The sequence below is a fragment of the Rothia sp. HMSC072B04 genome (genome assembly GCF_001813725.1).
GTDB lineage: Bacteria > Actinomycetota > Actinomycetes > Actinomycetales > Micrococcaceae > Rothia > Rothia mucilaginosa.
Genome location: NZ_KV813802.1, coordinates 32,891 through 90,561, shown reverse-complemented (window position 1 = coordinate 90,561; position 57,671 = coordinate 32,891). Strand labels below are relative to the sequence as shown.

Annotated in this window: 41 protein-coding genes and 1 riboswitch (1 of these 42 cut by a window edge); of the genes, 16 read left to right on the top strand and 25 right to left on the bottom strand. The window is 60.2% G+C overall.

Translation table 11 applies throughout. The annotated features are described in order from the left end of the window. The 6 genes from HMPREF2928_RS03990 to sdhC all read right to left on the bottom strand — a co-directional run. On the bottom strand, nucleotides 1–3,569 hold the 5' portion of the coding sequence (locus HMPREF2928_RS03990) for an ornithinee aminotransferase (protein ID WP_070687429.1). Its footprint begins 130 nt before the window's first position; the window shows 3,569 of its 3,699 coding nt (coding positions 1–3,569); its start codon is at nucleotides 3,567–3,569; the stop codon falls past the left edge of the window. A 248-nt stretch (nucleotides 3,570–3,817) separates the two neighbouring features. After that, nucleotides 3,818–5,068, bottom strand: coding sequence for an amidohydrolase (locus tag HMPREF2928_RS03985; RefSeq protein WP_005508959.1), 1,251 nt, complete (start codon nucleotides 5,066–5,068; stop codon nucleotides 3,818–3,820). 242 nt (nucleotides 5,069–5,310) lie between these two features. Further along, nucleotides 5,311–6,099 carry a succinate dehydrogenase iron-sulfur subunit gene (locus HMPREF2928_RS03980; protein ID WP_005508960.1) on the bottom strand — a complete coding sequence of 263 codons (789 nt, stop codon included), beginning with the start codon at nucleotides 6,097–6,099 and terminating at the stop codon, nucleotides 5,311–5,313. Between the two features lies 1 nt (nucleotide 6,100). Continuing rightward, nucleotides 6,101–7,864, bottom strand: coding sequence for a succinate dehydrogenase flavoprotein subunit (sdhA, locus tag HMPREF2928_RS03975; protein WP_070614699.1), 1,764 nt, complete (start codon nucleotides 7,862–7,864; stop codon nucleotides 6,101–6,103). 51 nt (nucleotides 7,865–7,915) lie between these two features. After that, nucleotides 7,916–8,401 carry a succinate dehydrogenase hydrophobic membrane anchor subunit gene (locus HMPREF2928_RS03970; RefSeq protein ID WP_005506820.1) on the bottom strand — a complete coding sequence of 162 codons (486 nt, stop codon included), beginning with the start codon at nucleotides 8,399–8,401 and terminating at the stop codon, nucleotides 7,916–7,918. Between the two features lie 3 nt (nucleotides 8,402–8,404). Then, a complete protein-coding gene (gene sdhC, locus HMPREF2928_RS03965) occupies nucleotides 8,405–8,863 on the bottom strand; it encodes a succinate dehydrogenase, cytochrome b556 subunit (protein ID WP_005508964.1) in 459 nt (152 codons plus the stop codon). Nucleotides 8,864–9,210: 347 nt separating this feature from the next. Here sdhC and HMPREF2928_RS03960 point away from each other — a divergent pair, with 347 nt between their 5' ends. Further along, nucleotides 9,211–10,320 (top strand): mannose-1-phosphate guanylyltransferase, encoded by a 1,110-nt coding sequence (locus HMPREF2928_RS03960; protein ID WP_070508013.1) that lies wholly within the window; start codon nucleotides 9,211–9,213, stop codon nucleotides 10,318–10,320. A gap of 286 nt (nucleotides 10,321–10,606) precedes the next feature. Next, nucleotides 10,607–11,983 (top strand): hypothetical protein, encoded by a 1,377-nt coding sequence (locus tag HMPREF2928_RS03955; RefSeq protein ID WP_371440520.1) that lies wholly within the window; start codon nucleotides 10,607–10,609, stop codon nucleotides 11,981–11,983. A 146-nt stretch (nucleotides 11,984–12,129) separates the two neighbouring features. On the opposite strand, the gene HMPREF2928_RS03950 is transcribed toward HMPREF2928_RS03955, so the two are convergent. From HMPREF2928_RS03950 to HMPREF2928_RS03940, 3 genes are all read right to left on the bottom strand, one after another. After that, nucleotides 12,130–12,708, bottom strand: a complete 579-nt coding sequence (locus tag HMPREF2928_RS03950) for a 2'-5' RNA ligase family protein (RefSeq protein WP_070687427.1) — start codon at nucleotides 12,706–12,708, stop codon at nucleotides 12,130–12,132. A gap of 51 nt (nucleotides 12,709–12,759) precedes the next feature. Then, nucleotides 12,760–13,824: a tryptophan--tRNA ligase gene (trpS, locus tag HMPREF2928_RS03945; protein WP_070644192.1), complete on the bottom strand. Its 1,065-nt coding sequence runs from the start codon at nucleotides 13,822–13,824 to the stop codon at nucleotides 12,760–12,762. 86 nt (nucleotides 13,825–13,910) lie between these two features. Next, complete coding sequence (locus tag HMPREF2928_RS03940) at nucleotides 13,911–14,786, bottom strand: exodeoxyribonuclease III (protein ID WP_005506814.1); 876 nt, start codon at nucleotides 14,784–14,786, stop codon at nucleotides 13,911–13,913. An 80-nt stretch (nucleotides 14,787–14,866) separates the two neighbouring features. On the opposite strand from HMPREF2928_RS03940, the gene HMPREF2928_RS03935 reads away from it, so the two are divergent. Further along, entirely contained in the window at nucleotides 14,867–15,700 is an 834-nt protein-coding gene (locus tag HMPREF2928_RS03935) for a GntR family transcriptional regulator (protein WP_070687426.1), read from the top strand. A gap of 106 nt (nucleotides 15,701–15,806) precedes the next feature. On the opposite strand, the gene HMPREF2928_RS03930 is transcribed toward HMPREF2928_RS03935, so the two are convergent. From HMPREF2928_RS03930 to purN, 5 genes are all read right to left on the bottom strand, one after another. Further along, nucleotides 15,807–16,685 carry a bifunctional methylenetetrahydrofolate dehydrogenase/methenyltetrahydrofolate cyclohydrolase gene (locus HMPREF2928_RS03930; RefSeq protein ID WP_005508973.1) on the bottom strand — a complete coding sequence of 293 codons (879 nt, stop codon included), beginning with the start codon at nucleotides 16,683–16,685 and terminating at the stop codon, nucleotides 15,807–15,809. A gap of 207 nt (nucleotides 16,686–16,892) precedes the next feature. Next, nucleotides 16,893–18,167 carry a serine hydroxymethyltransferase gene (glyA, locus tag HMPREF2928_RS03925; RefSeq protein WP_070687425.1) on the bottom strand — a complete coding sequence of 425 codons (1,275 nt, stop codon included), beginning with the start codon at nucleotides 18,165–18,167 and terminating at the stop codon, nucleotides 16,893–16,895. 291 nt (nucleotides 18,168–18,458) lie between these two features. Then, nucleotides 18,459–19,040 (bottom strand): TetR/AcrR family transcriptional regulator, encoded by a 582-nt coding sequence (locus HMPREF2928_RS03920; protein ID WP_049341495.1) that lies wholly within the window; start codon nucleotides 19,038–19,040, stop codon nucleotides 18,459–18,461. Nucleotides 19,041–19,308: 268 nt separating this feature from the next. Then, nucleotides 19,309–20,919: a bifunctional phosphoribosylaminoimidazolecarboxamide formyltransferase/IMP cyclohydrolase gene (gene purH / locus HMPREF2928_RS03915; RefSeq protein WP_070687424.1), complete on the bottom strand. Its 1,611-nt coding sequence runs from the start codon at nucleotides 20,917–20,919 to the stop codon at nucleotides 19,309–19,311. A 212-nt stretch (nucleotides 20,920–21,131) separates the two neighbouring features. After that, nucleotides 21,132–21,683: a phosphoribosylglycinamide formyltransferase gene (gene purN, locus HMPREF2928_RS03910; protein WP_070687423.1), complete on the bottom strand. Its 552-nt coding sequence runs from the start codon at nucleotides 21,681–21,683 to the stop codon at nucleotides 21,132–21,134. Between the two features lie 200 nt (nucleotides 21,684–21,883). On the opposite strand from purN, the gene HMPREF2928_RS03905 reads away from it, so the two are divergent. Next, nucleotides 21,884–22,486 (top strand): hypothetical protein, encoded by a 603-nt coding sequence (locus HMPREF2928_RS03905; protein ID WP_049350030.1) that lies wholly within the window; start codon nucleotides 21,884–21,886, stop codon nucleotides 22,484–22,486. A gap of 12 nt (nucleotides 22,487–22,498) precedes the next feature. Here the strand turns inward: HMPREF2928_RS03905 and HMPREF2928_RS03900 are convergent, their stop codons facing one another. From HMPREF2928_RS03900 to HMPREF2928_RS03890, 3 genes are all read right to left on the bottom strand, one after another. Next, nucleotides 22,499–24,943 carry a cell division protein PerM gene (locus HMPREF2928_RS03900; protein WP_246823555.1) on the bottom strand — a complete coding sequence of 815 codons (2,445 nt, stop codon included), beginning with the start codon at nucleotides 24,941–24,943 and terminating at the stop codon, nucleotides 22,499–22,501. A 162-nt stretch (nucleotides 24,944–25,105) separates the two neighbouring features. Continuing rightward, a complete protein-coding gene (locus HMPREF2928_RS03895; RefSeq protein ID WP_005506797.1) occupies nucleotides 25,106–25,540 on the bottom strand; it encodes a PIN domain-containing protein in 435 nt (144 codons plus the stop codon). 10 nt (nucleotides 25,541–25,550) lie between these two features. Further along, complete coding sequence (locus HMPREF2928_RS03890; RefSeq protein WP_005506796.1) at nucleotides 25,551–25,778, bottom strand: hypothetical protein; 228 nt, start codon at nucleotides 25,776–25,778, stop codon at nucleotides 25,551–25,553. A 35-nt stretch (nucleotides 25,779–25,813) separates the two neighbouring features. Further along, a riboswitch (SAM riboswitch) is annotated at nucleotides 25,814–25,948 on the bottom strand. 287 nt (nucleotides 25,949–26,235) lie between these two features. Between HMPREF2928_RS03890 and HMPREF2928_RS03885 the strand changes: the two genes are divergently transcribed. Then, nucleotides 26,236–30,564 (top strand): DEAD/DEAH box helicase, encoded by a 4,329-nt coding sequence (locus tag HMPREF2928_RS03885; RefSeq protein ID WP_141754947.1) that lies wholly within the window; start codon nucleotides 26,236–26,238, stop codon nucleotides 30,562–30,564. Nucleotides 30,565–30,783: 219 nt separating this feature from the next. Next, a complete protein-coding gene (locus HMPREF2928_RS03880) occupies nucleotides 30,784–31,620 on the top strand; it encodes an aldo/keto reductase (RefSeq protein ID WP_070687420.1) in 837 nt (278 codons plus the stop codon). Nucleotides 31,621–31,783: 163 nt separating this feature from the next. Here HMPREF2928_RS03880 and HMPREF2928_RS03875 read toward each other — a convergent pair whose 3' ends face one another. Next, nucleotides 31,784–34,330, bottom strand: a complete 2,547-nt coding sequence (locus HMPREF2928_RS03875) for a helix-hairpin-helix domain-containing protein (protein WP_210399870.1) — start codon at nucleotides 34,328–34,330, stop codon at nucleotides 31,784–31,786. Nucleotides 34,331–34,743: 413 nt separating this feature from the next. On the opposite strand from HMPREF2928_RS03875, the gene HMPREF2928_RS03870 reads away from it, so the two are divergent. After that, entirely contained in the window at nucleotides 34,744–36,363 is a 1,620-nt protein-coding gene (locus HMPREF2928_RS03870; protein WP_070687419.1) for a dehydrogenase, read from the top strand. Nucleotides 36,364–36,524: 161 nt separating this feature from the next. On the opposite strand, the gene HMPREF2928_RS03865 is transcribed toward HMPREF2928_RS03870, so the two are convergent. Then, on the bottom strand, nucleotides 36,525–38,000 hold the full coding sequence (locus HMPREF2928_RS03865) for an amino acid permease (RefSeq protein ID WP_070687418.1): 1,476 nt from the start codon (nucleotides 37,998–38,000) through the stop codon (nucleotides 36,525–36,527). A 438-nt stretch (nucleotides 38,001–38,438) separates the two neighbouring features. Further along, nucleotides 38,439–39,905, bottom strand: coding sequence for an amino acid permease (locus HMPREF2928_RS03860; RefSeq protein WP_049354969.1), 1,467 nt, complete (start codon nucleotides 39,903–39,905; stop codon nucleotides 38,439–38,441). A gap of 501 nt (nucleotides 39,906–40,406) precedes the next feature. Between HMPREF2928_RS03860 and HMPREF2928_RS03855 the strand changes: the two genes are divergently transcribed. Both HMPREF2928_RS03855 and trmB read left to right on the top strand, forming a co-directional pair. Further along, nucleotides 40,407–40,805, top strand: a complete 399-nt coding sequence (locus HMPREF2928_RS03855; RefSeq protein ID WP_070687417.1) for a hypothetical protein — start codon at nucleotides 40,407–40,409, stop codon at nucleotides 40,803–40,805. Nucleotides 40,806–41,020: 215 nt separating this feature from the next. Continuing rightward, nucleotides 41,021–41,827, top strand: coding sequence for a tRNA (guanosine(46)-N7)-methyltransferase TrmB (trmB, locus tag HMPREF2928_RS03850; RefSeq protein WP_005508988.1), 807 nt, complete (start codon nucleotides 41,021–41,023; stop codon nucleotides 41,825–41,827). A gap of 268 nt (nucleotides 41,828–42,095) precedes the next feature. Here trmB and HMPREF2928_RS03845 read toward each other — a convergent pair whose 3' ends face one another. The 4 genes from HMPREF2928_RS03845 to dnaK form a co-directional block, all read right to left on the bottom strand. Beyond that, a complete protein-coding gene (locus tag HMPREF2928_RS03845) occupies nucleotides 42,096–42,602 on the bottom strand; it encodes a heat shock protein transcriptional repressor HspR (protein WP_049341461.1) in 507 nt (168 codons plus the stop codon). 3 nt (nucleotides 42,603–42,605) lie between these two features. Beyond that, nucleotides 42,606–43,589 (bottom strand): DnaJ domain-containing protein, encoded by a 984-nt coding sequence (locus HMPREF2928_RS03840; protein ID WP_070687416.1) that lies wholly within the window; start codon nucleotides 43,587–43,589, stop codon nucleotides 42,606–42,608. Nucleotides 43,590–43,885: 296 nt separating this feature from the next. Further along, nucleotides 43,886–44,464: a nucleotide exchange factor GrpE gene (locus tag HMPREF2928_RS03835; RefSeq protein WP_049327877.1), complete on the bottom strand. Its 579-nt coding sequence runs from the start codon at nucleotides 44,462–44,464 to the stop codon at nucleotides 43,886–43,888. 2 nt (nucleotides 44,465–44,466) lie between these two features. Further along, nucleotides 44,467–46,299 (bottom strand): molecular chaperone DnaK, encoded by a 1,833-nt coding sequence (gene dnaK, locus HMPREF2928_RS03830; RefSeq protein WP_070687415.1) that lies wholly within the window; start codon nucleotides 46,297–46,299, stop codon nucleotides 44,467–44,469. Between the two features lie 767 nt (nucleotides 46,300–47,066). On the opposite strand from dnaK, the gene HMPREF2928_RS03825 reads away from it, so the two are divergent. The 6 genes from HMPREF2928_RS03825 to HMPREF2928_RS03800 all read left to right on the top strand — a co-directional run bounded on the left by HMPREF2928_RS03825 (nucleotide 47,067) and on the right by HMPREF2928_RS03800 (nucleotide 55,541). Continuing rightward, nucleotides 47,067–49,169 (top strand): pentapeptide repeat-containing protein, encoded by a 2,103-nt coding sequence (locus HMPREF2928_RS03825; protein ID WP_141754946.1) that lies wholly within the window; start codon nucleotides 47,067–47,069, stop codon nucleotides 49,167–49,169. 136 nt (nucleotides 49,170–49,305) lie between these two features. Beyond that, nucleotides 49,306–50,949, top strand: coding sequence for a pentapeptide repeat-containing protein (locus tag HMPREF2928_RS03820; RefSeq protein ID WP_070687413.1), 1,644 nt, complete (start codon nucleotides 49,306–49,308; stop codon nucleotides 50,947–50,949). Between the two features lie 172 nt (nucleotides 50,950–51,121). Next, on the top strand, nucleotides 51,122–52,447 hold the full coding sequence (locus tag HMPREF2928_RS03815; protein ID WP_236146156.1) for a pentapeptide repeat-containing protein: 1,326 nt from the start codon (nucleotides 51,122–51,124) through the stop codon (nucleotides 52,445–52,447). A 129-nt stretch (nucleotides 52,448–52,576) separates the two neighbouring features. Further along, nucleotides 52,577–54,304, top strand: coding sequence for a pentapeptide repeat-containing protein (locus tag HMPREF2928_RS03810; RefSeq protein ID WP_070687411.1), 1,728 nt, complete (start codon nucleotides 52,577–52,579; stop codon nucleotides 54,302–54,304). A gap of 80 nt (nucleotides 54,305–54,384) precedes the next feature. Further along, entirely contained in the window at nucleotides 54,385–54,876 is a 492-nt protein-coding gene (locus tag HMPREF2928_RS03805) for a low molecular weight protein-tyrosine-phosphatase (RefSeq protein WP_070687410.1), read from the top strand. Continuing rightward, complete coding sequence (locus tag HMPREF2928_RS03800; RefSeq protein WP_049340568.1) at nucleotides 54,873–55,541, top strand: nucleoside/nucleotide kinase family protein; 669 nt, start codon at nucleotides 54,873–54,875, stop codon at nucleotides 55,539–55,541. The genes HMPREF2928_RS03805 and HMPREF2928_RS03800 overlap by 4 nt, the downstream gene beginning before the upstream one ends. Before the next feature lie 93 nt (nucleotides 55,542–55,634). Here HMPREF2928_RS03800 and HMPREF2928_RS09290 read toward each other — a convergent pair whose 3' ends face one another. Further along, nucleotides 55,635–55,763, bottom strand: coding sequence for a hypothetical protein (locus HMPREF2928_RS09290; RefSeq protein WP_256370601.1), 129 nt, complete (start codon nucleotides 55,761–55,763; stop codon nucleotides 55,635–55,637). Nucleotides 55,764–56,266: 503 nt separating this feature from the next. Here HMPREF2928_RS09290 and HMPREF2928_RS03790 point away from each other — a divergent pair. Continuing rightward, a complete protein-coding gene (locus HMPREF2928_RS03790; protein ID WP_070687409.1) occupies nucleotides 56,267–57,532 on the top strand; it encodes a multidrug effflux MFS transporter in 1,266 nt (421 codons plus the stop codon). Nucleotides 57,533–57,671 lie beyond the last annotated feature (139 nt).

The following is a 57,671-nucleotide window of genomic DNA, read 5'->3' as shown; positions in this document are numbered from 1 at the left end:
TCATTCGCATAATCGAATGCCGCCTGAACCGGCACGCCCGGGGTGAAGGTCAGGCTCATAGCCAGCGGCGAGCCCTCACCCTCGCTGTACGAGTCGGTCTTCAGCGCCGGAATGTCCAGCAGGGTTTCGGGGATCAGCTCGAAGGTACGGACCTGCTCCCAGAAGCCGTTGCGGCGCACGTGGGTCAGGGCGTCGTAGTAGGATCCGAGGGCACGTACACGAATCAGCACGGTGGTGGCGTCCTTTGCGGTGCCGTTCTCGCCGAAGAGGTGCTCGACGACCGGCGCCAGACGCTGAGCAACCTGAGCCTCCGTCAAAACCAGGTTGCCGGCTGCCAGCTGAGTCTCCGAGGGGACCAGCGGGCTCTGCACCGCGGCGGAGGGGGTGTCCGGCTCAGCCACGATGGTGGGCAGCTGGTTGAGCTCGCTCAGCGCGGACGCCGAGATGCTGGAGGAGATACCTGCCGGGGTGCTCTCCGGCAGGGCAACCGGGGTGGTCGCCGCAGCGGGTGTCGCCTCTGCTACCGGTGCAGTCTGAGCTGTAGCCTCGGAGGCGGGCTCAGCCGATGCGGGTGCCTCACCAATCTTAGCCGCAGGAGTCACCTCAACGGTCTTGAGCTCGGCACCCTTCTCAGCGGTTTCTTCCTGAGCACCAGCAGCCTTCGCAGCAGCACCGGCGGTGCCCACAGCGGCAGCTGCGGCAAGAGCACCAGCCAGGCCGGGAGCCACAGATGCGCTCTCGGAGACGGGCTCAGCGTCCTCCAGAGCGGGTGCCTCTGCAGAAGCTTCAGCGGAAGCAGCCTCGGTGGAGGTCTCGTGCTCGGGCAGCAGATCAGAGTCGTCCAGGAACGCGGGCAGGGCAGGCTCTTCAGCCTTCTCTGCTACCGGCTCTTCTGCGGATTCCTCAACGGGCTGGGTACGATCCAGAGTGAAGGACTCAGCAACCACGGGAGCGGCAACCTTCTGGTCCTCAACAGCAGCAACTTCCTCAGCGGGCGCTTCCTCAGCAACTGCGGCAGGAGCTTCTTCCTCGGCGTCCAGCTTCTTCTGAGCGTTGGCGACAATGGTGGCCAGGGCGGCTTCCATGTCTTCGCCGGGCTCTACAGAGTCCTCGGCAAGTGCCTCGACTGCCTCAGCGGCAGATTCTTCGGCATGCTCGGTTTCGGGCTCTACGGTAGCCGCACCGAAGACCGGGTCGTTCTCGTAATCGTGCTCGAACTCAGCTTCAACCGGCGCAAACTCAGCCTGGGCAGGCTGGGCGGCAGGCTGGGCAGAAGCTTCAACAGCCTCCTCTACGTCTTCCTTCTCCTGCGCAGAAGCGACAGCAGTACCGGCCGCAGCAAGACCTGCAGCAGCCGCCAGGCCCGAAGAGACAGGCTCTTCAGCAGTTTCAGCAACGGGCTCTTCAGCAGATTCGACAGCGGCCTCAACCTCGTTAGCTACCTGCTTCTGAGCAAGCTCAGCCTCCAGCTCACGCTCAATAGCCTCACGTTCAGCCTCAACCGAGTCAACGCTCTGAACGGTAGCCTCAGCGGCCTCAGCAGTCGCAACGGGCTTAGCCTCGACAGCGGTGCCCTCCAGCAGGAAGCTCTCACGGGTGGTCTGGCCGTCCGCCATACCCAGGTAGGATGCGTGAACCTCCAGGCCGTCACCTAGACGCGGGTTCAGGGAGACCGCCGCGCGGTTCCAGGTTGCGCCGGCCTGCTGAGCCTCGGTGTACAGTGCCGCCACGGGTGCGAACCAGTCAATGCCGGGCACAACAATGCCGGTTTCGACCTCGCGACCGCGGTGCAGCAGACGGTAATGCATGTCCTCATCAACTTGGCGCAGTTCCAGGCTCATGGTGCCCGAACCGCGGGTACGCATGAGCTCCGCGAGGCCGTAGAGGGCACGCTGCTCCGTAAGAGCGGGCAGGGTTGCCGCGCCCTCAACGGGCTCGCTCAGGATGATGGATTCGGCAACCAGTTCAGCTTCGTCTTCGCTGAGCTTCTGCTCAGTTTCCTTCAGCTCAGTGGCGGGTTCCTCAGCGGATTCTTCACCGGTAGCCGAGGTAGCCTCGTGCTTCTCGGCTTCCTTCTTGTCGATGCCCTCTGCAGTCAATGCGACGCCCTGGGAGTTGCCCTTCTCTGCCTTCTCATCCGCGTTTTCGCTCTTGAAGGCAGTCGAAGCAGCAACCGCAGCGGCGGGTGCCGCAACAGCGGCGGCAAGCGCGACACCAGGAGCTGCAGAGGTACTCTTGGCGGGCTCGTCGTCCGCAGAGTCGGTGTCTTCAGATTCCTCAGATGCAGAGTCCTCAACCTTGGTTCCGGATGCTACCGGCTCGGAGGTTACCTTTTCGGTCTCTTCCACAGCGGGTTCTTCCGCTGCGCTTTCTTCAACAGCGGAAGCATCAAAAATTAGCTCAGCGGTGTTCTCTTCTTCAGCGTCAAGGCTCTCAGCCTCGAACGATTCAGAGGCGGATACTTCACGTTCCTCCTCAACGGATACAGCAGACATCAGCTCAGTCTCGTCAGAAACCGCATTCTCCTCGTCAGCGATTTCAGCCGCCAACAGTTCGGGTGCCTCAACGACAGCCTCAATCTGTTCTTCTTCAGCCTCTTCGACGGGTTCAGTAATCTCAGCGGATTCAGCAGAGTCTGCATCCTCAGCAACTACCTCAGTAGTAGTTTCCTCAGCGGTCACCTCGTCGGAAGCAACCTCGCTAAAGGTCTCTTCTTCGCTATCGAGGGTGATGCCCAGGCGTGCCGCGTAGGCTGCCGCCAAATCATCCAGACCAGCGTTCTGTGCCTCGGTGACGGCGGCGCGGGTACGAGCTGCCTTCATGTCTTCAACAGTCAGGGTTTCCTCAGCATCAGCGGAAGAAGCCTCAGATACAGAATGAGTGTTCTCCGACTTTTCCTCAGTTGCCTCTACAGCTGCGGGTGCAGTCACCTCAGGTTCTTCATCGGCTTCATCTTCGGTGTTCTCAGCACGCACAGCACGCAGGTGCTTCTCAAACTGGGATCGCGCATCCTCCGCAGCATCCTTCGGCTCCTCAGCATCAACCGACGCTTCCTCAGCCTCAGAGGTAACCTCTTCATCATCACGCAGGAACGCAGGGGTAGCCGGCTCGGGTGCTTCAGCAACCGGAGCAGCATCTTCTTCAATGTCCTGGACCTCAGCGACCTGCTCAACCTCAACAGGTTCCTCAGATTCCTGGGGGAAAGCACCAAGCGCCGCCAACAGGCTACGGCGCTCCTGCTCCTCAACCTGCTCTTCAGTCAGTTCCTCAGCAGAGGGATTCTCTTCAACCTGTTCGTCATCGTGCAGGAGGGCACGCTTGAGATCCTCAACAGCACGGTGCTCTTCACTCTGCTCATCGTCCTGGTTCTGGTGGCGTGCGCTCTCAGACTTCACGAAGCGGCGCAGGGAGTCCTCCCACTGCTGCTGTTCCATAATCTTTTCGCTCAGTCGTGCGCTCTTGGGAGCGTCTTCGCTTGCCTGTTCTTTCTGAGCCTTGGCAGTTTCGGCGCTCTGTTCTTCGCGCGACTGTTCATCCAACTTCTTCTTGCCGATTCCAAAGAAGCTCATTGGGTGTCCTCCTCCGGCGTGCGCCGTGTGATGATGCGCCATTTCCTTCATCCCCCGAGGGTGTGTGGGCACGGGGTCGGGAACATAACGCAAATGTCCTCATAATCCCTTTAATTCTATCGCGTGCATAGAGTTTCACCCCGTCACTCGGTGAGAGGTGACGGGGTGAAACTTGTACAGCTTTCAAGGCTTGATGTGGCGAAATAGTCGCGTCTTTACGCCTGACTCATAAGCTTTCGAGTGGCTCTTTAGCGCGCCTCATCGCGGATGGGGTTCGCAGCCTTCGCAGCCTTCGCCAGTTCAAAGCGGACGGCGCGCAGGGCGGTTGCCGCCATGACGCGCACACCAATGCCGATTGCCTGCTCGCTCGGGGCGTAATCGCCCTGATGCAGATCATAGGTGGGGTCGCCGGGGGCACGGGTACCCAGGCGGAACATGGAACCGGGAACTTCCTGCAGCATCCACGCGAAGTCTTCGCCACCCATGGACTGCTCGACCAGCACGATGGAGTCCTCGCCCAGCTCGGCGCGGGCTGCGTTCTCGAGCATGGTGGTTTCCAGATCGGTGTTCACGACCGGGGGTACGCCGCGGATGTGCTCCACCCGCGCCTTCACGCCGAAGGGTACAGCGACCTGCTCGATCACTTCGTCCAGCAGGTTGCCTGCCTGGCGCCAAACCTCAACGTCCAGGCAACGCATGGTACCCGCCAGGTAGCCCTCGGCGGGAATAGCGTTGGGGGCAACGCCAGCGCTGACCTGGCCCCATGCCACCAGCACACCCGAACGAACGTCGGTGCGGCGGGTCAGCACGGCGGGAACCTGCACAGCAATCTGGCTCATCGCATAGATGAGGTCCTCAGTCAGATGCGGGCGAGAAGTGTGGCCGCCGTGACCGCTCAGATGAATTTTCACGGTATCCGAGGCGCTGGTAATCGCACCGATGCGGGTACCGATCTGGCCCAGGTCCACCTTCGGGTCACAGTGCAGAGCGAAAGCACGCGGAATATCCTTGAGTAGACCCTGCGAAATCATCTGCACCGCACCGCCGGGCAGCTGCTCCTCAGCGGGCTGGAAAAGAATGCGGACGCTACGGCCCAGCGGGGTCTTCTCGTTCAGCTCGTGCAGTGCCAGAGCTACACCGAGCATGACGGTCTGGTGAATATCATGGCCGCAGGCGTGCATCACGCCGGGCACGGTGGAGGCGTAGGGCAGGTCTGTCTGCTCAACAATGGGCAGAGCATCAATATCGGCACGCAGAGCCACGGCGAAGGGGCCGCTTCCGATATCGACGTAGCAGCCGGTGCCTTCGCAAGCGACGGGGTTCATGCCGGCTTCTCGCAGTCGGTTCATGAGGCGCTCAGTGGTCACCACCTCGCGGAAAGAAAGCTCCGGGTTGGCGTGCACTTCGCGGCGGAACTGCACGAGGGTACCCATCATGCGCTCCACCCAGTCATCGAAGACGGGGGTGGACAAATCGTAGCGAGAATTAGCAAAAACCATACACAGTAGAATAACGCCGCTCGCCGGGGTTTACCTACCCGTTCCCTCTTTCTGACAGCACTCGAGAATATCTATGACTTTATGACAGATTGTGAAGAGTTTTTGTGCGCTCCCAATCCCCTGAAAATGCTCTACTCCATCATTTCCATCAGACTTGTTCTGTCAAACAATTCAAGCCGCCACCCGGTGTGGGTGACGGCTTGAATCGTCAATGCTGTATCAGCTGATACCGCGTACTCAAATTAGAGCGAACGGCTCAGGATTGCCTGCTTCACCTCGGCAATAGCCTTGGTGATCTGGATGCCACGGGGGCAAGCCTCGGTGCAGTTGAAGGTGGTACGGCAACGCCATACGCCTTCCTTGTCGTTGAGAATCTCCAGACGCAGGTCGCCTGCATCATCGCGCGAGTCGAAGATGAAGCGGTGTGCGTTCACGATAGCGGAGGGGCCGAAGTACTGACCGTCGGTCCAGAAGACCGGGCAGGAGGAGGTACATGCTGCACAGAGGATGCACTTGGTGGTGTCATCGAAACGTGCACGGTCCTCAATGGTCTGCAGGCGCTCACGCTCAGGCTCGTTCGAGTCGTTGATGAAGAACGGCATGATCTCGCGGTATGCCTGGAAGAAGGGCTCCATGTCAACGATGAGGTCCTTTTCGCAGGGCAGACCCTTGATGGGCTCAACGGTAATCGGCTTGGTCAGGTCGAGGTCCTTCAGCAGGGTCTTGCAAGCCAGGCGGTTACGGCCGTTGATGCGCATCGCGTCCGAGCCGCAGATGCCGTGTGCACAGGATCGGCGGAAGGAGACGGAGCCGTCTACTTCCCACTTAATCTTGTGCAGAGCGTCGAGCACGCGGTCGGTGCGGTACATGGTCAGCGGGAATTCGTCCCAGTACGCCTCGGAGGAAACTTCCGGGTTGTAGCGACGAATCTTGATGACCACATCGTAGGTGGGGATGGAGTCGGAGTCGCCGCCGGTCATACCCTCAAACAGCTTGACGGATTCCGGTTCGGGGAGTTCGTTTTCAGCCATTTTAGTACTTACGCTCCTTCGGCTCGTAACGGGTGTAGACAACGGGCTTGGTGTCGAATCGCAGGCCCTTAACACCCTCAAACTCGGATTCGGGGTCGAGGTAGACCATCGAGTGCTTCATGAAGTTAACGTCGTCACGCTTGGGGAAGTCCTCGCGGTAGTGACCGCCGCGGGATTCCTTACGGTGCAGCGCGCCAACGGACATGACCTTTGCCAGCTCAATCAGGAAGCCGAGCTCAACAGCCTCGAGCAGGTCGAGGTTGAAGCGCTTGCCCTTGTCCTGGATGGCAATGTTCTTGTAGCGCTCTTCCAGCTCGGCAATGGTTGCCAGTGCTGCGCGGATGGTCTCGTCGGTACGGAACACCTGCATGTCAGCTTCCATAGCCTTCTGCAGGTCTGCGCGGATAGCGCCGACCTTCTCGGTGCCCTTGCCTTCGAGGATGCCGTTGAGCATGTTCAGAACGCGATCTGCTGCATCGTCCGGAACCGGCACGAACTCAGCGGATGCTGCGTACTCTGCAGCCTTGCGGCCTGCACGCTTACCGAACACGTTGATGTCCAGCAGGGAGTTGGTGCCCAGACGGTTTGCACCGTGGACGGACACGCAAGCAACCTCGCCCGCTGCGTAGAGACCGGGGATGGTCTCTTCGCTGTTGCGGTAGACCTCGGTCTCGTTGTTGGTGGGGATACCGCCCATTGCGTAGTGCGCGGTGGGGAACACCGGGATGGGCTGGTGGTGCGGTTCCACTGCCAGGTAGGTACGAGCGAACTCGGTAATATCGGGCAGCTTCTCGTCGATGTGGGAGGGCTCCAGGTGGGTCAGGTCCAGCAACACGTAGTCCTTGTGGGGACCGCAACCGCGGCCTTCACGCACCTCGTTTGCCATTGCACGTGCCACGATATCGCGGGGTGCGAGGTCCTTAATGGTCGGTGCGTAGCGCTCCATGAAGCGCTCACCGTCAGCGTTACGGAGAATACCGCCTTCACCACGAGCACCCTCGGTAACGAGAATGCCCAGGCCAGCCAGGCCGGTCGGGTGGAACTGAACGAATTCCATGTCCTCCAGGGGCAGACCTGCACGCAGTGCGATAGCCATGCCGTCACCGGTGAGGGTGTGTGCGTTGGAGGTGGTCTTGAAGATCTTGCCACAGCCGCCGGATGCGAAGATCACGGACTTAGCCTGGAAGACGTGGACCTCGCCGGTTGCCAGGTCGTAAGAGACAACGCCGGCGGGGCGGGGCTTGCCCTCTTCGTCCTTGACCAGGATCAGGTCGAGAACGTAGAACTCGTTGTAGAACTCCACATTGTGACGAACGCAGTTCTGGTAGAGGGTCTGCAGAATCATGTGACCGGTACGGTCAGCTGCGTAGCATGCGCGGCGCACAGCAGCCTTACCGTGGTCACGGGTGTGACCGCCGAAGCGGCGCTGGTCAATGCGGCCTTCGGGGGTTCGGTTGAAGGGAAGACCCATCTTTTCCAGGTCGAGCACAGCGTCAATAGCTTCCTTAGCCATGATTTCTGCTGCGTCCTGGTCGACCAGGTAGTCGCCACCCTTGACGGTGTCAAAGGTGTGCCACTCCCAGTTGTCCTCTTCAACGTTTGCCAGAGCGGCGCACATGCCACCCTGTGCCGCACCGGTGTGGGAGCGGGTGGGGTATAGCTTGGTCAGTACCGCGGTGCGAACTCGCTGACCGGCCTCAATGGCGGCACGCATACCTGCGCCACCGGCACCGACGATCACTACATCGTACTTATGTACCTGCATGATGTTCTTTCTGTGTTTTAGATGTTTTCGTTTGTCTCGGATACGTCGCCGTTAGCGTGCCGAGCAGAAGCTGGGGAGCAGTTCAGCCGCTGCGCCGGAGGGGCAGGGGTCGAACGCGAAGATGGTGAGGGTACCAACCAGCAGGACGAATGCGCATGCTGCGAAGAGAATGACCTTCAGCCAAACGCGCAGGCGGTCCTTCTCAGCGTAGTCATCGATGATGACGCGGATGCCGTTAGCACCGTGCAGCATAGCCAGCCAGAGCAACAGCAGATCCCAGACCTGCCAGAAGGGGTTAGCCCACTTGCCGCCCACGAAGCCGAAGTCGATGGCGTGGATACCGTCACCGACCATGAGGTTGGAGAACAGGTGACCGAAAATCAGCACGACGAGTACGACGCCGGACAGGCGCATACCCAGCCAAGCGAACATCTCAAAGTTGTTGCGCTTGGAGGAGGAGCGGTTGTACTTCACACCGTCGATGCGGTTGTCACGCAGACGGGGTACATAGGTGCGGGGCTTAAGCGGAGTAGCCATAGTTTAGTGACCTCCCATGTGCGAGAAAACGATCGGCAGGTGACGTGCGGCAAAGCCAGCAACGGTGATTGCCCAGAGGAAAAGCACAACCCAGAGAATCTTGATGTGCATGTAGGTTGCCTTCTGGCTGATTTCGACGTTGCCGTCCTTGTTCTTCGCCTGGATGTGCTCCACGTGCGAGTTGGTTGCCTTACCCCAGAAGTCAATAAGGATAATACGAATACCGTTGAACGCGTGGTAGACGATGGCGGCGACAAGCGCGGTCTCGCCCAGGCCCATGATGGGGTTCTTGTACAGGCTCAGTACACCGTTGTAGGCCTCCGGGGAGATACGCACGACGGCAGTATCTAGGATGTGTACAAGAAGGAAGAAGAAAATCGCGATACCGGTAATGCGATGAGCAACCCAGGACCACATGCCCCAGCGGCCGCGGTAGAGGGTTCCTTTAGAACCATTCAACACTGAATAACCTCCTGCTGCGACGGCGAGCGTCTGGGTTCTGGTACCGCATTTTTAGGCCCCAGCTTCCAGGCACAGCTGTGTGCTCACCGACTGCTTTTGTTCGTCTGTTACTTCCAAGATATCAGGTAAATTCACAGCTTACTGACACCCTGTTTAGGGTTTTTTTACAGGTTCTAAAAGCAAATTAGGGCACATTTTCTTTACGATATCCCCTAATCCCCTGTGTTTGTACGGAACTTACCTTAACCTAACCTCAAACATCACCTAAATGAGAGCCGCCTGACACTTTTTTGTTAAAACCTAAAAGAATTCGATATATGACAAATTCACCCGCTATTCTTGAAGCGATGAATACTGCACTCACTCGATTCCGCCCGCTTATTCCCGCCGGCGGTGTTGGCTCGCGTTTGTGGCCCCTGTCCCGCGCGCATGCCCCGAAATTCCTGCTCGATCTTACCTCGTCGGGCAATTCCCTGTTGCGTGACACCTACGACCGTCTCATCGATCTCAGCAACGGTTCCGTCATGGTAGTTACCGGCACTTCGCACGCCAATGCGGTTACCCAGCAGATTCCTGAGTTGCGTGCCGCTGACCTGGTACTGGAGCCCTCCCCCAAGGACTCGGCTGCAGCTATCGGTCTGGCTTGCGCTATCATCCACCGCCGCGAACCGGACGCCATCATCGGCTCCTTCGCAGCTGACCACGTCATCAGCCCCGTGGATGAGTTCCACCGTGTGGTGACCGAAGCTGTCACCACCGCGGCAACCGGCAAGATTGTCACCATCGGCATTACCCCCACCGAGCCCTCCAGCGCGTTTGGCTACATTCATGCCAGCGAGCCCCTGGGCATCGAGGGTGCTCCCAACGCACACGCAGTGGACACCTTCGTGGAGAAGCCGGACACCGCCACCGCACAGAAGTACCTGGACTCCGGTGAATACACCTGGAACGCAGGCATGTTCGTGGCACCTGCCGCCCTGATGCTCAAGCACCTCGAGGCGAATGAGCCTGAGCTGTACGCAGGCATTATGGAGATTGCTAACGCATGGGACACCCCCGAGCGCGAGGCCGTTATGGAGCGTGTCTGGGAGACCCTGCCGAAGACCGCTATTGACTACGCCGTGGCAGAGCCCGCCGCAGCCGCAGGTGACGTCGCCATGGTTCCCGGCTCCTTCAGCTGGGACGACGTTGGAGACTTCGACGCTGTGGCTCGCCTGAACACCGAGAAGAGCGGCGAAGAGCTGACCATCCTCGGCGAGAAGGACAACGTCATTAACCACGGTTGCTCCGGCATTATTGTCGCGAACACCGAGCGTAAGATCTCCGTGATTGGCTTGGACGATATCGTTGTGGTTGACACCCCCGATGCTCTGCTGGTCGCCCCGCGTTCCAAGGCACAGGCTGTCAAGGATGCCGTGGGCGAGATTAAGGCGCGAGGCCTGAACAACCTCCTCTAAATTTTTAACCCTGAGTGGGCAATGACCCCTACTCGAGCAAAAGACACCTCTTTCAAAACCGGTTCTCTTCTTTTCGGAAGGGAGCCGGTTTTCTTTTGCCCTAATGGCTCATTTTGCGGGCGGTTTCAAGGCTTTTGCCTAGTGGGACGCGGAAGGATACTCCATGCGGCTGAGCAGGGGCAGAATGTCTTATGCGCCCTGTGTAGGTTGCACTTCCAGAGTCTGATACAAGCCAAGGATCAACCACTATAGAGAACCATTCTCATGTTAATCTTGGTGCATGCACATGACCCGTAAGTTTTTCCTCACCCGCGCCGGCGCACTCGGCGCAGTAGCCGCCCTCGCCCTGACCGCATGCGGCTCCCAGACCACCCAGAACGCCCAGACTGGCCAGAATACGCAGACCAGCCCCAGCGCTTCTACCTCTGCAAGCGCAACCCCCACACCCATCACCGAGGGCAAGGGCGCGGCAAGCCGCGTTGCCATCACCTACGACGGCGGCGTGCTCGTTTACGACGCCAAGGACATGAAGCTGCTCGCAGACATCCCCAAGGAAGGCTTCCTGCGCCTCTCTGACGCTGGCGATAACCGCCACCTCGTCGTTGCAGACGGCAACAGCTACACCTTCCTGGACACCGGCGTATGGTCCGTAGCGCACGGCGACCACTCGCACTACTACACCACTTCCCCGTCGCTGTCTTCGCTGTCTCTGGCGGCTGACCACACCGGTCACGTCATCAAGGACAACGGCAAGGTCGCGGCATTCGCTGACGGCACCGGCTCCTTCGCCGTGTACGACCCGGCGAAGCTGACCCACGACAAGCGCACCGCCTCCTCCCTGGAGACCACGACCGTCACCCTGCCGAAGCCTCACCACGGCTTCGCAATCCCGCTGCCCAACGACCAGTACCTGGTAGCGGTCGGCGACTCCAAGACCCGCACCGGTGCCGCTGTTGTGGATGCTCAGGGCAAGACTGTCACCGAGAGCCCCGCCTGCCCCGGCGTTCACGGTGAAGCCATCGCCAAGGACGGTGCATTCACCATCGGTTGCACCGACGGCGCGCTGGTCTACAAGGACGGCAAGTTCACCAAGATCACCAACCCCGAGGACCCGTACTCGCGCTCGGGCAACCAGGCGGGTAAGGCCGATTCCCAGTACGTTCTGGCGGACTACAAGACCGATAAGGACGCTAAACTGGAGCGCCCCGAGAAGTTCTCCATCATCGACACCGTTGCGGCAACCCGCACCGTCTACTCCCTGCCTTCTGGCGTGAGTTACACCTTCCGTTCGCTGGGTCGCGGCCCCCAGGGTGAGGCCCTGCTGCTGACCACCGACGGTAAGCTGCGCGTCTTCGATCCGGCGACCGGCACTGAGCTGGGCTCCGTACAGCTCATGGAGGCGTGGACCGAGTCTGAGACGTGGCAGGACGAGCGTCCGGCACTGTGGGTGGACGGTAAGACCGCCTACGTGACCGATCCGGCGACCAAGAAGCTCATTGCGGTGTCCCTGTCGAACCCGGCAGCACCGAAGGAGCTGATGAGCGTGGAGCTTCCGAAGACCCCGAACGAGATCCTGGGTGTTTCTTCTGCGAACGCTGCACCGGTTGAGGCAGAGGCACACGGCGCAGAAGCTCACGGCTCGGCTTCCGCTGACGCACACTAATCCGGCGAGTCTGGCGAGCCTCACGAGGGCCACTCCCGCTAGGGTTCTCACGCTGAAGCAACCCTAGCGAAAACATAAAGAGAGATGCGACCGATAACCTATCGGTCGCATCTCTCTTTGTGCATGCAGGGTTTATGCGCCAGCTACTAACGCAGCGGCAGACCCCCAATTTCTTCCCAGTTCTGCCCATCGTAGGAGTAGCAGTGCAGGTGATCCACGGTGAAGGTACGCTGCTCGGCGGGCAGAGCGTCAAACACCTTGCGGGCGTTCGCCACCTGCTCCTCACTCAAGCCGTGGCCCAGGGTCACGTGCGGCACGTAGGGGAAGGATGCCGCGCCGGCACCGAATAGCTCAACCAGCTTCTGGTGAATCTGCTCGAACTCGGTTTTACCCGCCTCCAGGTTCAGGTACTCCACCTCGGTTACCGGGCGGAAGGAGTGTACCGAACCCCAGCGCGCCTCAAAACGCGGGGTGTCCAGCGCCTCGCGGAACTGCGGGGACTGCACCGCAGCCAATAGAGACTCGTTCAGCTCCGTCAGGTACACGGTCACGTGGGTGCTGATAGGCGCCACCGCACCACCGGCTACCGCGCGCTTCCACTCTTCCAGGCGCTGAACATTCTCACCGCTCACGTGCGCAATAACGCTCAGGTAGCGGTGACCGGGTTTCAGAGTCGGGGATACAGGAGCCGTCGTGGGGCTCGAAGAGTTCTCTTGTGCTGTCATCTCAATCGTGCAGGTAATGCGGCGTCTCAGCCGGACTGGCTGAACAGCGCGCTAGATTGCTGCGGCAGGCAGGAAGCCAACCTTCTTGTACACGTTCTCAATGGTGACCGTAGCGATCTCGCGGGCAGCGGATGCGCCCACAGCCAGCAGGCGATCCAGCTCGGCGGGGTCGTCCATCAGCTCGAGGGTACGCTCACGCACCGGGGTGAGGCGCTCCACCACGATATCGGCAAGGTCGACCTTCAGGTGGCCGTACATCTTGCCCTCGTAGCGTGCCACGATCTCATCGATGCTCTCGCCGGTCATTGCCGAGTAGATGGAGAGCAGGTTGGAGACGCCGGGCTTAGCCTCGCGGTCGTAGGCGATGACGGAGCCGTCATCAGTCACGGCGGACTTAATCTTCTTCTGGGTTGTCTTGGGGGTGTCCAGAAGCTTGATCAGGCCCTTGTCGGTGGCTGCAGACTTGGACATCTTCGAGGTCGGGTCCTGCAGGTCGTAAATCTTAGCGGTTTCCTTCAGAATCACCGGATCGGGCACCACAAAGGTCTCACCAAAGCGGGAGTTGAAGCGCTGAGCCAGGTTACGGGTCAGCTCCAGGTGCTGACGCTGATCCTCGCCCACGGGCACGCCGTCCACCTGGTAGAGCAGGATGTCGGCGGCCATCAGAATCGGGTAGGTGAACAGGCCCACGGAGGCGTTCTCGGCGCCCTGCTTCTGGGACTTGTCCTTGAACTGGGTCATACGGGAGGCCTCGCCGAAGCCGGTGAAGCAGTTCAGAACCCACGCCAGCTGGGCGTGCTCGGGCACGTGCGACTGCACGAACAGCGGGGTGCGGGTCGGGTCAATGCCGGAGGCGATATACTGCGCCGCGGTCAGGCGGGTACGCTCACGCAGCTCCTCGGGGTTCTGAGGAACGGTGATGGCGTGCATATCCGGGATAAAGAACAGACATTCGTTATTCGGGTCGTCCTGCAACGCCACCCAGTTGTTCACAGCACCAATGTAGTTACCCAGGTGCATCGAATCAGCCGACGGCTGCGCACCCGAGTAGATACGTGCCTTCTGCTGAGAGGCGTTAGGGATGAGGGACTTATCCTGCTTCTTTTCGTCTGCCATAGTTATTTCCTGTGCAGTTCTTCCTGTGCGGTGCTGCGGACGGTGCAGCACATCTTCAAAAACTTATCTGTAGGTGGGTCCGCGTCTTACTCACCGATGCGGTAGTCAACCACGAGCGGCGCGTGATCGCTGAAACGCTCGTCGTAGCTTGCCGCGCGGTCCACGACCGCTTCCACGGCGCTTTCGGCGAGCGCCGGGGTCGCCATGTGGTAGTCGATACGCCAGCCTGCGTCATTATCGAACGCCTTACCGCGGTAAGACCACCAGGTGTAGGGGCCGGGCACCTGACCCGCCAGCTCACGAGCCACATCGCGGTAGCCGATATCGCCGAAGAAGCGGTCAAAGTAGGCGCGTTCCTCCGGCAGGAAGCCGGCACGCTTCTGGTTAGCCTTCCAGTTCTTAATGTCCAGCTCGGTGTGGCCCACGTTCAAATCGCCCACGATGAGCACGTGGTCTGAGTGCTTTGCCAGTTCAGGCATGCGCACCAGCATGCGCTCCAGGAAACGGTACTTATCGTCCTGCTTCTGGGTGCCGACCTCACCGGAGTGAACGTAGGCGCTGACCACGGTCAGGGTCTTACCGTTGGGCAGAACGTAGTCCGCCTCAACCCAGCGGCCCGAATCGTCAAAGTACTCTTCGCCAATATTCGAGCGGGTCGCCACCGGCTGATTCTCCAGGACTTCACCGGCTGAGTTCGGGGTGCGGCGGGTCGCCACCAGTACACCGGCGCGGCCCTTCGCGGCAGCCTCCGCGTGCAGAATATGCCACTGGGATTCGTCCAGCAGCTCACGCACGATAGCGTCGGGGGCGCGCACCTCCTGCAGGCAGAGAATGTCGATGTCACGGCTCGCCAACCACGCCGCCATATCCTTCTTGTAGGCGGCTCGGATACCGTTCACATTCACGCTCGCCACGCGAAGCAGACCGCTCGGGCGCGGTGCAGGGGTGTTAGAAAAATGCATAGTCTTAATTATGCCAGTTTGAGGGAAGAGAAATTTTCACTCGTGCGCGTTTTTTCTCTGGCTGAACGGTAAACTATTGGGTGATGAATTCACACTCCTCACATACCACCGACCACGGTGCCCCCTCACATCCTGCGGGCACCTCCGCCTCCGAAAGTACCGCTCACAACGCTGAGAGCCGCTACGAGCTACCCCCGATTCCCGGCCCGAAGTACGAGCAGGTCATCCACTACATTGAGCAGCGCTACATTATTCCCGGCAAGCCCGGCGATAAGCTGCCCACCGAACGCATGATTCAGCAGAACTTTGGGGTGAGCCGCCAGACGGTTCGTAGCGCCCTGAAGGTTCTGATTGAACGCGGCCTGCTCTACAACGTGCAGGGCTCCGGCACCTACGTTGCCGAGCGCACCGACGCCACTTACATTCCGCGCGTGGACACCTTCGTTGACGATATGCGCCGCCGCGGTTTTGAGGGCTCCACCCGCATGATTGCGACCCGCTGGGTGGACGCCACCGAAGAGATTTCCACCCACCTATCCGTGCCGGTGGGCGAGCAGGTGCTGTTCGTGCGTCGTCTGCGTCTTGCCAACCACGAAGTCATTGGCTTTGAGCGTTCCTACTTTGTCAAGGCCGCCGCAAGCAGCATCCTGGACGCCATGATGGCGGAGATGTCCGGTGCGATGAGCTCGCTAGACCAGCTTGCCGACACCCCCAACGCCATTAAGCACGCCCGCGTACGCACCAGCGCGGCGCTCTTCACCGACGCCGACGCCGAGGCGTTCAACCACCAGGTTCCCGTGGGCGAGGCGGCGTTCAAGGTCTGCGCGACCGGCTACACCGAAGAAGGTAGCCCCGTCGAGTACGCAGAGACCCTGTACCTTGCCGATGCTTACTTCTACGAGATGATTCTCTAGCATCTGCCTTTTCGATTGTGATGACAGTGTGAAGGGCGGTGCCCCGGTAGAACAATCTACCGGGGCACCGCCCTTTTGAGTTATCAGCTCTGAAATGTTGCGAGCCTTACGCCGCCTGACGCTCCGCAGTCTCAACCACGTTCACCAGCAGCTCCGCGCGGGTCATCGGGCCCACGCCGCCGGGGTTCGGGGAAACCCAGGACGCCTTCTGCGCAGCTTCCGGGGAAACGTCGCCGAAGAGCTTCTTCTTGCCGGTCTCCGGGTCCTCAGCGCGGGAAACGCCAACGTCCAGCAGGATTGCACCGTCCTTGACCTGGTGAGCCTTCAGCACGTGCGGAACACCCACAGCGGCAACAATGACGTCAGCCTCGCGCAGCACCTCGTCCAGGTTCTCGGTACCGGTATGCGCCAGGGTTGCGGTTGCGTTCACCTCGCGGCGGGTCAGCAGCAGACCCAGCGGGCGACCCACAGTAATGCCGCGGCCGAGCACCACAACGTTCTTACCGTTCCAGTCGATACCGTGGCGCTTCACCAGCTCAATGACACCGTTGGGGGTGCAAGGCAGCGGGGAATCCAGCGGCTCAGAAACGTTCAGCACGAGCTTGCCGAGGTTGGTCGGGTGCAGGCCGTCAGCGTCCTTCTCGGGGGCGATGCGCTCCAGCACGCGGTTGGTGTCCAGGTGCTTGGGCAGGGGCAGCTGCACAATGTAGCTGGTGCACGCCGGGTCGTTGTTCAGCTTGTCGATCTCTGCGTCGAGCTCTTCCTGAGTGATGTCACCGGGCAGGTCCACACGGATGGAGTTAATACCGATCTCTGCGCAGTCGCGGTGCTTAGCGCCCACGTACGAGCGAGATGCGGGGTCGTCACCGACCAGCACGGTACCCAGGCCGGGGGTAATACCCTTAGCCTTGAGCGCCTCGACGCGCTCCTTCAGCTCTTCCTTGATGGCTGCGGCGGTTGCGTTACCGTCTAGAATCTGGGGCATTGTTTTTTCCTTCCATAGATTGCGGCGGGTTCGCCGAAACGGACGGTCTGTGTGTTGGGTTCTAGGGTGTACCCCTAGAGGTACCACTCCCCCGCTACGTCCCTGAACGGGTGTAGCGGGCAGGGCGGTAAAAAGTAAGAGGGCGAAATAACCCCGCCCGCTCAGCGCCCACGAAGGGATGTTGAGCGAACGGGGTCATTCATGGGTCTACCAGTTCTCGCTGCCCTGGTAGAGGGGGTACTTGGCGCACAGTGCCTCAACGCGGGCACGCAGCGCAGCGATGTCCGGGTTCGGCAGCAGTACGGAAGCGATAATGTCGGCTACCTCGGTGAAGCCCTCAGCGTCGAAGCCGCGGGTTGCCAGTGCGGGGGTACCGATACGCAGACCGGAGGTCACCATCGGCGGGCGCGGGTCGTTCGGCACGGCGTTACGGTTGACGGTAATACCAGCCTGGTGCAGCAGGTCCTCTGCTTCCTTGCCGTTGAGGGCGTGGTCGCGCAGGTCAACGAGCACCAGGTGAACGTCGGTACCGCCGGATGCGATGGAAACGCCGGCGTCCTTCACATCCTGCTGCAGCAGGCGGTTCGCCAGGATCTGTGCGCCCTCAACGGTGCGCTTCTGGCGGTCCTTGAACGCGTCAGATGCGGCGACCTTGAACGCGGTAGCCTTCGCGGCAATCACGTGCATGAGCGGGCCACCCTGCTGGCCGGGGAACACTGCGGAGTCAATCTTCTTCTTCAGCTCCTCGGTGCAGAGGATGAAGCCGGAGCGGGGACCGCCCAGAGTCTTGTGTACGGTGGAGGAGACCACGTGTGCGTGCGGGACGGGGTTCGGGTGCAGACCCGCAGCCACCAGGCCCGCGAAGTGGGCCATGTCCACCCACAGGTACGCGCCGATTTCGTCAGCGATCGCGCGGAACGCAGCGAAGTCCAACTGACGGGGGTACGCGGACCAGCCGGCGATAATCAGCTTGGGGCGCTCAGCCAGCGCCAGTTCACGCACCTGCTCCATGTCAACGCGGCCGTTCTCGTCCACGCTGTAGGCGACAACGTTGTACAGCTTGCCGGAGACGTTCAGCTTCATGCCGTGAGTCAGGTGGCCGCCGTGTGCCAGGGACAGACCCATGATGGTGTCGCCGGGGTTCAGCAGTGCATGCATGACGGCGTTGTTCGCCTGCGCGCCGGAGTGGGGCTGAACGTTTGCGTGCTCAGCGCCGAAGAGTTCCTTCACGCGGGAAATAGCGAGGGACTCAACGATGTCAACGAATTCGCAACCGCCGTAGTAGCGGCGGCCGGGGTAACCCTCAGCGTACTTGTTGGTCAGCACCGAGCCCTGGCTTTCGAGGACGGCACGGGGGACGAAGTTCTCGGATGCAATCATCTCGAGGGTGTTCTGCTGGCGCTTGCGCTCCAGCTCAATGGCTTCTGCAACCTCGGGGTCGAGGTCGGCGAGGGGCATCTCGAGGATCTTCTGCTCGGACATTACGCTCCTGGGAGTGTTTTTGCGTTATCTTCGGTCGCTCATCATCGGGGTTTCCGCGGCGTATGCCGGGCGTTCTTCAGGAGGCGGCGGGCGCCTCCAACTGAAAACCCCGAATGAAAAAAATATGAGCTACACCTCATAATACCGTAAAGCCCGCTTTCCTTCGAGAAGGAAAACGGGCTTTACCAAGCATCACGATGAAGTTTTCACGGTGTCTGCGCGAGTCCGGCGCGGGGCGCACAACACACCCCGGCGGGCTTATTGGCGGCAGTTTACGCAGGTCTGTGCGCCCTACGCCTGACGCAGAATAGCGGAAGCGTACTCCAGGTACGCCTCGCGAGCGCTCTCCTTCTTACCGCCAGCGACCAGCTGGGTCTGCACCACGTAACCGGTCAGCACCGACAGCACCGCGGCACCGATAACGGTCAGCCACTCTTCAAGCTCCTCTTCGGTGAAGTCCAGCTCAGCGGCTCCCCAGGCACGGTAGCGCTCCAGGGACTGATCGCGCAGGTAGCTCAGCTGTTCAGACACCACGGTCGCCAGCTGCGGCATTGCCACAGCCTCGCCCCAGGTGACGAGCAGGTGACGGCGAATCTTGGGGGTGTCCAGCACCTTCAGGCACCCGAACACGTAGTCCCAGGGCTGTTCGGCGCGGATACGGTCGAAAGGCGCCATGTCCATGCGGGCTGCCGCCAGGATAATCTCATCCTTGGAGGAGAAGTGGTTATAAATCGCTCCAGCAGACAGGCCAGTGGCCGCAATAATCTCGCTCATCGAAGCCTTCTGATAACCCTGCTTGATGAAGCATTCGCGGGCGGTCTCTACAATCTGAGAACGCCTGTTCTTTTTGTATTCTTCGCTGACTTTAGGCACACCCTAATCCTAGCGAACTTTTAGCCAATCCGTGCGCATCCTGGTCGCTGTTGACGCGCCCTCATGCGCAAATCCGGCGCAAAATAGAGCAAAAATTCTATAAATACGACTGCCCACAATACGGATGCTCCACCGCAGATGTTCCAACACGAATGTCCCAGGTGGAGAGTATGAAAAAGCGGGGCATCCCAGGCTCACCAGAAGGTTCACCCTAGAATGCCCCGCTCACAGCGGGCAGCTCAGCGCAGGCTGAGCCCGCTACACATTTTTAGTGGAAGAAGTGGCGGGTACCGGTCAGGTACATGGTCACGCCAGCAGCCTTAGCCGCCTCGATAACTTCCTCGTCGCGGATCGAACCGCCCGGGTGCACGACGGCACGCACGCCGGCGTCCAGCAGCACCTGCAGGCCGTCAGCGAAGGGGAAGAACGCGTCGGATGCGGCAACCGCACCGCGGGCACGCTCGTTACCTTCACCGCCGAGAGTGTTCGCGCGCTCCACCGAAAGCTTGCAGGAATCCACGCGGTTCACCTGGCCCATGCCGATGCCCACGGCGGCACCGTTATCGGCAAGCAGAATAGCGTTGGACTTGGGCGAACGCAGTGCACGCCACGCGAACTCGAGGTCACGCAGGGTTGCCTCGTCAGCCGGCTCACCGGCAACCAGGGTCCAGTTCTTCGGGTCGTCACCCTCAGCCTGTAGGCGGTCAGCCTCCTGGAAGAGTGCGCCACCGGAAATGGGGCGGTACTCGATAGCCTCGCGGGCAAAGTTCTCGGGCAGAACCAGCAGGCGCAGGTTCTTCTTCTCACGCAGGATCTCCAGCGCCTCGGGCTCGAAGCCGGGAGCCACGATCACCTCGGTGAAGATGCCCTTGACGGTCTGAGCCATAGCGGCGGTCACCGGGCGGTTAGCGGCAATCACGCCGCCGTACGCGGACAGCGGGTCGCAAGCGTGCGCCTTCGCGTGAGCGTCCGCAATCGGGTCAGCCGCACCGGGGGTTGCCACAGCAATACCGCAGGGGTTGTTGTGCTTGATAACGGCAACAGCCGGCTCGTCGAAGTCGTAAGCGGCACGCAGAGCGGCATCAGCATCAACGTAGTTGTTGTAGCTCATCGCCTTACCGTGCACCTGCTCCGCCTGAGCAATACCGGGGGCAGCGGCGGGGTCAACGTACAGGGCGGCACGCTGGTGCGGGTTCTCACCGTAACGCAGGGTCTCGCTGCGCTCGAAGCCCAGGCCAGCGTACGGGGGCCAGAAGTTAGCGTCCTCATCCTGCAGGAACTGGGATGCGGTCCAGGTAGCCACAGCGGTGTCGTATGCGGCGGTGTGGGCGAAAGCGCCGGCGGCCAGGCGGCGGCGCTCATCCAGGGAGAAGCCACCGTTCTTAGCGGCCTCAACGGTGCGTGCGTAATCGGCGGGATCCACAACAATAGCGACAGCGTCGTGGTTCTTCGCAGCTGCACGAACCATGGAGGGGCCGCCAATGTCAATCTTCTCGATGATGGCGTCCTGACCGGCGCCGGAGGCAACGGTCTCAACGAAGGGGTACAGGTTCACGACGACCAGGTCGAAAGGCTCGACATCCAGCTCGCCGAGGGTGTCGATGTGCTCCTGCTTGCGGCGGTCCGCCAGAATACCTGCGTGGATGCGCGGGTGCAGGGTCTTCACGCGGCCTTCGAGGCACTCGGGGAAACCGGTCACTTCGGTGACCTCGGTGACGGGTACGCCTGCTGCCGCGATGGTGGATGCGGTAGAGCCGGTGGAGACCAGCGCGACGCCAGCCTCGTGCAGGCCGCGGGCGAACTCCTCCAGACCGGTCTTGTCGTAGACGGAAATGAGGGCGCGGCGCAGGGGCACGCGATCGAGCTCAATAAGAGACACAAATACTCCGATGCTTTAGACGTGCACGCCGGATTTCGGCGGCACAGCTGGTGGATGGACGTAGCCTGCCCGGATAGACAGGATATGTGTGGGGGTATTCCCCGCCGCTGTGCACCTTCCCCTCAGGGGTACTCGGGTGCCACAACGGAACGTGTGTGGGCGGCGGGGTTTGAGCTCGGCTCGTTCCGCCGCGAAAAGTTTAGTGGACGGAATTAGCTGTGAGATTCAGCGAGAGACGCGATGGTCTGCACGAGCAGGCGGCGCTCCTGCACCTTAATGCGTTCGTGCAGGGTCTCTTCGGTGTCGTCATCCAGAACGGGCACTGCCGCCTGGGCGAGGATGGGGCCGGTGTCAACGCCCGCATCCACAAAGTGGACGGTCAGGCCGGTAATCTTCACACCGTGCGCCAGGGCGTCACGCACGCCGTGCGCACCCGGGAAGGAGGGCAGCAGGGCCGGGTGGGTGTTAATAATGCGGTTGCTGAAACGCTCGACCAGCTGCGCGTCAACAATGCGCATGAAGCCAGCGAACACAATGTAATCGGGGTCGTAGGAAGCAATCTTTTCTTCCAGCGCGCGGTTCCAGGAGAGGCGGTCGGCGTAGTCGCCGGGCTGCACCAGGAAAGTGGGTACACCCGCCGCCTGGGCACGTTCAATACCCAGACAGGGCTTGTCGGCGCCCACTGCCGCAATTTCGAGGGGAAGCTCGCCCGCCGCTACGGCGTCGAGGATGGACTGAAGATTCGTTCCGGAGCCGGATACCATAACCACAATTCGCACCCGACTAGTATAACCCGTCTCACACCCTTATCCAAAGGGGTACGAGGTTCACAACAGACCCAAAGCCCAAAGGCGAGCACAAAGAAACCCCGGCGGGAGGACTCCTACCGGGGTTCAGCAGACGCAAACTCAACAGGTCGCGAACTCAATAGGTCGCGGGCGCACGGGACGGTACCCTTATAGGTATGTCTACTCCCCCGCAGAACACTCCAAACAACGCACCAAACAACGCACCGAACAACGCACCGCAGCAGCCCACCCCGAACAACGGTGCACCGCAGAACCAGCAGGTTCCGCCGCGAGCGCCGCAGCAGGCGCCGCAAAACATGATGCCGCAGCCTCGAGGACCTCAGGGTAAGAAGCCGCGCAAGCCCATCGACCCCATCGAACAGCAGAAAGCGAATATTCGCACCTCGCTCATGCTGATTGCTGCCGCGCTGGTGATTTTTGCGGCGTCTTCCTTCGTGCTCTCCACGATGCCGCTTTTCTTGGCGCTCTTCCTCTTCGCGCTCGCCGGCATTACCCTGAGCATTATTGCGATCGTGCGCACCGCGGTATACCGCGGCCCCTGGTTCTTCTACATTGCCGCGGGCGTCAGCATTATCTACGGCGCAATGACCCTGCTGGGCGGCATCGGTCTTGCCCTCATGCCCGGCGCGCAGGAGTACCGGGAGTGCCGCGCCGCCGCGCTGACCCAGACCGACATGTACACCTGCGACCAGAAGTTCCAGGGCACGATGGATAAGCTCACCGGCACGTCCAGCTCTAGCTCTTCTGCAGCTCGTTAGGGGTTCTGCGCGCTAGTTCTTCTTGCGGGCGTTAGAACCCTGCGCATTAGAGCCCTGGGACTTCGAGGAGCTGACATCCAGCGGGGGCAGCTCCACGGTAGACGCCTCATCGGTCACCAGCGGAAGGATGCCGGTCTGGCTACGAACCTCAAAGATGCGGTTCATCGCCTGATCGGCAGAGAGGACATCCAGCTCACGATTCACAAAATCACGCTCTAGGTCGTTCTTCTGCTTCTTGCGTGCCGCCTTAGCCGCCTTCTTCGCCTCGCGCTTCTGCGCACGCTCAAGCGCGCGGTCCTGCGCGGAATCCTGCGGGGCGGGTTCAGCGTGGGAACCCTCAGTCGGCTCGGCACCTTGCGCTGCGGCAGGCTGTTCAATACCAAAGCCGAAGTACGCCATAATGCGGCTCGCGCGGCCCTTCGAACGCGGCGCCTGCTCCGCGGGCTCTTCAACAGCACTCTCACGCTCAGCTGCCACAGGTTCAGCAGCCTCGTAGACGGGCTCCTGAATCAGCTCGCGAGTCTCCTCCTCGGAGGGGTCATGCGCGTACAGGGCGGGATCATAGGTGCCGTGTTCGTCAGCAGCATGCTCATTGGAGGCAGGCTCAACAGATGCTTCAATGCTCTCGTAATCCTCAGCCTGCCCAGAGTCAACGTAGGCAGAGTCAGCATGGGCAGAGTGCAGGTAATCGACCTGCTGAACGGCCTCAATCGGCTCGTACTTCTCAGCGGGGCTCTCTTCAGCAGCAGCCTCTTCGGAAGCGGGCTCTTCAGCCGCCTCTTCGCGCTCTGCAACAATCTCGGCGAAAGCATCCGCCGCCGCACGCTGCGCCAGCTGCTCGGTCGCCTCCACGGGGACGGCAACCACCGGCTCCTGCGGATGCACCGGAACATGACCGGTCGCCACCTCAGACACAACAGACTGCTCAGGCTCAGAAACATTCTTCTCAGAAGCCTTCTTAGATGCAGCCGCGCGTGCCGTCTCTTCCGCCTCGCGTGCCGCAGCTTCCTCAGCCTCGCGCTCTGCAGCTTCACGCTCAGCGGCTTCACGTGCGGCCGCTTCCTCAGCCTCACGCTCCATACGCTCCGCACGCTCCTGCGCACGCTGCTCACGACGCTCCGCAAAATGCTCACGGCCCTGTGCAAAACGCTCACGGGTCGAGGCAGTAAAACTCATCAGACGCTCACCCAGGTTCGGGCGCTCATCCGCAAAACGAGGCAGCTCACGGCTACTATCCGGCACCAGGGCACGGCTCAGCAACATACCGAAAGTCACGCCGGCACCCACCGTCAACGCGGTATGCGCCGCAAAAGTCAGCGGCTCAGCACCAACCTCCGTAAAACGACCAATGCCCAGGGAGCCGTACGAAATCCAGCCCAGCCACAGGGCACCAAACGACGTCATAATACCGGTCATCACACCCAGCACCACCGCAGAAATCAGCGCAGACAGCGGGCGGAACGGAACCTTCAGGGCAACCCACTCATCCAGGTGATCCTCACCCTCACGCAAGAACCACCAGCCAGCAATCGCACCGGCACCCAGCGGCACCAGCAGACCCACCAGACCGAACGTGCCCATCGACTCGGGCACAGCGCCCAGAATCGGAAGCATCGGCAAAGTACCGGCATCACTACTGGTCAAACCAACCGAGGTACCCGCACCAAAGGAGAAACCGGCACCGGTCGACCACGCAATCGCATAAATCACCAGGTTCGGCAAGAAACCCAGCTGCAGCAAAGTCACCGCAGTATCACCCACAGCGCCCGCGTGCAGCTCCTGGTAGGTGGCAACAATCTGCGACCAGCCCGCCAAAATACCGATGCCCAAAAGCACCGCGCCCAGACCGACCAGCGCCACAAAAGCAACCACCGCAGCACGCACCACAGCCCAGGCGTACGAACCCGCCCAACGCGAATACTGACTCATCTGCGAAATCTGCTCCGCAGTATCAACACCCACCATGCGCGAGAGCGAACGCGCCTCACGGTAGCCACCCCACATCAGACCAGCCACCACAATACCCAAAGGCACCAGGGCAGCATTCAACGCCTGAAGAGGCTGCGGATGCGGGCTCGCCCAACCGTACATCGCCGAACTAATCAGCGCATAAGTCACCGAACCGGACAGCACCGGAATCAAAAACTCACCCTCATACGAGGCGCGCGCCAGGCGACGACCCGAACGGTAACAGAGCAGCAGAGGCAGAACACTCAAACCCAGCGGCACCAGCGTCATCGTGCCGGCAGAAGCACCAAAAGCAGCCGCAAGATCCAAAGGAACACCGTGAATCAGAAGCCACAGGTGCGCCGACATGGCGGCCACGGAGGAGAACTCCATGTCGCCAAAACCCTTGGTCGCCCACACGGCAGACATCGCCGCAAACACAGCAAGCGCAGAGAACAGGGCAGTAACAATTAGCTCAACAACACCCTGAAGCCACAGAGGCATGGGCATGGAATAACGCGAGATAGGTGAGGTGCTTTTCATCGTCCTTCAATCATGCCACGAATTAACGACGAAACCCGCCTCCGATTAACACTCGAAAGCGGGTTCTCACAACTATTCACACAGGTATTCATACAGACACGCACGCGAGGGCGCGTATCCGGCAAAGTTTTAATCCTCAGTCCACGGGTTGGAAGCTTCAACACCCCAGGCGCGGTACACCTGCGCCTTAGAAGAAATCAGCTCCAAATCATAGGCGCTCGCGCTCGCCGCCATCAGACCCTCCAGGGCGGCGGTAGGCAGCGGACCGGCATCATCACGACCCACAGCATGCGCACCGAGCGGCGCCTGACGACCGGCCCACTCGAGGCTCACACGCGCATCCACATTAATAACGTGGTCACCAAAGCGCTCAAGAAGTTCGGTAATCCAGCGATCAGTTTCCGGGTAGGGGTACAGGCCCTTCAGCTCGCCAATACTCAGCACAGAAATGTACATGTGTCGGAACGAGCGGCGGCGCAGAAAAGCGACCACGGCGGGGTCAGGATCCGCCTTACGGATCTCCGCAAGAACGTCGGAGTCCAGGAGCATACCGGAGAAATTCATACCCCTAATGCTACGCTACGCGCAGACCGGCGTACTCAATAGCGGGGATGCCCTCGGGGTTGGGCAGAAGAAGGAAGTTCAGGAACTCGTCGCGCTTAGAAGAAATGCGGGAGTAATCGTCAATGCTGACTGCGGTGTATCCGCCTCGCGCGGGGACAGCTGCGGCACGCAGGCTTTCCTGGTAGGAGCGGGAGGGGTTCAGAGAGATTGCTGCTTCGGTTGCAGAGCCGTTGTACATGTGACAACCTGCGCCGTGAGTGGCGCGATCCTTTCGCGTTGCTCTTGTCTGTACCAATTACCACCGGTTATTCCGGTGGTGAATACAAACCGCTTCGTCATCCGAGCCACCCGTGAACATGGGGTTGGCGTTCGACCATAGTCGGAGCTTATCAGTCGAAACTCTTGAAGCTGGCTCCAGCTTACAGCACGTTCTCACCTTAAGTAAAGTGTTCTTCACAAAAGATTCAGGTCACATGTATTTTTGCTTATCAAATTGTTTAGTACCATTCCACGGCGGCCTCGACACGTAATATTTGATCCTCCGCAGCCCCTCGCTTTCACCCCTCCGCGAGCACGCAGACCAATCCCGCGCGGGGCGCGGCGGCCGCTTTCAGCGTGTTCAATTCGCCTCGCAGAGCGCCCGGGATACGCGCGGTCAGGCGGCGGTGACCGCCCGCCGGGCGGTACCTCACCCGATGCGAGATAATGGGCAGGTGCCCAACAATCCTTTCCCCGAAATCCCCGTCACCGTACCCCAAATCATTCGACAGGTCGGCCACCGCACCTACCAGCGCGGGGCCGCCTACCAGCGCAACCGCGAGGTCGTGCGCTACAGCTACGACGAGGACAACCGCACCCTCACCGGGCTCGTTAACGGAAGCACCCTCGTGCCCTACGAGGTGACGATTCGGTTCTTCCCCCCGCGCGCCGGCTCGGCTGCCTTCGCCGCCCGATGCACCTGCCCGGTCGTCAGCAATTGCAAGCACGCCGTGGCGCTCATGCTCACCGCGCTGGACCGCGCCTCCGTAGCGGGCAGGGCTCTCACCCCGCAGGCCATCGGCCCGCTCGACAGCGGCGGTCGCGGAACCAAAATTCAGGGAGCGAAGGACGCCGACGCGGAGACGAAAACCCCCGGCGAGCGCACCCTCGCAACCGAGGCCACCGGCTCCGAAACAACAGGCACCGAAACAACAGGTACCGAAGCGACCGGCCCAGAAGCGAGCGCGGCGGAGGTTCCGGGCACTGAGCCGCAGGACCCGCTCGCGGCGCTACGCGCCTCCGGGGCCCTGACCGTGGCCTCGCGCCTGCCGAGCCCCAACTCCGCCGAGACCACCCCGACCGCGCGCGCGAATCGCGAGGAGTCGGAGGGCTTCGACCTCGAATCCCTCGGCATCAGTTCCCTCGGCGGGGCGCTCCTCCCCTCAGACGGCACTCGGGAGGCAGCACCCGCCTCCAAGATTTCGGCCTGGCGCAAGAATCTCTCCTCGGTTCTTTCCGCACGTCAGGACCTTTCCGGCATCGATTCGCTACGGGTCAGCGGCGCGCTCGACCTGTCGATGAGCGTCTCGGGATCCTACGCGCGCGGCCGCAACATGCCCGGGGCGACCCCGGCCATCAACCTACTCGCGCGCCCGCTCATGCGCTCCAAAACCGGCCGCTGGGTCAAGGGCGGCCTCATCTGGGACACTTTCGCCTCGAGCGTGGGCGGGCCGGTCGGCCGCCACGACATCTACCCGGAGCACGAGCGTTTCTTCGCCGAGCTCTACTCGATTGCCCGCCCCTGGCAGAACATGTACTCCTCGCACCGCGACTGGATTTCGCTCAGCGCCGCGGGCTCTGCCCTGCTCTGGGATGTGCTCGCACGCGCCGAGGAAATCGGCCTGCCGCTACTAATCAACGGACGCGAGGTGGAGTACGCCATCCTGCCGCCCGCGCGGGTGCGCCTGCGCGCCGCCGCCCTGCCCGAGGACTCCGAAGAGAACCCGGACGGGGGCCTACTCCTCGAGGCCGCGCTGAGCTGGGAGGGGCGCGAGGGCGAGCTTCTGCGACAGCTCTGGCTTCCGGCCGCCCACTGCCACCCCATGGGCACGCCCCGCACCGGCTTCTTCGCGCTCGGCGGGCTTGCGCAGCAGGAGTACGAGCATGCCGCCAAGGCCGTGCACTGGAAGACCACCCGGCCGGGCGCGCTGAACGAGGTGGGGCGCGGCGCCTTTGTGCAGTCTGAGCAAACCGCACAGCCGGAGCAGGCCGCGGCACAAACCGATAGCGCCGCGAGCGTCGAAGCGGCTCCCGGCGATGTTGCCTACCGCGAAGGCGCCCGGCGCGAAAATACCCCCGGCGAGCCTTCTTCGGAGGGGCCGGCTCCCTGGTCCCCCGGCGAGCAGGCGCATCCCGCCACCCCCGCGGTCCCGAACCTGCCCGAGGGCGTGGAGCTGGCGCTCATCCCCCTGGTCGAGCCGCTCGACACCGCCTCCGAGGCGCTCATCTCGGCTGGGACCGTTGAGATTCCCGCCGCGGAACGCGCCACATTCCAGAAGGAATACCTGCCCGCGCTCAGCCGCTCCATTCCCTCCCTGACCCCCGATCCGGCGCTGGCGCTACCTCGCGTGAAGCCGCCGCATCTGGTGCTTGAAATCAGCTTTGACGAGCAGATACGCCACGACGCGCAGCTGGGCTGGCACTGGGAGTACCCCCTCAACCCCTTCGAGGCCGACCCCGAACACGAATCCGGCGTTCAGCGCCTGCCGGTCTTCGGGTACCCCGGCGAGAAGGGCGGCGAGGTGCGCGACGAGCGCTTCGAGGCCCGCGTGCTACGCTCGGTACGCTCGGTGCTGGCCGCGCATCCGGCCCTGGCCAGCTTAGAAGAGCGCCGCATCGAGGGCTGGGAAACCCGCGAGCTGCTGAGCGTCGTGCTGCCGAAGCTACGCCGCATTTCCGCCGTTCGGGTGCGTTTCAACGGCACCCCGCCCGAGTTCGTGGAAGCCACCGACGCGCTCATTGAAATCACCGTGAGCGAGGGCAATTCTCGTGACTGGTTCGGCCTGGGCATTGCGGTGAAGGTCAACAATTGGACCGTGCCGTTCGCACAGATTTTTGAGGCGCTCGACCGCGGGGCGGACCGTATTCTGCTCGGTAACGGCACCTATTTCTCGCTGCGTCGACCCGAGTTTAAGACCCTGCGCACCCTCATTGCGGAGGCTCGCGAACTCGACGATGCGGGCGGTGAGCTGCGCATTAACCGTCACCAGGCGGGGCTGTTCTCTGAGCTGGAGTCGCTGGCGGCGAGCGTGCATACGACCGCGCGGTGGGATGCTCAGGTGCGTTCGCTGTTGGAGCTGGTTGAGGGACTGGAGGATGCCGAGGAAAGCGCCGAAGAAAGCACTGAAAAAGCACCTGACAAGGGCGTTCAGGATTCCCCCGCACCTCAGAAGACCTCCCGTCGGGTTATCACTCAGCGCCCGGTACCCGCCGGCCTGCAGGCGACCCTACGCCCCTACCAGGTGGAGGGTTTCCAGTGGTTGTCGTTCCTGTACGAGCAGCGGCTGGGCGGTATTCTCGCCGACGATATGGGTCTGGGTAAGACCGTGCAGGCTCTCGCCCTGCTCGCCTACGCGATCGAGGAGCACCGTGTTGCCTCCGAACGTGCCGCCGAGCGCGGTGAGAGCGTCGAGCCGTTCGCGCCCTTCCTCGTGGTTGCGCCGACCTCCGTCATCACCAACTGGGCGGCGGAGGCGGAACGTTTCCTGCCCGAGGCAAAGGTCGTGACCATCACCGAAACCACCGCCGGTAAGACCCCGCTGGCCGAGCGCATCGCCGGGGCTCACCTGGTGCTAACCAGCTATACGCTGCTGCGCATGGACGAGGACGCATACACCGGCTACGCCCGCACGCTGGGCCGCGCCGTTGACAAGCACACCGTTGACGAGCGCGCTGGCGGTTCCACGGGCGAGCACTCCGCCCCCGAAGGCTGGGGTGCGCTCCTGCTGGACGAGGCGCAATTCGTCAAAAACACCGGCACTCGTGCCTGGTCCATCGCCCGCGCAATGCCCGCACGCACCAAGATTGCGATGACCGGCACGCCCATCGAGAACAACCTCATGGAGCTGTGGGCGTTGCTGGCGATTGTGGCGGACGGTCTGTTCCCTTCCGCCCGTGCGTTCCGTGACTTGTACGCTCGCCCGGCGGAATCCGGCGAGGACCCGGCGCACGCCGCGGCGACGGCTGCTCGTCTGCGCCGGCGCATCCGCCCGCTCATGCTGCGCCGCACCAAGGAGCTGGTGGCGGCGGAGCTTCCGGCGAAGAACGATACGCGCGTGAACCTGCCGCTGGCTCCCGGTCACCGCCGCATCTATGACACGCATCTGCAGCGTGAGCGCCAGAAGGTGCTGGGTCTGCTGGAGGATATGGATAAGAACCGGTTCACGATTTTCCAGTCGCTGACCCTGCTGCGCCGCCTGGCGCTTGATGCCGCGCTGATTGATTCGGAAGCCTACGCCGGGGTGTCGTCGGTCAAGCGCGACTACCTGGTTCAGCAACTGCCCGGTCTGCTCGAGAAGGGCCACCGTGTGCTGGTGTTCAGCCAGTTCACCGGCTACCTCAAGAGCATTTCGGCGCGCCTGGCGGAGGAGGGCATCGGCCACCTGTACCTGGACGGTTCGACCCGCAACCGCGCCGAGGTCATCGAGGCGTTCACGAGCGGTCAGGAGCCGGTGTTCCTCATTTCGCTCAAGGCTGGCGGTTTCGGTCTGAACCTGACCGAGGCGGATCACGTGTTCATCATGGATCCGTGGTGGAACCCCGCCGCCGAGCAGCAGGCGGTGGACCGTATTCACCGCATCGGCCAGGACAAGGAGGTGCACGTCTACCGTCTGGTCGCCGAGGGCACAATTGAGGAGAAGGTCATGCAGCTCAAGGAGTCTAAGGCCGCGCTCTTCGATGCGGTGGTCGGTGAGGGCGAGTTCGCCTCCGCGGCGGTGACGGCTGAGGATGTGCGCGAGCTGTTTGCGCCGGCTGTCGAGCGATAGCCGCCCTCCAGCCTGAGCGATAGCCGCCCTCCAGCCTGAGCGGTAGCCGCCCTCGAGTCTGAGGAGGTGTCTGGCGCCGTCATTTTTGTCATTTGGTTACGCCTCCGGCTAGATTCACGCCCGATTCCGGCCCGGCTCTTCTCAACGGGGGCTCTGAGGCGTAGCCTTGAAGGACTACTTACGGAGGCGCCGCCTCCCCATAGATTCCAAAGGAGCATCATGAGCTACAACGTACCGAACGTAAAGTTCAACGACGGCCGATCCATTCCGCAGCTGGGCTACGGCGTGTGGCAGGTTGAGGACGAGGTTGCCGAGAAGGTCGTGGCCACCGCCCTGGAGATCGGCTACCGCCACATCGACACCGCCGCTATTTACGGCAACGAGGCGGGCGTAGGCCGCGCTATCGCTAACTCCGGCGTGGCTCGTGAGGACATCTTCCTCACCACCAAGCTGTGGAATTCCGATCAGGGCTACGAGAGCGCTTTTGAGGCGTTTGAGGCGTCCCTGGAGAAGCTGGGCACCGACTACGTTGACCTGTACCTGATTCACTGGGCTAAGCCGCAGCAGGGCCTGTACCTGGATTCCTGGCGGGCGCTGATTGAGCTGCAGAAGCAGGGTAAGGTCCGTTCGATTGGTGTTTCGAACTTCCCCGAGGAGCAGCTGCGCGAGATTATCGAGGAGACCGGCGTGGTTCCGGTCATCCACCAGATCGAGCTGCACCCCTACTTCTCGCAGGAGGCGCTACGCGCCGTTCACGCCGAGTACGGCATTGCGACTCAGGCGTGGAGCCCGCTGGGTAACGGCAGCGACCTGCTGCAGAACCCCGTGCTGGCTGAGATTGCGGAGCGCCACGGCGCAACCCCCGCGCAGGTCGTGCTGGCGTGGCACCTGGCTAAGGGTACCGTGGCTATCCCGAAGTCTGTGACCCCCTCCCGCATTGAGGAGAACCTGGCGTCGGTGAACGTGAAGCTGACCGCCGAGGACATCGCGGCTGTGGATGCGCTTTCCAGCCCCGAGGGTCGTATTGGCGCTGACCCGGCGAACATCGACTTCTAAGGTGTAGCTCGGGCGTAGAGCTCGAATCGAACCTACATAAAGCCCCGACAGGCACAGATAGTGTTTGTCGGGGCTTTTGTGCGCTCTTGCGGGAGCTAAGGTTTTAGAGAATGCTCATTCGCGGATTGCTCAACAGGTCAGCGAACGCTTGCGCTCTCCCCCGCTAGTTCTCGTCCTCCACCAGCAGGGAGAGGGAGATGCGGCGGCGAGCCGGGTCGACCTCCACGACGCGCACCTGCACGATGTCGCCGCTGCGCACAATATCGTGCGGGTTCGCCACATAGCCGCGGCTCATCTGCGAGATGTGCACGAGGCCGTCCTGGTGCACGCCAATATCCACGAACGCACCGAATGCCGCCACGTTCGAGACGGTGCCCTCGAGCACCATGCCGGGGCGCACGTCCTCGAAGTGCGAGACGGACTCGGAGAAGCGGGCGGTGCGGAAGCTACCGCGCGGGTCCAGGCCGGGGCGGCGCAGCTCGGCGAAGATGTCCTCGACCGTGTACACGCCGGCGGTGCCTTCCGCACTCTCCGGCATGTGGCCGTCCTGCTCGTGGCTGTCCTGCACGTAGTCGGCGGGGTTCAGCCCGGCGAGCGGGTCGGTTCCATCCGAGGTACCCAGGGCGCCGGCAACCCAGTGGGCGCCGTTGCGCGCCTGCGCGTCGGCAATAATGCGGCGCGCGAGCGGGTAGGCTTCCGGGTGCACGGCGGAGGCGTCCAGCGGCTCCTCACCGCCGCGGATGCGGATGAATCCTGCCGCCTGGCGGAAGGTTTTCGCGCCCAGTTGCGGCACGTTCAGCAGCTGCTGACGGTTCGCGAAGGCGCCGTGTTCGGTGCGATAGGCAACGATGCGTTCGGCGGTTGCGGTGCCCACGCCCGCCACGTGCGCGAGCAGCTGCACGGAGGCGCTATTGAGGTTCACACCCACGGCGTTCACACAGTCTTCGACGGTGTCGTTGAGGGCGCGGCGCAGGGCGGCGGGCGGCACGTCGTGCTGATACTGGCCCACGCCGATGGACTGCGGGTCGATTTTGACGAGCTCGGCGAGCGGGTCCTGCAGGCGGCGGGCAATCGAGACGGCGCCGCGCACGGTTACGTCGTAGTCGGGCAGTTCGGCGGCGGCCAGGGCGGAGGCGGAGTAGACGGAGGCGCCCGCCTCCGAGACGGTCACCTTCTGAGGTGCTTCTGCGCCTTCCTCGCGCAGGGCGCGGATTAGTTCGCTGGCGAGCTTGTCGGTTTCGCGGCTTGCGGTGCCGTTGCCAATGGCGATGAGTTCCACGCCGTAATCGCGGCAGGCGGCGGCGAGCTCGCGCAGTGCTTCTGCCCATTGGTTGCGCGGGGCGTGCGGGTAGACAGTGCCCACGCGCAACGGCTCACCGGTGCCGTCAACCACGGCGTATTTCACGCCGTGGCGCAGGCCCGGGTCCAGGCCGAGGGTGGTCTTGTGTCCGGCGGGTGCGGCGAGCAGAATATCGCGCAGGTTGGAGGCGAACACCTCGGTCGCGTGCTGTGCGGCGGCGTCGAGTAGCTGGTGGCGGATGCGTTCGGCAAGGCGCGGGCGCAGGTGGCTGCGCCATGCGGTGCGCACAGTGGCGGCGAGCCAGCCGAGCACGCGGTCTTCGTCGTCGACGGTGTTGAGCACCTGCACGGGGATGCGTAGCGCGGCGGCGACTTCACGCTCGTATGCAGAACGGACGTTCTCGTAATTTTCGGCGGCGGCCTCAGCTTCGGCGCGGGCGGCACCACGCAGGCGGCTGAGCGCCACGGGGGCGGGTGCCACATCCACTTTGAGGCGCACCACGCCGGCTTCCTTGGCGCGGTGCAGCGCCAGCACACGGTGCGGCGGAATGGAACGAATACGGTCCGAGAAGGCGAAATAGTCGGAGAACTTCGCGCCGATGCTTTCCTGACCTGCAATCACGCGGGACTCAATCACGCCGCCTTCACGCAGGCGCTTGAGGAGCTTTTCGCTCAGCACCGGGTCGGTGAGGGCGCGGTCAACCAGGATTGCGCGGGCACCGTCGAGGGCCTCTTCGGCGCTGTGAATCTGCAGGGCTTCGTCTGCTTCTGCGGCTTCAATGCTCTCGTCCTCGTCGTCTTCGGTGCCGTCGGTAATGTACGCGGCGGCGATGGCGTGCGCCTCAGCGAGGGGCACCTCCAGCAGGTCTTCGACGAGGGAATCAAGCCCGGCGGCACGCGCCATCTGGGCGCGGGTCACACGCTCGCTACGGTACGGGGTGTAGATGGCGTTCACGTCTGCGATGGTGGCGGCGTTCATGAGCGAGGAACGCAGCTGCAGCAGGGTGAGCGGGTCGATGAGGCCTTCGTCGGCGCGTTCGGTGAGCGCTTCGAGCACGCGGTTGCGGCGCTCTTCGAGGGCTCGGAGCTGGCCCAGGCGCGACTGGATGGTGCGCAGCTGGGTGTCGGTGAGTGCGCCCGTTGCTTCTTTGCGGTAGCGGGCGATGAAGGGTACGGAGTTGTCGGCGTCAAGCAGCGCCACGGCTGCGCGGATGCGGTGCGGCGCGATACCGGTTTCTACGGCGAGCGCGTTGATGAGGTGCTCGGCGGGCTGCTCAGTCTTGCCGCCGGTTTCGTGTTTTTCACGGTGTGCGGCGCTGCTGGGTTCATTGCCGGCGGCGCTGCTGGGCGCGGGGTATGCAGCTCGATCCGCGCGCGGGCGGATGCTGCTCGGGAGGGGGTGTTCGCTCATCCTTCCAGTTTCGCATATTTCGCCGCGGCTCATGGGTTGGCAGGTAATGCTGAGGAAAGAGTCAGCGCGGGGCGTATTTTGCTCGCCTGTGCGGGTGCGGGTAAGCGTATTTTTCCACCGTATCTTCTAGCGCAGATTACGAGTCTTTACGCACATTTTGCCCTGTGGGTGCGCTAAACATTGTCATCTTTCCGTAAGAAACCGTGTTAGGGGTTCACATATTTGAATAGTGCTAAGTTTCAGCGATAAATTTAGATAAAAGAGCATATTTTTTTGAAAAAATATCTCTTATTCGTGCAGATAAGGGGTGGCCTCACACCACGCAAACACCCTTATCTGCGTGCACACGTTCAGGGTTTCGGCGGCACGGTACGACATGGTGCCGCCACATCCCGCAGATGAAAGAGGGACCCATGCGCGAACAAGCCGCGCTATCAAATGCGCCGGAGGGCTACTTAGATTTTCACGACGAGTACGCGGAACTCATCGCCGAACTCGCCGCGCTGGGGTTCACCCCTACCCAGGTTCTCCGCCGCCTCAACTTTCTGTACCCGCACATCAACAAGAAGTACCTGAACTATGCGCTGGACTCCGGCATCTGGCAGTTTGGCCCGGTCACGGTAGACGCCCCGAGCTACACGGTACTCGCCTGCGGCCTCTGGTACGTTTTCGCGGAAGCCTACGATTTGCCTCCGGAGCCCGAGTACGCGGCGCTGATTCTTGATTGCGATATTATTCACGACCTGCCGCCCGCGCTGGAGGCACGCCACTTCAGCAATGAAGACATTGCGCACGTTCTGGCGAAGATCGGCGCTACGCTCAAGTACCTTGCCGCACACCCCTACTCCCAGCTGGAGGAAGAAGCCTACGCGCAGACCCTCGAGGACATCAGGCGGCGCGGCGTGAAAGAAATCGGCACCGAGGGCGGTAGCCTGTACACCCTGCTCGCCGCCAGTATGGAGGGCGAATCCGCGTGGCCGGCACCGGTTCAGACCGTCAACGATTACCTCGGTGACGGCGACTGGTCCTTGGGCATGCTCCGCACCGGCATCTACCCGGCGGAGGCGCTCGAGAACGAGTGGTATATCGACGCCGCGGCGGTACCCGAGGATTTTGCGCCGAAGACTCTGAGCCTGTTTTTGAGCTATTGCGCCCGCTACGACCGCGAGCCGACGGCGCTGAACTACGGCTACTGGTCTACCATTCCCACGCTCATTGAGCAGGTGCCGCCGCTGGGTGCGGTACGCGCCAAGTTCGGCTCCTGGCAGACGACTCTGCATCGCGGACGCACGCAGATTGCCCGCGAGCTGCGCCTGTGGACGAAGAACGAAGCAAACGCAGCTGCCGTGGAGTCGGGTGCCGCTGAGTCGAAGGAGTCCGAGGCGAGCGCCGCTGAGGAGCTTGAGCTCCTCGACGCTGAGCTAACTAACGCTGAGCTCCTCGACGCTGAGCTGACTAACGCTGAGCTCCCCGAAACAGAACTAGCAGAGCCGGATACCCCGGACGGCTCCCCTGCGGGCGCTCCCGCGGAACCGGCAGAGCCCGCACGTCTGAGCGCCCGCGAACTCACCGAGCAGGGCATCGGCGTGGTGCAGACCGCCCACACCGACCTGGCGGCGTACCACCGCACCCAGTGGGAGCAGACGGTGGAAGTCTTCGGCGAACGCCTCGCGCAGCTTGCCTGGAACCGCCGCCTGAGCACCTACTACTTCTTCGACGGCGCCTGCCTGGAAGACGCCGACCCGACCCCCGTGGTGACGGTCTTCCGTTCCCCCACCGGCTTCCTCTGCGAGCTTGAACCCACCGTCGAGGCGTTGCCCGCCTTCGACCCGGAGTTCCTGCAGGAGCACGGCTGGAGGCACCCGGTACCGGTGCATGCGCTGTGGAATCTGCACGCGCTCGACCCGCTGGAGGCAGCTGCCGCCGTCATCGAGGCGATGCGTTCGGGTTGCGGTTGTGAACGCTGGGATTTCTACCGCACCGATGACGATAACGACCCGCTTGCCGAAGAGGCTGAGGTGGCGCCCCTCTAAGCGCGCACTCCCGCGAGCCTCTCGTCGGGTTCATCCCTAGAGACAGCGAAAGCCCGCGTCCCGCTCCCTGAGAGGAGCAGGTGACGCGGGCTTTACGCATGCGCTGATAGCCGGTACCGAGATAACCGGCACCGATAGCCGGCGTGGCTTAGCGTGGGTGTTTAGCGTGCCGAGAAAATCTCGGACGCCTCCACAATCGCAATCTGCGCGGTGCGGGTCGAGATTGCTTCGTGGCGGCGGGCATCAGCGCGGCGCTTGAAGACCCAGCCGATACCCAGAATCACGAACCAGACGGGCATCGCGAGCAGACCCATGAGAGTTTCCTCGTTCATGGTCAGCACACCAATGGTGAAGGCGAAGAACGCCAGAGCCAGCCACGCGGAGAAACGGCCGCCGGGCAGACGGAACTTCGACTTCTTGTGGCGTGACGGGAACTTCTTGCGGTACATCAGGTAGCTGACCATAATCATCGCCCACGCAAAAATCACGAGTACCGCAGCCACGGTGGTGACCAGGTTGAACGCGCTAGAGATTGAGTCACCCGCGTAGAGCAGCACGATGGAGGACAGCAGCATCACGGCGGAGAGGAACAGCGCGTTACGCGGCACACCGTTCTTAGAGATCTTGCCCAGGAACTGCGGGGCGCTGCGCTCGCGCGCCAGGCCGAATGCCATGCGCGAGGTGGAGAAGATACCGGAGTTCGCCGAGGAGGTTGCGCTGGTAATCACCACAAAGTTGATGATGTGCGCGGCGATGCCCAAGCCCGCCAGAGTGAACATGGCGACGAAGGGACTCTTATCGGGGCTGACGAGGCGCCAGGGGGTAACCATCAGGATGGTGACGAGCGCGCCCACGTAGAAGACCATAATACGTACCGGCACGGCGTTGATTGCCCTGGGCAGGGTCTTTTCGGGGTCCTGGGTTTCTGCGGCGGTGGTACCGACAAGCTCGGAGCCCATGAACGCGAAGACGGCAATCTGGAACGCGCCGAGGAAGCCAATCAGGTGGTTGGGGAACATACCGCCGTCGTTCCAGAGGTTGGCGACGGACGCCTGCGCGCCACTGGGTGAGGTGAAGCCGATAGCGACCATGCCGCCACCAACGATAATCAGGGCGACGATGGCGACAATCTTAATCATGGAGAACCAGAATTCGATTTCGCCGAAGTTCTTCACGGACACCAGGTTCAGGGTCAGCAGAACACCGATGACGGCGAGCGCCGGAATCCATGCCTGCAGGTCGGGCCACCACAGACGCAGGTAGCCAACAATTGCGATGATGTCCGCGACGGCGGTGACCACCCACATGAACCAGTAGGACCAGCCGAGGAAGAACCCGGCCATGGGGCCGACGAGGTCGGTGGTGAAGTCGGAGAAGGACTTGTACCTCAGGTTGGAGAGCAGAATCTCGCCCATAGCTCGCAGCACCAGGAAGATGACGGCGCCGATGAGCATATACACGAAAATCACGGAGGGGCCCGCCAGGGAGATAGCGCGGCCGGAGCCCATGAACAGGCCGGTGCCGATGGCACCGCCGATGGCGATGAGCTGGATGTGGCGGTTGCTTAGACCGCGGTGTAGTCGCTCTCCCTGCTCGGGAGCTTTAGGATTCAGGCTGACGTTGTTCTGTTCAGTCACGACGTCCTCTTTTCAGCGGTTGTACCCCGTACCGCATGTGCCGTTACTGGAATAAGAATCGCTAGATCGCAGCAGGCACGGTCACTGTATGAATATGCGGCCATTAGCTTGCGGGGCGTCCCCGGATTTCGGGGCGAGGCTGGGTCTCTATCAAATACCGCGCGGCATTCGGAAGTGTCACGCTATCGACTAACGCGGAGTTTTTCTGAGAGCTCTCACAGCTACTTGGATAGTTATTCTACAGGTGTTAAGTGCAAGAAAACAGGATTTACGGCAAAAATGTGACCTGTTTCTATTATTCACGTCATATCAAGCGGTGTAAAAAATGCCGCCTCGAACGTAAACAGGCAAGCACGAGGGCACGCGAAAGCCCCGCCTCCGCATCCTCAAAGAATGCAGAAACGGGGCTTACCAACAGCACCACAGAAAGAACAGAAACTACTTCTGACCAGCCTTGTCAGCAGCGTTTTCAACAGCCAGCGCACGAGCACGCTTCGCCGCGTGGCGGCGGGTCAGAATCTCGTAGCCAATAGCCAGAGCGATGAACCAGATGGGGGTCAGCGCCAGACCGATTGCGGTGTCCGGGTACAGGCTCAGGGCGTAGACCATGACGGCGAAGAAGACCAGACCAAACCAGCTCATGCCAATACCCCAGGGCATCTTGTATGCGGATGCCTCGTGGCGTTCGGGGAACTTCTTGCGGTATACCAGGTACGCAATCAGGATCATGCTCCAGGTGAAGATACCCATCATCGACGCCACGGAGGTCACCACGGTGAACGCCTCCATAATGCCGCTACCGGCATAGAGCATGACCAGACTAAACAGCAGCATCACAGTGGTCAGGTACAGGGCGTTGGCGGGCACACCATTCTTGGTGAGCTTGCCCAGTGCGGAGGGTGCGGCACCGTCGTGCGCCAAACCGTACACCATGCGGGAGGTCGAGAAAATACCGGAGTTCGCCGAAGATGCCGCAGAGGTCAGCACCACAAAGTTCACCAGGGAGGCGGCAACAGCAATGCCCGCCAGGGAGAACATGCCCACGAAGGGGCTCATGGACTTATCCAGCTTGTCCCAGGGGGTGACGGCGAGGATGGTCAGCAGCGGCAGGGCGTAGAAGAGGCCAATGCGGAAGGGTACCGCGTTAATCGCCTTGGGCAGGGTGCGTTCGGGGTGTTCGGTTTCCGCCACGGCGGTACCAACCAGCTCAGCACCCACGAAGGCAAAGAGCGCAATCTGGAAGGCACCCAGGAAGCCCGTCAGGCCCTGGGTAAAGATACCGCTACCGGAGGGGCCGGGGCGATCCCAGAGATTTGCCACAGAGGCGACGGTACCGTCGGGCGCGGTGAAGCTAAAGGCAACCATGAGCGCACCAACAATAATGAGGGCGACAATCGCGACGATTTTAATGACTGCGAACCAGAATTCGATTTCACCGAAGTTCTTCACCGAGGGCAGGTTCAGCAGCAGCAGAGCCACGATAACGGTCAGCGCCGGGATGAAGGCTGGGATTTCCGGCCACCAGTATTTGATGTAGCCGGTAATGGCAATGACGTCCGCGATACCTGTGACGACCCAGAAGAACCAGTACGACCAGCCGACGAAGAAGCCGGCGCGCAGGCCGAGGATGTCGGTGATGAAGTCGGTGAAGGACTTGTACTTGGGGTTGGAGAGCAGAATCTCACCCATGGCACGCAGAACAAAGTAGATGACGCTACCGATAATGGCGTAAACAAAGACGATGGAGGGGCCGGTCAGGGCGATGGTCTTTGCTGAGCCGAGGAAAAGGCCGGTGCCGATGGCGCCGCCAATAGCGATCAGCTGGATGTGTCGGTAGCTTAGTCCGCGCTGAAGCTTGGAGTGCTCAGCTTCGGAGTCCAGGCCGGTGACGGAGTTGTGCTGCATTGGCTGCTGTGTCACGTATTTCTCTTTCCTGCGTCGATTCGCCCTAAATTTCACTCGGGGGCGAGTCCGGGTGGCTGGTATTCATACATAATCCTGAACGGCGCGCCAGGAGGCGGTTCCCGCGCTTCCCGAGCCGGCGCGGTGCGCTTGGGCTTGTGGGCTCCGATTTTGCGGGGCTTCCGACTTCTTGCATCGCCGATAAAAGATTATGCAGAGAATGCATAATTTCAAATTTTACCCCCTCATACCCACACAAGTACAAGGAATACAACATCACCAGATTTTTGAGACGGGGCGAGCCTGTGACATCTCTCAACCTCCACCCAAAACACGCCCCGCACCGCCCTTAGATCGCACCCCTTCTCTGCACGCTTCTGCCGGGTTTTCAAAAATATTTAGAAACTTTACGCGTAAAACTTTACAAGGCGAGAAACCGGGTCTAGAGTAGAAACCGTTCAACAAAAACCTAACCAACCAACTACAGAACAGAAGGACACAACAATGGGCAAGTTCTCCAACGCAGCACTGCGACTCACCGCTGGCGCACTCATCCTCGACGCAGGCGTCAAGAAGCTCAAGGCAGACGAAGGCACCTACGCCTTCCTGCAACAGATGGCGGCAACCGGTGTTCCCGCAGTCTCCAAGCTGGACGCAGCAACCTTCGGTAAGCTCATCTCCGGCGCAGAAACCGCACTCGGCGCAACCCTGCTGACCCCCTTCATCCCCGCACGCCTGGCGGGCGCAGGCCTGACCGCATTCGCGGCAAACCTGATGACCATGTACTTCCGCAACCCGGACATGCACGACAAGTACTTCCGCCCCACCCAGGACGGTCAGCAGCTCGCAAACAACATCGTGATGCTCGGCGCAGGCCTGGCACTGCTGGGCTCCAAGAAGTAAGCCCCACACGCTAACTCACTCAGACGACCTCACGAAAGTGCGGCGGGAACAGTATTCGTTCCCGCCACACTTTTGTCTGCGCACTAAATTTCTGTGTTTCTCAGACCGGCATACGCCCAGCTAGTTCAGTCTCACGCCCGGCTAGTTCAGCGTCACGCCAGCCCCGCACGCCGCGAAACCACACGGTGTAGCGGCGCTACGCTATTCTTTTAGGTATGTCTACTGAGAACACGCAGCCTAGCCAGGCACCCGAATCCACCGAAGAAAAGGCCAAGAAGCCGGTTCCCGAGGAATTCTTCCGCCAGCCCTACTCCTTCGTCCGCCGCGGCGACCGCCTCACCGCGCGCCGCCAGAAGGCGTGGGACACCTACTCCCCCACCCACGTGCTGGACATCCCGCGCCTGCGCACCGACACCTCCGTCGCACCCGAGGCGACCTTCGACCCGGTTAAGATTTACGGCCGTGAGGCGTACCAGGTCGTCGAAATCGGTTCCGGTCTGGGCGAGGCAATCGTGCACCGCGCAGCTGAGGTGCCCGAGGCGAACTTCCTCGCCGTTGAGGTGTACACCCCCGGCATCGCGGACCTGCTGCTGAAGATGGGCAACGCCGGCGTGGAGAACGTGCGTGTGGCTCAGGCGAACGCACCCGAATTGCTCGACAACATGCTCGAAGAGAACTCCGTGGACGAGCTGTGGGTGTTCTTCCCGGACCCCTGGCACAAATCCCGCCACCACAAGCGCCGCCTGGTATCCCCGGCGTTCGCTGATAAGGTTGCGCGCGTGCTCAAGCCCGGCGGCATTTGGCGTCTGGCGACTGACTGGGAGGAGTACGCCCTGGTCATGCGTGAGGTTCTGGAGGCGCACCCCGACTTTGAGAACGTGAACCCCGGCGCCGGTGCGACCGAGGAGGATCCGCTGGGTGGTTGGGCTCCGCGTTGGGAGGGTCGTACCCTCACCAGCTTTGAGCGTAAGGCTCAGGAGGCGGGCCGCCGCGCGCACGATCTGACCTACCGCCGCAAGTAAGCGGGGCAGCGTTAGCGAGAGTTACCGCCAGGTGATTTCCCGCCACCGCGCAAAGTGCATACGTTAAAGCAGGTGAGGCTCCCCGATCATTCGGGGAGCCTCACCTCCTTGTGTGTGGGTCTGAGTGCATGCGGGCGGGGGTCTACCCTACCTCGCTCGCGCGGCGCTAAGACGCACAAGTCTATATGGGCGGCTGACCAGCTCAAATGAACTAGAAGCGAGCTAGAACAGCCGAACCATTTATCCCAGTGTAGCGGGTTTAGCCGGTTTAGCGCTGCGGCTTCGTATCATCCGCCGTAGCCGACTGGTGACGCTGACGGTACAACACCACAGCCGAAGAACGCTGACGAGGCGCCGGGCGGGTACCGCGGGCAATATGCACCACGTCGCCGCTGGTACCGGCAGCGAACACGCGCTCCGCCAAGCCCAGCTTCACCTTCGCATCCTCGACCTGACGCTGCAGCGCCGCAATCTGCTCCTGCTGCTCCTCCACGAGGGACTCCAGCTCAATAATGCGGCGAATACCCTCCAGGGAGACGCCCTCCTGCGAGAGCTGCTGAATCTGCTGCAGACGGTTCACGTCACGCTGCGAATAGCGGCGCGCCTTACCGGGCGCACGCGAAGGCTGGACCAGGCCGATGCGGTCGTACTGGCGCAGGGTCTGCGGGTGCATGCCCGCCAGCTCAGCCGCCACAGAAATCACGAAAACCGGCAGGTCCACGCTGTGCAACGGCTTACCGCTACGGGACTTAGATGATGATTCTCGAGATGCCATGGTTTACTTCGCCTTCTTCAACAGATCCTTACGCGGGTTCTCCTGCGGTGCCAGTTTTACGAACTTATCGAATGCTTCCTGCGCCTCTGCGCTCAGCTCGGTGGGCAGTACAATTTCGGGGATGACCAGCAGGTCGCCGTCGCCACCCTTAGCCTTGAAGCCGCGGCCCTTGGCGCGCAGTCGGCGGCCGACCTGGCCGGGTGCCAGGCGCAGCTTCACGGTGGATGCGTCGGGCAGGGGCACCTCAATCACTGCGCCGTCGACGGCCTCGGCGAGGGTGACGGGCGCGCGCATAATCAGGTTGTTACCCTCGCGCGAGTACACGGAGTCATCGGAGACGCGCACGGTGACCTTCAGGTCGCCGCCGCGCAGACCTTTGCCGCGCAGGCGGACCTTCTGGCCGTCCTTGATACCTGCGGGGATGCGTGCCTCGGTGTGGGAGCCGTCCGGCAGGAACACGGTCACGTTTGCGCCAGTGTATGCCTGGGCGAGGCTGATGCGGGTGCTAGTGGTGCTTTCTTCGGGGGCTGCGTGCTGTGCGCCGCCGAAGCCGCCGCCGCCCATGCCGCCGAAGTCGGCGCTAGTGAAGCCTGCGGAGCGTCGGGAGCCGCCGGCGCTACCACCGAAGAGGCCGCCGAGCAGGTCATCAATGTTGATGCCTGCGCCGCCGTTGCTGAAGCCGCCGAATGCGTCCGCGCCGGGGTAGCCGGTGTAGCCGCCTCCGCCGAAGCCGCCCGCACCCATGCCTGCGGCACCGTAGCGGCGGATCTGGTCGTACTCTTCGCGCTGCTTCTTGTCGGAGAGCACGTCATATGCTTCCGAGATTTCTTTGAACTTCTTCTCTGCTGCGGCGTCGCCGGGGTTCAGGTCCGGGTGGTACTTGCGGGAGAGCTTGCGGTACGCCTTCTTGATGTCGCTTTCGCTTGCGTCTTCGCTGACACCCAGTGCCTTATAAAAGTCGTCGGTTAGCCAGTTTTCACTTGCCATGTTGTGTTTCTCCTTCTGCGGTGATGCGCCGCCCTCCTCGGTTACGGGACGGCTTGCAGGGGCACCGCGTGCTTGTCTTAATACTCTATATAAAAGTTTAGTCTACTTGACTCAATTTTGAAAGGGCTGAGCCCAAAAAATAGCGCCCCTACAAGCCTCTTGACCGCCGCCACAGCTCACCGAAACCCGCGCTAACACTGGGCATAGTAGCCCAGGCAAGCAACAGGGCGGGCACTCCCCACCAGGGAGAGCACCCGCCCGTCGTTAGTTATTCAGCCATTGCTGAGCCGACCACCTTACGGTGCGACAGCCACAGCCACCTGAGCGGTACGAACCACACGGTCGTTCACGCGGTAGCCGTAACGCAGAACCATGGAGACATGATCCTCAGCCACCTCGTCGGTGGGCTGCTGCAGTACAGCTTCGTGGATGTTCGGGTCGAAGGCGTCGCCTACTTCACCGAAGCGCTCCACACCCTGCTTGCCGAGCAGCTCTTCGAGCTTGGTAGCAATGGAGGCGAAGGGGCCTTCCTGCAGGTCGCCGTGCTTGCGTGCGGCGTCGATATCGTCGAGCACCGGCAGCAGCGCGGTCACCAGTTCACTGGTTACGAAGCCTCGCAGCTGCTCCTTTTCGCGAGCGGTGCGGTTCTTGAAGTTAGTGAATTCGGCCTGCAGGCGAAGCAGGGAGTCCAGGCGCTCCGCGGCGAGTGCCGCATCAGCAGATTCTGCTTCTACGGCGTCCTGGAGCTCAGCCTCGACGGCTTCCGCAGCTTCCTCGGGGCTTTCGACCGATTCAGCTTCGGGGTGGCCTTCCGCTGCGGGGGCGTTGAATGCCTCCTCCAGCGGGTCGGGGGTGGTGTTTTCCTGCTCAGCCATGATTACTTCTTCTCGTCTTCGTCGATAACCTCGGCGTCGACAACGTCCTCATCAGCCGCGGGCTTGGACTCGGATGCCTCAGCCTGTGCTGCTGCGTAGAGTGCCTCGCCCAACTTGGATCGGGATGCCTGCAGCTTCTCGAATGCGGACTTCACTGCTGCGTCGTCGTCGCCCTCGAGTGCCTTCTTCAGCTCGTCAACATCGCCCTGAACCTCGGTCTTGACGTTCTCGGGCAGCTTGTCGCCGTTCTCCTTCAGGAGCTTCTCAGTGGTGTATGCGACGGACTCGGCTTCGTTGCGGGTGTCAGCAGCCTCGCGGCGTGCCTTGTCCTGCTCAGCATGTGCCTCTGCATCCTTGACCATGCGGTCGATGTCGTCCTTAGAGAGGGAGGTACCGCCGGTGATGGTCATGGACTGCTCAACGCCGGTGCCCTTGTCCTTTGCGGAGACGTGGACGATGCCGTTTGCGTCGATGTCGAAGGTGACCTCAATCTGGGGCACGCCGCGAGGTGCGGGGGCGATGCCGGTCAGCTCGAAGGTACCCAGGTTCTTGTTGTCGCGAGTGAACTCACGCTCACCCTGGAAGACCTGAATGGTCACGGAGGGCTGGTTGTCCTCTGCGGTGGTGAAGGTCTCGGAACGCTTGGTCGGGATTGCGGTGTTGCGCTCGATCAGCTTGGTCATCACGCCGCCCTTGGTCTCGATACCGAGGGAGAGGGGGGTGACGTCGATCAGCAGAACGTCCTTACGGTCGCCCTTCAGCACGCCTGCCTGCAGTGCTGCACCCATTGCCACAACCTCGTCGGGGTTCACGCCCTTGTTGGGCTCGCGGCCGGTGAGCTCCTTGACGAGCTCAGCAACGGCGGGCATACGGGTGGAGCCACCGACCAGGATGACCTCAGAAATCTCGGAGATGGACACGCCAGCTTCCTTGATTACGTCGAGCACGGGCTTCTTGGTGCGCTCGAGCAGGTCGCGGGTCAGTTCCTCGAACTTTGCGCGGGTCAGCTTCTCATCCAGGTGGATGGGGCCCTCGGGGGTCACGGACAGGTACTGCAGGGAGATGTTGGTGCTAGAAGCGCTGGACAGCTCCTTCTTAGCCTGCTCAGCTGCTTCCTGCAGACGCTGCAGAGCAATCTTGTCCTTGGACAGGTCAGCACCGGTGTTTGCCTTCACCTGTGCGAGCAGCCACTCGACTACGCGCTGGTCCCAGTCGTCACCACCGAGGCGGTTGTCACCGCTGGTTGCGCGAACCTGAATGGTGGAGAAGCCGTCGTCGTCCTTGCCGACTTCCAGCAGGGAGACGTCGAAGGTACCGCCACCGAGGTCGAAGACCAGGATGAGCTCGTCTTCCTTACCCTTGTCCAGGCCGTATGCGAGTGCTGCGGCGGTGGGCTCGTTGACGATACGCAGGACGTTCAGGCCTGCAATCTCGCCGGCTTCCTTGGTTGCCTGACGCTCAGCGTCGTTGAAGTATGCCGGGACGGTGATGACAGCGTCGGTGACGGTGTCGTTCAGGAATGCCTCTGCGTCGCCCTTCAGCTTCATGAGGATACGAGCGGAGATTTCCTGCGGGGTGTACTTCTTGCCGTCAATCTCGGTGGTCCAGTCAGTGCCCATGTGGCGCTTGACGGAGGAGATAGTGCGGTCGACGTTGGTTACTGCCTGACGCTTTGCAACGCTACCGACCAGAACCTCGCCGTCCTTGGAGAATGCGACGACGGAGGGGGTGGTGCGGGTGCCTTCTGCGTTGGCGATAACTACGGGGTCGCCGCCTTCGAGAACCGAAACGACAGAGTTGGTGGTACCGAGGTCAATGCCTACTGCACGTGCCATATTTATTCACTCCTTGTGATCAGTGCCCCGCTTCTTCTAATGCGAGGCGGGTTAGTTTGAAAGTTTTGGAGGCGGTCGGTGTTGCGCGTGCCGCCCCGTGTGGGGTGGTCTGCGCGGCTCCTTGAGCCTCATGTACTCAAGTATGCACCCTCCCAGAGGGCGTGTCAATAGGGTTGAGCGAACTTTACTCAACTTTTTTTCGCGGAGGTGTGTGAGGGGCGGGTTTTTTGAGACTCTGGAAGGGTGTTTTGCGGGCGATTTTGGGGCGGCGACGAGGCGCGAATGGGCGGTTTTGCCGCGAAATTCCGCGGTTTTTGGGTGGCGCTAGGGTGTGGCGAGGCGATTCAGCGCACGGCGGACATGGGCGGGCTAACTGGGCGAAAAATTTTTTAAAAAAATTAAAAAAAGGGACGAAAAACCTAAAAATGAGGGTGTGAGAGGTGCCGGAAGGTGGTCTGAGGGCACCTTATATAGGGTGCGCGGGATGATTTTTAGGCACGATTTTTGAGCCGAGAAGCTAGGCCTCTAGCAGCGTTGCTAGGGGTGCGCTTCGTGTAGGCACCTCAGCTACAGGCACCCGCCTGAGATATCAGAGATTCACTCCTCTTATATATGGCGAACCCGCTTGCAAGCTCCATTGCTCACTAGATGGAGGTATCTCCGCTTGTCCGACCCGCAATTCTCCAACCTTCACCTGTGGCTTGAGCCTGCCTGCCTACCGTATGCTGGTTACGACCATATCCTCTCAAAGTAGATAGGAGCCCCTTGTGTCTCCCCAGGAAACACTCTCCAAGGAAAGTCCTGACCCAATTAATGTACTTATCTCGATTATGAAACCGGGAGGGGGAAGATATTTTCTCATTGTTTTGATTATTGTACTGACGGCCGCGCATTTTATATGTTATTCAGAGGCACCTTCTACCCCTCCCCTACTGCCTACCATCTGCAATCTGCTACCTATCACGTGTTCAATACCGCCTACCGTCTCCGTTAATATAATTAGGATATTCTTATCCATACTCACCGTTATATATATTGCAATTAATCTCTGTGAGGCATACAAGAAAAAATCTGATATTATAAATTCATTTCACAAAAATCAACCTCAATTTTTTACAATAGTTGTTGTTTTTGGTGGCACACTTGCAATCTTAATTCCAATGATTATGAATGTTACAAAACTCATTGGAGACGGAGCCCCGCTAACAACTGCATTACTTGGCATCACGGGTGGAATTATCGCCATCTTTGGATACTATAAAACCCACCAGAAAAGTGAACTTGAAAAAGAACAGTTAGAAATCCAAAAACAAAAAGATACACGAGACCATATTCGCCAGCTCCATGACTCCTACAATGATCGTTTTGATAAAGCTGTTGCGGAGCTTAACGGCAGCGACATGAAAGCTGCTTATGCTGCTGTACCTAAACTGGCTAAACTTGCCGATGCTTGGTTAGATTACAAAGACCTCAGTAATAACAAGAAAGAATTAAAGAAGCTAAAAAAGAAGGCAAAGAAAGAAGCTCAAACAATCATAAATGTGCTTTGTAAGTATATACGCACCACTCCAAATAATTACACCAATGAACAATTGGAAAAATTTGATTCCCTCCCTGAATCAGATAAAAAGGTCCTTGTGCATGAAGCTGATATCCGTCGTCTTATTTTCTCCGAGATGAGCGACCGCTCCAGTAAAGCCACCTTTGAAAACAAAAAATTAACCATCATCTCTGGCGATTGGAGTGAATTCGATTTTGATTTCAGGCAGGCTCCAATCTTCTATCCCCTCAATAATCTCACAATCGAGAAAGGTATTTTCACATCCGCCAAATTCTACAATAATGCAAATTTCAACAAATCAACCTTCTTCCAAAAGGCAGATTTTTCCAAAGCAACCTTCATCCAAAATGCCAACTTTAACGGAGCGACCTTCATCCAAAATGCCAACTTTAACGGAGCAACATTCGCCCAGGAAGCAGCCTTTAGCAGAGTCACATTCACCCAGGAAGCAACCTTCAGTGGCGCAACCTTCACCCATAGGGCATACTTCAACGACGCGACATTTACCCAGGACGTTCACTTCGTTGGAGTAGTTTTCCCTCAGGACGTATATTTCTTGGACACGACCTTCACCCAAGTCGCGGACTTCACCGAAGCAACCTTCACTCAAAACGTGTATGCAAGCAGAGTAACCTTCGTTCAAAAGGCGTACTTCGTCGGAGCAACCTTCATTCAAGAGACATACTTCGTCGAAGCAACCTTCACCCAAAACGCCTCCTTTAACGGCGCAACCTTCACCCAATACACTTCTTATAACGGCGCAACCTTCACCCAGGAAGCATTCTTTTTTGGAGCGACTTTCGCCCAAAACGCGGACTTCAACGGAGCGACATTCACTCAGAAAGCGGACTTCAGTGTTACACACTTCGCCCAAAACGCGGAATTCAAGTGGGCGACCTTTACCGAAGAGGCAAACTTCAGTGATGCAACCTTTACCGAAGAGGCAAACTTCAGCGAAGCGACTTTCGCCGAAACCGCGATTTTCCATGAAACGACCTTCACCCGCGCCGCAAATTTCAGCGGGGCAAAGTTCACGAAACTTGAGCCAAGCTTTGTTCTCAAAAAGCGGAAAGCACAATTTTCTGCAGCTGCAAACCCACAGGACTACGATTTCTCGGCCGCGCCGGTGGGCGAATCTATCAACTGTGGACACGCTACTCTTCTCGGCGAGCCGTTCGAAATCCCCCTTGGAACGGTACTTTTCGACCCGATGTCCCCAAAGTATAAGGATGGGAATTACAGTGGGCTAAGCGAACCTGCGAAACCAATAAAAGAGTCTGACAATCAGGGAGAAACCCCCTCCAAGTAAGGCGCATTAGAAGAAACCCCGTCTACACCTCTCATGCAGGCGGGGGTTCTTCTTTTGCCCAGCACTAGCGCGCAAGGGTGGGGCTCTCCCCTATGCTGGTTATAAGCCAGCACCGGAGCAGGAAGGGCGCACCACCATGAACCTCAACAAACTCTTCGCAAAGCTGCGGCAACGCAAAAACACCCCGGCACACAACCTGCAGGCTGAGCGACACGAACGCTACACGCACGCTCTCGAACAATTCCTCGACGGGCAGCCCGCCACACGCCTCCGCAGGGCGTACACGCTCGTAAACCTCGCAGACGAATGGCTCACCGACACCTCCCTCCCCGAACAGGTGCGCCGCGAAGAAGCCCAAGCCATTATCGACGCGCTGACCGGGTGCATCCGCACGCCCTACCCCCTCGCGCAGAAACGGCAGGTTCTAGAAGCAGACGAGGCCCCCGAAGGGTACGAAGGCGACTTTACGCGCGATCAGGAGGCACTCCGCGAAGAGCAGCTGGTACGCCGCACGGTCTTCATGGAGTTCAGCCGCCGCCTCGCCGCAGTCACCGAAAGCAGCAAGGCAGGCAATAAGAAAAATCAGCACGCGGTGCCGCCAATATCGCCAATGTGGGCTGACCTGCGCTTCGACTTTGGCGGTGCGCCCATCTTCTACCCGCTACGGCAGCTGCACTTTCAGAACGCCGACTTCGCCTCCGCAACCTTCTACGGACAGGCGGATTTCTCTGGTTCAACCTTCCACGGTGACACCAGCTTCTCGGCGGCGCAGTTCACGGCCGACGCATCCTTCCATGGCGCGAACTTCAACGACTGGGTGGGTTTCAGCGCCGCACACTTCGCAGGCGCGGCAGAATTCGGCGAGGCACGTTTTGCGGACGCGGCAAGCTTCGCAACCGTAACCTTCACCGGCGAAGCTGACTTCTCAGACGCGGTCTTTTCAGCTGCGGCCGACTTCGGGGTAGCTTCCTTCGAGGCCGACGCCGACTTCTCACGCTTGAACACCGCGGGCATAGCCAGCTTCGCGGCGGTCACCTTCGGCGGAAAGGCAGTATTCACCGCCTCCACGTTCCACGATGAAGCGCACTTCGCCGCATCGGTCTTCAATCGCCCCGCGGTGTTCTCCAAGTCGCTTTTCGGCGGGGCCGCGCGCTTTGCCGGTGTAGTCACCAAGCAGTCCGCAATGTTCCGCGGCACGAGCTTTGCGAGCGCGGCGGACTTTAGCGGGGCGTCCTTCACGCAGTACGAGGATTTTGGTGGGGCGCGGTTCGACGGCGACGCCACGTTCAGCCGGGCGTCTTTTATTGCGCTTCCGAGGACGCGCTATGAGATGGACTTCCCGCAGCGAGCGAACTTCGATAACGCGGCCTTCGCGCAGGATGCCAATTTTAGTAAGGCAACATTCACAGCGTTTGTCGGCTTCCGTAGGGTGACGTTCGCGGGGGCGGCGAGCTTCAACGGGGCAAGCTTTGAGGGCGCCTACTTCGCGGATGCGACGTTCGGTCAGCGGGCAGATTTCAGGCAGACTAGCTTCGCGTACGTTGAGCCGTCCTTTGAGGCTTTGGAGAGGCGTCTGCGGAGGGCACGGTTCTCGGCACAGGCGGATCCGCAGGATTACCTGTTCGAGGCGCGCCCGGAGAGCCCGCACGGTTTCAGCTGTGGCACGGCAGAACTTCTTAATAGAACGTTCGTTCTCCCTGTCGGTGCGGTGCTGTACGACCCGGATTCCTGGGACGAAGAGAAGCAGGAGTACACGCGCCTGAGTGAGCCTGCGCAGTAAAACCTAGCACTCCCCCGCCGTCGGGGAAGCTCCCACACACCATATGCACAGACCCCGCCCGTGCATCCAGCGCTGGCGGGGCCTTTGCGTTTGACCAGGCACGACTCACGGCAGGCAGGTTTACCCTATGCTGGAAGGTGAACGTTCCTATCAGAGAGGACAGGAGAACCTAGTGCCCAGCAATAACACATCATCCGCTCCAGAAAACCCGGTAGCTCCGAAAGCTCAGGAGAATCCTTGGTATATCCGGCACTTTACTAAGCTCCTCATTGGCTTCGGCTTGGGCGGCGGCGCGGTTGCAATTCTTCTGCCTTGGATGCTGTGGTTGCTCTGCGGCATGAGCTCGGGCAGTTCAGATCAGCTGCGTCTGCATCTGTTGTACATCACTGGCGGTATTATTGCGGTTCTGACTCTTCTGCAGACTAATTGGAAGAACCAGGGTGACCGTCTCAAAATTGATGCCGACATCAAGAAGAATGAGCAGGACGCGGAGAAAAACGAACGCGACCATATCCGCCAGGTTCACACTGAACGCCGAAGCCGCTATACCAAGGCTGTCGAGCAGCTAGCTGATGAGAAAGCGACTGTCCGTCTGGGTGGTATCTATACTCTCGTGGGCCTCGTTGATGAATGGCTCGCCGATGGCACTCTCATTCCCGAAGAACGACAGAAAGAAGGGCAGGTTATTATCAATAACCTCTGCTCTTACATTCGTTCGCCCTTTCCTCTGGCGTTAAAAGCAGAGATGTTTGAGGGCGATTCAGAGCCTGATAACTATGAAGGAGACTTCTCCAAAGACCGGACAGCATTTCGCGAAGAACAGGATGTACGCCGCACTATCTTCGGTGAAATGAGCAAACGTAGTAGCGAGGCTATTTTGGATGATTATGGCAAGTTAATCGAAATTATTCCAGGAACGTGGAGTAATTTTGATGTCAACTTCAGCCGATCACCAGTCTTTTATCCCCTCAATAACCTCACAATTGAGAAAGCTGATTTCTCGGGGACAAAGTTCTACACTGACGCAAAGTTCTTTAATTCAGATTTCATCGGGACTGCAAACTTCAACGAAGCGGTATTCACCAACACCGTAGACTTCAGCACAACTGCCTTTACCGATACCGTACATTTCAACGAGACAATATTCGCCAACGCCGCAGAGTTCAACGGGGCTATTTTCACCGGCGATGCGTTTTTTGCGGGGGCGACATTCACTAAAAATGCGGATTTCGGGTCGTCAAGCTTCAATCGCTCTGAGCCAATCTTCGCTATATCTATGTCAGATATAGGATTGTGGAGAGCTCGGTTCTCTGCACATGCAGATTCAAAAGATTACATATTTGAGACTTATCCCAAGAGTACTCATAGCTTCGCCTGCGGCACGGCTGAACTTCTCAACAAAACATTCATTCTCCCTCTCGACGCCGTACTGTACGACCCTGATTCCTGGGACGAAGAGAAACAGGACTACACCCGCCTCAGTGAACCTGCGCAGTAATATCCCGAAGGCCCCGCCACGTTGAATATGTGGTGAGGTCTTTGTGCATGGCCGTTAGAAGCGCAGGATAGGCAGCTTTGCACTATGCTGAAAGGTGACCGTTCCTCTCAATGAAGACAGGAGATTGTCTTGGCAAACAATGAGACCCCGCTAAAAGAGCCGCCTTATATTCGTTATTTCTCCCTGATACTCATCTTCCTCGGATGCCTTGGAGGCTTCCTGGCGTTTACAGTTCCTCTATGGAAGTCTTTATCCAACATTCCTGTCGTGGGCCCCGTTATGGGTTTCTTAAGTCTGCTTATCCCGGCTAGCGACACTGATAATAAGTACCCTGAAAGCAAAGCAATTGCGGATCTTCGTCTACACATTCTCTACATAACTGGTGGCATCATCGCCATCTTGACTCTTTTGCAGACCAGCTGGAAGAACCAGGTCGACCGTCGCAAGGTCGAGGCTGATATTCAAAAGAATGAACAGGATGCAAAGAACGAGGCTGCAAAACGTGAACAAGATGCCATCAAGAGTGAACGTGACCATATTCGCCAGGTACACGCTGAACGGCGTAGCCGCTATGCCAAAGCCATAGAGCAACTAGCCAACGAGAAAGCAGCTGTCCGTCTGGGCGGTATCTATACCCTTGTTGGCTTGGTCGATGAGTGGCTTGCTGATGAAACCCTCGAACAAAAAGAACAACAAAAAGAAGGGCAGGTTATTATCAATAACCTCTGCTCTTACATTCGTTCGCCCTTCCCCTTGGCAGAGGAAATTGAAGAATACGAAACCCGCAAGGAACTAGAAAAGCTCCAGAAAACAGATTCGGAGAAGCTCAGCGAAGAAGAATCTTCACGGCTCCAGGTCCTGCTTAAACGTTTCGAAGATTCTGGTGAATACGAAAAACCTAAAGACATCACCGCAGACTATGCAAAGTTCCACGAAGAACAGGACGTACGTCGCACTATCTTCGTTGAGATGAGCAAACGTAGCAGCGCTGTCAGTGTGGACGAGAGCAAGAAGGTAACTGTTAAATCCGGCGCATGGAGCGGCTTCAAGTTCGATTTTAGCCGAGCACCCATTTTCTATCCCCTGAACAATCTCACCATTGAACAAGGTCAATTCAGCTCTGCCCGATTCTACGGAAACACGAACTTCATATTCGCAAAGTTCACCGGAGACGCAGACTTCACGGGCGCAATCTTTACAGGAAACACAGATTTTAGATATACGACCTTCAACGAATATGCATACTTCGTAGACGTAGCCTTCAGCAGAACCGCAGATTTCTCAGACGCGACCTTCAACAGATTCGCAGACTTCTTGAACACGGATTTCAGCGGAGACGCGAACTTCTGGACGGCAACCTTCACTGGAGAGGCACGTTTCCGGAACGCAACCTTCAGCAGAACCGCAGATTTTACGCGCGCAACATTCACCAGAAATGCATATTTTACGTGCGCAACATTCACCAGAAATGCATACTTTGCACTCGCGACCTTCAACCGAGGTACACACTTTGAATGTACAACTTTCAGCGGAGACATACACTTCCAGGAGGCAACCTTCACCGGAGGGTTGACCTTCGGGGGCTCCTACTTCGAAAAGTATGCACCCACATTTGCAGAGGGTTCTGACTCTGCCCGATTCTCTGACCAAGTCAATTGGACAGAGAGCAACTTCGCTGTTCGTTCCGGAAGCCAGCCTATTGAACTTGGTAGTGCAACGCTCGGGGATAAAACCTTCAGCATCCCCTTCGGGACCGTAGTTTTTGACCCAGGTTCATGGGATGAACAAACCCAGGAGTACAGCCATATGAGTGTCACGTGCTGTAGAATTCGCCGCTCTCCCCATCACCAGGAGTAGCCCACCAGCACAGCCCCGTCTGTATCCTCTGATGCAGCGGGGCTGTGCCACACCCTCTACCCCACCGATACACTAGAACCATGTACCGAATCATGACTGTCTGCACCGGCAACATCTGCCGCTCCCCCGTCGGCGAATACCTCATCCGCCAGCACGCCCAAGAAGCCGGCGTGCCCGTCACCGTCACCTCCAGCGGCATCAGCAACGAAGAAGAAGGCAACCGCATCGACCCGCGCGCCGCCGCGCAGCTCACCACCCGCGGTATCGACCCGTCCGCGCACCGCGCCAGCGTCTTCACCGTCGAGGACTTCGACCGCAACGACCTCGTCCTCGCCATGGACGCACCACACTACCTGCGCCTCAAAGCCCTCGCCCGCAACGACGAGGACAAGGCCAAGATCCGTATGATGCGCAGCTTCGACCCGAAGGTCACCACCACCCACCTGGACCAGCTCGGCATCTACGACCCCTGGTACGGTAGCGAACGCGACTTCGTGTACACCACCGGCCTCATTGACGCTGCCGCACGCGGCCTCATCAACCACCTCAAGCAGGAAGGCGACGCGCAGTGAGTCAGCGTATTCCCCTGAACCAGAACCGCCGCGTCACCGGCACCACCGAAATCCTGGAGCTCTGCAAAGACATGCTGCGCCTGGAGCACGGCATCGGCAACGACTTTGACATGGACACCGCCGAATTCACCGAATTCCGTGCCCAGTTCCTCGCCGACTTTGCGCAGATTCCGCTGATTATCGGCATTGATGGCCGTAGCGGCACCGGCAAAACCAGCCTCGCCGCGCAGCTTGAGCAGAAGCTCACCGCCGCCGGGCACAGCGTGCACGTGCTGCACCTGGACGACTTCTACCCCGGCTGGGACGGCCTCTTCGACGGCGTGGAGGCGTGGGACGCGCTATCCGTGCAACTGACCGAAGGTATTGCCGGAACCTACACCCCGTGGGATTGGGAGGCGGGCGCCCCCGGTGAGGTGCGCACCGTCGACCCGGCGGCTACGCAGGTCATCATCTGTGAGGGTGTCGGCGCGATTGCGGGCGCCTGCGAGGTGCGTATCCTCGCCACCGCCCCGGACGAGGTGCGCCACGAACGCGCTATGGCTCGTGACGGTGACACGTTCCGCCCGCACTGGGAACGCTGGACGAAGCAGGAGGAGGCGCTGCTCGCCGAGATCCCGGAGGACTACGCGACCGTGGACTTCATCTACGACAGCGCGGCGCAGTAGCAGCCGCCTACAATACAGTAGGGCCCAATGCTTTGTGTATCTGGAAGCATTGGGCCCTACGCTATTTAGAGGCAGTTTTATTCAGGCGCTGTTTTACTCGGGCATGGGAGCCGGGCTAGCGGATTCCATGCGGTCTTTATCCCAGTAGGTTGAGGTATTGCTCGGCGCGTGCGTGGAGGCAGTGCCGTCTTTTTCGCTACCCGGGTTGTTGTTAGAAAGCACAGCGAGGATTACGAGCAAGACACAAGCTATGAGCAGCAGGATGCATAGCAAATATTTGTAATAGTGATTGCGCATCTGAGGTGTCCCTCCGGTCGTATCGCGTGGTATGACCAACGTAAGTTATGCCGTTGGGCCTCGCAATGCTTCTCAAGAATATTTCTCAAATATTTCTTCAGCACCGGGGGCTGAGCGGCAGGCTAAAACAAACCGCTCAAGGGGCGGTGTTATCCGTAAGCGACATCAGGGTGTCCGAAGCGAAGCGAGGACGGGTGCCCCTGTAGGAGCGTGGATAACACCGCTCCTTCTGCGTACCCTCTTCACTCCCGCACCGAAAAAAGGTCAAACATTTAACTTACGAAGCCACACCCAATTCTGCTACCGTAGAAAAGTTGTGCTTCTAGCCTGCGCAAGCTCATTCCCAGGGGCGGTACCGCCGCATCCACGTTGTGTAGAGCCGCAGGCGCCGTTGCACGCGCATCACGCAGAAAGAAAAACTAAGGCTAATGTCTTCGAAGTCGATTAAGACCTCTTTCGGGCTATCGCCCCTTTTCATTGTTGTTCTGGCGCTGCTGACCGCTATCGCGCCGCTCGCCACGGACATGTACCTGGCGGCGCTGCCCGCAGTCGCTGAGAACCTGAACACCACCAGCACGAACGCATCCCTGACGTTGAGCGGGTTCATGGTGGGTATGGCGCTCGGCCAGCTGGTCGTGGGTCCCCTGTCGGATAAGACGGGCCGCCGCAAGCCGCTGCTGATCGGTGCGGTCATCTGCTTTATTGCGACGGTGGCGTGTGGTTTCGCGCCAAATATTGAGCTGCTGATTTTTGCGCGTTTCATGATGGGCTTCACCGGTTCGATTGGTGCGGTGCTGGCGCGTTCTATCGTGGCTGATACGACTGAGGGCCTGGCGACCGCTAAGCTCACGGGCGTCATGATGATGATTAACGGCTTCGCGCCGGTGCTTGCGCCGCTGTTTGGTGGCTGGGTGCTGTCGTGGGGTAGCTGGCGCGATATTTTCCATGTGCTGGGCGTGGTTACCGCGATTATGATGCTCGGCGTGATCTTCGTGATTAAGGAGACCCTGCCGGTGGAGGAACGCTACCAGGGTACCGCCCTGAGCGTGTACTCGGAGCTACCGAAGGTCTTCAAGATTCGCCGCTATCTGGGTTTCATGCTGACGATGTGCTTCGCGTTTGGTGCGCTGTTCTCGTATATTTCCGGTTCGACGTTTGTGTTGCAGAAGATTCTGGGCTTGTCCGAGACTGAGTTCACGATCGTGTTCGGTGTGAACTCGATTGGTATTGTGCTGTTCAGCGCGATTGCGACGAAGCTGGTTGGTCGTGTGGCGCAGCGCCGCATTGTGAATGTTGGCGTGGTGAGCCTGCTGGTGGTGTCTTCGCTGCTGTTGGTTAGCTTCCTTGTCGGTATTTCGCTGGTGCCGACGCTGGTTCTGCTGTTCCTGCTGACCAGCTCGTGCGGCCTGATTTTTGGTAATGCTTCGGCGTTGGCGTTGAACGAGGCGCGCCACATGGCGGGTAGTGCTTCGGCGGTGATGGGTACGGTTCAGGCGATGCTGGGTGCGTTGGCGGCGCCGCTGGTGTCGTTTGCCGGTGAGCATGAGTACCTGCCGATGGGCTTCTCCATTTTTGGTTTCGCGGTCCTGACGGCGCTGGTGCTGTGGACTACGCCGCGTAAGGATTCGGACTACTCGGCTGACGGTGAGAGCCACAGTGCTGGTGAAGGTCAGGGTGCTCCGGCGGGCCACTAGCCTGTTGTTGTTTTTTGTGTAGCTAAAGCCCCGGATGGGCAACCTGCTGAGGGTTGCGCATCCGGGGCTTTGCTGTATTTGCTGTAGCAGTTAGGGAGGCGCTTGTACTCTTCCTTCGCTCCTACAGGGGCACCCGCCC

Bases quoted from the DNA above. Each gene is read 5' to 3' on its own strand.
- HMPREF2928_RS03985 (WP_005508959.1), bottom strand. From the start codon at position 5,068: ATGGTTTTTGCTAATTCTCGCTACGATTTGTCCACCCCCGTCTTCGAT.
- HMPREF2928_RS03980 (WP_005508960.1), bottom strand. From the start codon at position 6,099: ATGGCTGAAAACGAACTCCCCGAACCGGAATCCGTCAAGCTGTTTGAG.
- sdhA (WP_070614699.1), bottom strand. From the start codon at position 7,864: ATGCAGGTACATAAGTACGATGTAGTGATCGTCGGTGCCGGTGGCGCA.
- HMPREF2928_RS03970 (WP_005506820.1), bottom strand. From the start codon at position 8,401: ATGGCTACTCCGCTTAAGCCCCGCACCTATGTACCCCGTCTGCGTGAC.
- HMPREF2928_RS03960 (WP_070508013.1), top strand. From the start codon at position 9,211: ATGAATACTGCACTCACTCGATTCCGCCCGCTTATTCCCGCCGGCGGT.
- HMPREF2928_RS03955 (WP_371440520.1), top strand. From the start codon at position 10,607: ATGACCCGTAAGTTTTTCCTCACCCGCGCCGGCGCACTCGGCGCAGTA.
- HMPREF2928_RS03950 (WP_070687427.1), bottom strand. From the start codon at position 12,708: ATGACAGCACAAGAGAACTCTTCGAGCCCCACGACGGCTCCTGTATCC.
- trpS (WP_070644192.1), bottom strand. From the start codon at position 13,824: ATGGCAGACGAAAAGAAGCAGGATAAGTCCCTCATCCCTAACGCCTCT.
- HMPREF2928_RS03940 (WP_005506814.1), bottom strand. From the start codon at position 14,786: ATGCATTTTTCTAACACCCCTGCACCGCGCCCGAGCGGTCTGCTTCGC.
- HMPREF2928_RS03930 (WP_005508973.1), bottom strand. From the start codon at position 16,685: ATGCCCCAGATTCTAGACGGTAACGCAACCGCCGCAGCCATCAAGGAA.
- glyA (WP_070687425.1), bottom strand. From the start codon at position 18,167: ATGTCCGAGCAGAAGATCCTCGAGATGCCCCTCGCCGACCTCGACCCC.
- purN (WP_070687423.1), bottom strand. From the start codon at position 21,683: ATGGTATCCGGCTCCGGAACGAATCTTCAGTCCATCCTCGACGCCGTA.
- HMPREF2928_RS03905 (WP_049350030.1), top strand. From the start codon at position 21,884: ATGTCTACTCCCCCGCAGAACACTCCAAACAACGCACCAAACAACGCA.
- HMPREF2928_RS03900 (WP_246823555.1), bottom strand. From the start codon at position 24,943: ATGCCCATGCCTCTGTGGCTTCAGGGTGTTGTTGAGCTAATTGTTACT.
- HMPREF2928_RS03895 (WP_005506797.1), bottom strand. From the start codon at position 25,540: ATGAATTTCTCCGGTATGCTCCTGGACTCCGACGTTCTTGCGGAGATC.
- HMPREF2928_RS03890 (WP_005506796.1), bottom strand. From the start codon at position 25,778: ATGTACAACGGCTCTGCAACCGAAGCAGCAATCTCTCTGAACCCCTCC.
- HMPREF2928_RS03885 (WP_141754947.1), top strand. From the start codon at position 26,236: ATGCGAGATAATGGGCAGGTGCCCAACAATCCTTTCCCCGAAATCCCC.
- HMPREF2928_RS03880 (WP_070687420.1), top strand. From the start codon at position 30,784: ATGAGCTACAACGTACCGAACGTAAAGTTCAACGACGGCCGATCCATT.
- HMPREF2928_RS03875 (WP_210399870.1), bottom strand. From the start codon at position 34,330: ATGAGCGAACACCCCCTCCCGAGCAGCATCCGCCCGCGCGCGGATCGA.
- HMPREF2928_RS03870 (WP_070687419.1), top strand. From the start codon at position 34,744: ATGCGCGAACAAGCCGCGCTATCAAATGCGCCGGAGGGCTACTTAGAT.
- HMPREF2928_RS03860 (WP_049354969.1), bottom strand. From the start codon at position 39,905: ATGCAGCACAACTCCGTCACCGGCCTGGACTCCGAAGCTGAGCACTCC.
- HMPREF2928_RS03855 (WP_070687417.1), top strand. From the start codon at position 40,407: ATGGGCAAGTTCTCCAACGCAGCACTGCGACTCACCGCTGGCGCACTC.
- trmB (WP_005508988.1), top strand. From the start codon at position 41,021: ATGTCTACTGAGAACACGCAGCCTAGCCAGGCACCCGAATCCACCGAA.
- HMPREF2928_RS03845 (WP_049341461.1), bottom strand. From the start codon at position 42,602: ATGGCATCTCGAGAATCATCATCTAAGTCCCGTAGCGGTAAGCCGTTG.
- HMPREF2928_RS03840 (WP_070687416.1), bottom strand. From the start codon at position 43,589: ATGGCAAGTGAAAACTGGCTAACCGACGACTTTTATAAGGCACTGGGT.
- HMPREF2928_RS03835 (WP_049327877.1), bottom strand. From the start codon at position 44,464: ATGGCTGAGCAGGAAAACACCACCCCCGACCCGCTGGAGGAGGCATTC.
- dnaK (WP_070687415.1), bottom strand. From the start codon at position 46,299: ATGGCACGTGCAGTAGGCATTGACCTCGGTACCACCAACTCTGTCGTT.
- HMPREF2928_RS03820 (WP_070687413.1), top strand. From the start codon at position 49,306: ATGAACCTCAACAAACTCTTCGCAAAGCTGCGGCAACGCAAAAACACC.
- HMPREF2928_RS03805 (WP_070687410.1), top strand. From the start codon at position 54,385: ATGTACCGAATCATGACTGTCTGCACCGGCAACATCTGCCGCTCCCCC.
- HMPREF2928_RS03790 (WP_070687409.1), top strand. From the start codon at position 56,267: ATGTCTTCGAAGTCGATTAAGACCTCTTTCGGGCTATCGCCCCTTTTC.